The sequence below is a fragment of the Parabacteroides caecihominis genome (genome assembly GCF_023656785.1).
Classification (GTDB): domain Bacteria; phylum Bacteroidota; class Bacteroidia; order Bacteroidales; family Tannerellaceae; genus Parabacteroides; species Parabacteroides segnis.
In genome coordinates, this window is sequence record NZ_JAMOKS010000044.1 from 1 (window position 1) to 52202 (window position 52202).

At 43.0% G+C, this 52202-nt stretch carries 39 protein-coding genes; 22 read left to right on the plus strand and 17 right to left on the minus strand.

Going from position 1 to position 52202, the window contains the following annotated elements:
• Positions 1-432 (plus strand): transposase (locus NBH14_RS24955; RefSeq protein WP_250817831.1); only part of this gene is annotated, 432 nt, incomplete at its 5' end.
• A 495-nt stretch (positions 433-927) separates the two neighbouring features.
• Positions 928-1779, plus strand: coding sequence for an N-acetylmuramoyl-L-alanine amidase-like domain-containing protein (locus tag NBH14_RS24960; RefSeq protein ID WP_186961584.1), 852 nt, complete (start codon positions 928-930; stop codon positions 1777-1779).
• Here the strand turns inward: NBH14_RS24960 and NBH14_RS24965 are convergent.
• Positions 1776-3953, minus strand: a complete 2178-nt coding sequence (locus NBH14_RS24965) for a DUF5686 family protein (protein WP_446500457.1) — start codon at positions 3951-3953, stop codon at positions 1776-1778. The genes NBH14_RS24960 and NBH14_RS24965 overlap by 4 nt on opposite strands.
• A 225-nt stretch (positions 3954-4178) precedes the next feature.
• Between NBH14_RS24965 and NBH14_RS24970 the strand changes: the two genes are divergently transcribed.
• On the plus strand, positions 4179-4817 hold the full coding sequence (locus tag NBH14_RS24970; RefSeq protein WP_154278289.1) for a Crp/Fnr family transcriptional regulator: 639 nt from the start codon (positions 4179-4181) through the stop codon (positions 4815-4817).
• An 81-nt stretch (positions 4818-4898) separates the two neighbouring features.
• Here NBH14_RS24970 and kdsA read toward each other — a convergent pair whose 3' ends face one another.
• From kdsA to prmA, 7 genes are all read right to left on the minus strand, one after another.
• Entirely contained in the window at positions 4899-5702 is an 804-nt protein-coding gene (kdsA, locus tag NBH14_RS24975) for a 3-deoxy-8-phosphooctulonate synthase (RefSeq protein WP_186961582.1), read from the minus strand.
• Positions 5703-5707: 5 nt separating this feature from the next.
• Positions 5708-6634, minus strand: coding sequence for a tRNA (adenosine(37)-N6)-dimethylallyltransferase MiaA (gene miaA / locus NBH14_RS24980; RefSeq protein ID WP_186961581.1), 927 nt, complete (start codon positions 6632-6634; stop codon positions 5708-5710).
• 72 nt (positions 6635-6706) lie between these two features.
• On the minus strand, positions 6707-7708 hold the full coding sequence (gene gap, locus NBH14_RS24985; protein WP_007652928.1) for a type I glyceraldehyde-3-phosphate dehydrogenase: 1002 nt from the start codon (positions 7706-7708) through the stop codon (positions 6707-6709).
• 235 nt (positions 7709-7943) lie between these two features.
• The gene (locus NBH14_RS24990) at positions 7944-8324 is read right to left on the minus strand and encodes a hypothetical protein (protein ID WP_233567493.1); all 381 of its coding nucleotides are present in this window, start codon (positions 8322-8324) and stop codon (positions 7944-7946) included.
• Entirely contained in the window at positions 8269-8676 is a 408-nt protein-coding gene (locus NBH14_RS24995; RefSeq protein ID WP_048317187.1) for a phage holin family protein, read from the minus strand. Before NBH14_RS24995 ends, NBH14_RS24990 begins: the two co-directional genes overlap by 56 nt.
• A gap of 6 nt (positions 8677-8682) precedes the next feature.
• Complete coding sequence (locus tag NBH14_RS25000) at positions 8683-8904, minus strand: YtxH domain-containing protein (RefSeq protein ID WP_007652933.1); 222 nt, start codon at positions 8902-8904, stop codon at positions 8683-8685.
• Between the two features lie 88 nt (positions 8905-8992).
• Positions 8993-9844, minus strand: coding sequence for a 50S ribosomal protein L11 methyltransferase (gene prmA / locus NBH14_RS25005; RefSeq protein ID WP_186961580.1), 852 nt, complete (start codon positions 9842-9844; stop codon positions 8993-8995).
• 1021 nt (positions 9845-10865) lie between these two features.
• On the opposite strand from prmA, the gene NBH14_RS25010 reads away from it, so the two are divergent.
• From NBH14_RS25010 to NBH14_RS25045, 8 genes are all read left to right on the plus strand, one after another.
• On the plus strand, positions 10866-11456 hold the full coding sequence (locus tag NBH14_RS25010) for an RNA polymerase sigma-70 factor (RefSeq protein WP_186961579.1): 591 nt from the start codon (positions 10866-10868) through the stop codon (positions 11454-11456).
• A gap of 70 nt (positions 11457-11526) precedes the next feature.
• The gene (locus NBH14_RS25015) at positions 11527-12042 is read left to right on the plus strand and encodes a FecR domain-containing protein (protein ID WP_186961578.1); all 516 of its coding nucleotides are present in this window, start codon (positions 11527-11529) and stop codon (positions 12040-12042) included.
• Positions 12002-12511, plus strand: a complete 510-nt coding sequence (locus NBH14_RS25020) for a FecR family protein (protein ID WP_222622149.1) — start codon at positions 12002-12004, stop codon at positions 12509-12511. The genes NBH14_RS25015 and NBH14_RS25020 overlap by 41 nt, the downstream gene beginning before the upstream one ends.
• Positions 12512-12593: 82 nt before the next feature.
• Entirely contained in the window at positions 12594-16112 is a 3519-nt protein-coding gene (locus tag NBH14_RS25025; RefSeq protein WP_186961577.1) for a TonB-dependent receptor, read from the plus strand.
• An 11-nt stretch (positions 16113-16123) separates the two neighbouring features.
• Positions 16124-17905: a RagB/SusD family nutrient uptake outer membrane protein gene (locus NBH14_RS25030; protein WP_186961576.1), complete on the plus strand. Its 1782-nt coding sequence runs from the start codon at positions 16124-16126 to the stop codon at positions 17903-17905.
• 166 nt (positions 17906-18071) lie between these two features.
• Entirely contained in the window at positions 18072-19328 is a 1257-nt protein-coding gene (locus NBH14_RS25035; protein WP_010799858.1) for a Gfo/Idh/MocA family oxidoreductase, read from the plus strand.
• 59 nt (positions 19329-19387) lie between these two features.
• Entirely contained in the window at positions 19388-22843 is a 3456-nt protein-coding gene (locus tag NBH14_RS25040) for a DUF1080 domain-containing protein (protein WP_186961575.1), read from the plus strand.
• 152 nt (positions 22844-22995) lie between these two features.
• Positions 22996-25374 (plus strand): sensor histidine kinase, encoded by a 2379-nt coding sequence (locus NBH14_RS25045; RefSeq protein ID WP_128134761.1) that lies wholly within the window; start codon positions 22996-22998, stop codon positions 25372-25374.
• 9 nt (positions 25375-25383) lie between these two features.
• On the opposite strand, the gene upp is transcribed toward NBH14_RS25045, so the two are convergent.
• Positions 25384-26037, minus strand: coding sequence for a uracil phosphoribosyltransferase (gene upp, locus NBH14_RS25050; RefSeq protein WP_128134762.1), 654 nt, complete (start codon positions 26035-26037; stop codon positions 25384-25386).
• A 341-nt stretch (positions 26038-26378) separates the two neighbouring features.
• Positions 26379-26669, minus strand: coding sequence for an HU family DNA-binding protein (locus NBH14_RS25055; protein ID WP_007652950.1), 291 nt, complete (start codon positions 26667-26669; stop codon positions 26379-26381).
• Between the two features lie 273 nt (positions 26670-26942).
• On the opposite strand from NBH14_RS25055, the gene NBH14_RS25060 reads away from it, so the two are divergent.
• From NBH14_RS25060 to NBH14_RS25070, 3 genes are read left to right on the plus strand one after another with little or no spacing between them, the layout of a single operon-like run.
• A complete protein-coding gene (locus NBH14_RS25060; RefSeq protein ID WP_128134763.1) occupies positions 26943-27902 on the plus strand; it encodes a hypothetical protein in 960 nt (319 codons plus the stop codon).
• 40 nt (positions 27903-27942) lie between these two features.
• Positions 27943-28956, plus strand: coding sequence for a UDP-N-acetylmuramate dehydrogenase (gene murB, locus NBH14_RS25065; RefSeq protein WP_128134764.1), 1014 nt, complete (start codon positions 27943-27945; stop codon positions 28954-28956).
• Positions 28956-29723: an MBL fold metallo-hydrolase gene (locus NBH14_RS25070; protein WP_128134765.1), complete on the plus strand. Its 768-nt coding sequence runs from the start codon at positions 28956-28958 to the stop codon at positions 29721-29723. The genes murB and NBH14_RS25070 overlap by 1 nt, the downstream gene beginning before the upstream one ends.
• Here the strand turns inward: NBH14_RS25070 and NBH14_RS25075 are convergent.
• The 7 genes from NBH14_RS25075 to gpmA form a co-directional block, all read right to left on the minus strand.
• Positions 29690-30589, minus strand: a complete 900-nt coding sequence (locus NBH14_RS25075) for a hypothetical protein (protein WP_186961574.1) — start codon at positions 30587-30589, stop codon at positions 29690-29692. The two genes, NBH14_RS25070 and NBH14_RS25075, sit on opposite strands and share 34 nt — an antisense overlap.
• Positions 30590-30592: 3 nt before the next feature.
• Entirely contained in the window at positions 30593-31234 is a 642-nt protein-coding gene (gene nth / locus NBH14_RS25080; protein WP_186961573.1) for an endonuclease III, read from the minus strand.
• 4 nt (positions 31235-31238) lie between these two features.
• The gene (gene crcB, locus NBH14_RS25085) at positions 31239-31625 is read right to left on the minus strand and encodes a fluoride efflux transporter CrcB (RefSeq protein WP_007652957.1); all 387 of its coding nucleotides are present in this window, start codon (positions 31623-31625) and stop codon (positions 31239-31241) included.
• A 76-nt stretch (positions 31626-31701) separates the two neighbouring features.
• A complete protein-coding gene (pheS, locus tag NBH14_RS25090) occupies positions 31702-32721 on the minus strand; it encodes a phenylalanine--tRNA ligase subunit alpha (protein ID WP_128134768.1) in 1020 nt (339 codons plus the stop codon).
• Between the two features lie 108 nt (positions 32722-32829).
• Entirely contained in the window at positions 32830-33711 is an 882-nt protein-coding gene (locus tag NBH14_RS25095; protein WP_186961572.1) for a DUF3078 domain-containing protein, read from the minus strand.
• A gap of 97 nt (positions 33712-33808) precedes the next feature.
• Positions 33809-34399: an RNA polymerase sigma-70 factor gene (locus NBH14_RS25100; protein WP_186961571.1), complete on the minus strand. Its 591-nt coding sequence runs from the start codon at positions 34397-34399 to the stop codon at positions 33809-33811.
• Positions 34400-34475: 76 nt separating this feature from the next.
• Positions 34476-35228: a 2,3-diphosphoglycerate-dependent phosphoglycerate mutase gene (gpmA, locus tag NBH14_RS25105; RefSeq protein WP_186961570.1), complete on the minus strand. Its 753-nt coding sequence runs from the start codon at positions 35226-35228 to the stop codon at positions 34476-34478.
• A 145-nt stretch (positions 35229-35373) separates the two neighbouring features.
• Here gpmA and NBH14_RS25110 point away from each other — a divergent pair, with 145 nt between their 5' ends.
• The 8 genes from NBH14_RS25110 to NBH14_RS25145 all read left to right on the plus strand — a co-directional run.
• A complete protein-coding gene (locus tag NBH14_RS25110) occupies positions 35374-36402 on the plus strand; it encodes a FecR domain-containing protein (RefSeq protein WP_186961569.1) in 1029 nt (342 codons plus the stop codon).
• A gap of 176 nt (positions 36403-36578) precedes the next feature.
• Positions 36579-39683 (plus strand): SusC/RagA family TonB-linked outer membrane protein, encoded by a 3105-nt coding sequence (locus NBH14_RS25115; protein WP_250817832.1) that lies wholly within the window; start codon positions 36579-36581, stop codon positions 39681-39683.
• 25 nt (positions 39684-39708) lie between these two features.
• On the plus strand, positions 39709-41364 hold the full coding sequence (locus NBH14_RS25120; RefSeq protein ID WP_186961567.1) for a SusD/RagB family nutrient-binding outer membrane lipoprotein: 1656 nt from the start codon (positions 39709-39711) through the stop codon (positions 41362-41364).
• A 185-nt stretch (positions 41365-41549) separates the two neighbouring features.
• On the plus strand, positions 41550-44873 hold the full coding sequence (locus tag NBH14_RS25125; RefSeq protein ID WP_186961566.1) for a SusC/RagA family TonB-linked outer membrane protein: 3324 nt from the start codon (positions 41550-41552) through the stop codon (positions 44871-44873).
• Between the two features lie 15 nt (positions 44874-44888).
• The gene (locus NBH14_RS25130; RefSeq protein ID WP_186961565.1) at positions 44889-46508 is read left to right on the plus strand and encodes a SusD/RagB family nutrient-binding outer membrane lipoprotein; all 1620 of its coding nucleotides are present in this window, start codon (positions 44889-44891) and stop codon (positions 46506-46508) included.
• A gap of 149 nt (positions 46509-46657) precedes the next feature.
• Positions 46658-47059, plus strand: coding sequence for a nickel-responsive transcriptional regulator NikR (gene nikR / locus NBH14_RS25135; RefSeq protein WP_128134771.1), 402 nt, complete (start codon positions 46658-46660; stop codon positions 47057-47059).
• Between the two features lie 93 nt (positions 47060-47152).
• Complete coding sequence (locus tag NBH14_RS25140; protein ID WP_186961585.1) at positions 47153-49063, plus strand: TonB-dependent receptor plug domain-containing protein; 1911 nt, start codon at positions 47153-47155, stop codon at positions 49061-49063.
• Positions 49064-49418: 355 nt separating this feature from the next.
• Positions 49419-52202: InlB B-repeat-containing protein (locus tag NBH14_RS25145; RefSeq protein ID WP_250817833.1), on the plus strand; the 2784-nt coding region annotated here is incomplete at its 3' end.

The following is a 52202-nucleotide window of genomic DNA, read 5'->3' on the forward strand; positions in this document are numbered from 1 at the left end:
GTAACCTGTCCCAAAGGTAAAGCAATGGCCCTCAAAAAGGCCGATTATGTAAATCGCCATGGAAACCATTTTCGCAAATATATGGCCAAAAAAACTCATTGTGACAAATGCCCGTTAAAAGATATTTGTAATAATTCCTCTAAAACCGGACGTAGTTATTATATCAGTCATAACTTATTTTTAGAATCTTATAAAGGACAAAACCAGACAAAGGAGTTTAGGCGTTTGCAAGCAGAACGCAAAAATATCGTAGAACATCTGTTCGGAACCTTCAGAATGTGGATGGGTAAGATCCCCCTGTTGCTGAAAGGATGTTTAAAAGTCCAAACAGAAATCGATATTTATGCCACGGCATATAACATCAGACGGCTCATAAATCTGGAATCGGTCACAGCTATGCTTGAAAAACTCAAAAACTACCGGTTTGCTTGATTTTAACTCTTTATACAGACCTTTTTAGACTACAACAAGGTCGATTTTAGCCAAAATTTGAGAACAAGAACTTTTTCCAGAACTAATTTTCTTTCTATTTACTATACAAAATGTCAAAGATCTTTTTGAGATATGTTTTTACACAGTCTCTTGAGAGGGGGCAGGGGATGTGTTAAAGCCAGTCAATAAAAACAGACTTTGTTACAGGTTTATTTGCCGTCTGCTTCAGCTGACGGATTAGTAAATTATCTATTTCTCCAGACTTTAGTCACATTTCTTATAAGTTTCTATCTAAGAGAAATGTGGCTGAAGCCGAAAGAAAGAAACAACTTTAAACCGTCAGCTGAAGCAGACGGCAAATGAACCTGTAATAGTCAAGTGACTCTGATTATGATAGTTGATAGGCGAGGATATGACACACCCCCTCTCGAGAGGGGAGCCAGTTACAACCAGTTACTATAAACAAACATTCACATCTGATTAATAAATGAATTTATGAAAACAAGTTGGCTACTCTTTTTCTCCTGCTTTCTCTTTTTTCGGGGGCAGGCTGCGGATAAAATATATTATACGGATGAAGACCGGGTTGTTTTTGACCGGTATGTTTCAGAGATGAAAGCAAATAAATCTTTGCCCACCGGTGAATTGATGGTTAAAACGGCCCGTTTCTTTTTGGGCACTCCTTATGTGGCTGCAACATTGGAGATGGAGCCGGAAAGGTTGGTTGTAAACCTGCGTGAAATGGATTGCATGACATTGGTGGAGAATGTAGTTGCCCTGACACGGACAATTCAAAGTGAGAACCCTTCGTTTGAAACCTTTTGTAAGAATTTACAGGCACTTCGTTACCGGAATGGAGAGATTCATGACTATACCGATCGTTTGCATTATACCACCGACTGGATTTTCGAGAACCAGCGCAAAGGAATAGTGGAGGATGTTACTTCAGCGGCCGGAGGCGTCTCTCTGCCGGTGAATGTCTCTTTTATGTCGACGCACCCCGATAGTTATAAGCCATTGAAAGAAAATCCGGAATTGACAGCCCGGATTGCCGTGAAAGAGAAAGAGATCAACGCCCGTCCTTATTATTATATACTGGAAACCGAGATAAACCGGAACGCAACAGGCATAAAAGACGGAGATATCGTTTGTTTTGTCACAACGATCAAAGGCCTGGATATATCCCATGTCGGTGTCGTTTGCCGGGTAGGGGATAAACTGACCTTTATCCATGCATCTACTACGCAAAAGAAAGTGATAGTCAATGAAGCCCCTTTACAGGAATACGTGGAAAGTATCAAGCGTAACAGCGGTATAATGATCGTTCGCCCACAAATGTCCTATTAAAATAATTCGAAGGCAAACTTGAGGCCGATATTTTGGTATTTCCATCTATCGAATCCGGCAAAGGCGGCAACGTTGAAAATATGGTTACCGAAACCATATCCTACTTCTGTGTAACTCGGTAAAACGGGTGTCCACAGTTGACTGAAATAAAAGCGTTCAGACAGAATGTACTTAGATGTTTTCTTCTTGAAAAGTTGTGACAAGATGAAGGGACTTTCGTACATAATATGTCCTTGCACATATTTGTCGGATGCATTGAACCAGAAACTCCTTAGTTGGTTGAATACTCCTCCGAATTCATCTCCCCACGATTCAGGGAACTGGCGGCGTGAGAAATAACGGAAATCGGCAAAGTAAATAGATTTGGGATTCAGGTAAATGCCTCCGCTGATGTGATAATTGAGTTTTCTGGACAAACCGAGTGCAATGCTTTGGTGAATATCCGCTTCGATCCGTCCGTAATCACCGGAACTTTTACCTACTCCGGGGATTGCACGGGCAAATTCGACTGAAATGGTCGGATAATAGGAATACAGATATTCTTTGCGATATCCGTCCATCCAGTAATACTGGCGTGGCGTATAGGAAAAGCCGACGACGGGAGTAAAATCATGATAGTTATCATTGATGATTTCTTCTATCCCTTCTCCGGGATTTGAAATATCACTTTTCTTTTTTACCGGTATCCGGCGGTGGTAGGAAACGCCGGTCCATAGTTGGAATCCGTTGAACAGTTCGATGTTGTTGCGTATTTCAGCATAGTAGTGTTTGAAATATTCCAGATTAAGGTCATCGAAATTAAATGTAGAATCTTTCAACTGCTCGTTTATCTCTTTCATAATGGCTGAAGAATAACTCTGGTTACCATTACCGACCGAGAGGCTCAATATGCCTTTTTTCTCCGGCAGATATTCCCAGTCTCCGGACACGGTGAAAAAGATTTCTTTCCGCTTAAATACGAAACCGACGTCCGGACGGAAACGGAGCTGGCGGTCTTTGTCGAAAGTCTTGCTGATGCGCAGACGTTGCCTGTACGTTATTCCGTTATGCCCTGAATACCCCAGTTGGAACGGGTTGAATATTCCTGAATATTTGAGGCGGGTCGTTTTATAGTCCATGCTGATGGTATTCGTGAACTTTTCTGTCAGCTTCAGGTATTTGGTGATATTCGCAGAATCTATTTTCTGTTCATTCGTATTGTTGGCGACATGATATAACCTCTCTTCTTCCTTTGTCAAAGGAATATCGCGTTCTTTGTTCCAGAATGTCGTGTCTGAAATGATGGGAACCGTATCTGAGGATAATTTATAATATCCGGTCAGGTCCAGTGATCTTTTTCTTTGCGTTTCGTTATCTTCTTCCACCCATTCCACCGCTTTGTATTTGAAAGAAGAATGGTAGCTGGTAGCAATGGCATTCCCCAGGACATGGTAGCGCAGATACAGGCTGGCTTTATCCGGAAGGATAAAGCGGCGGTAATCGCGTCCGAAAGTCATGATCAGGTTGAATTCGGCAAAATCGAAACGTCCGTTCACATCTATCTTGTCGATGATCCAGGATTGGTCGCGGATATACAGGTCGCCGCAGATTAGCTTCTGGCTCCATAATTTAGGCATGAACCGTATCTTATAGATCCTGAGCCCACTGGTGTCACTGACACTTTCCAGGTCGAATGTATAAAATTTGGAAGCCTGGTTGGTCATAGGAGTGATGATGCCTTCATTATATATGGTGGAGGAATAGACATTGAGGTTCAGAAAACTCAATGCTTCCTGCTGTTTCTTGTTGTTGGGGATACTATTTCCGTTTACGGCCTGGAAGTTGTGCAGGAAATTGTTGGGGGCATTGAATTTCGATTCGCTTACCATTTCGAAGATCATATCCTTGTTTTTCCTGTCGACCGGGAAGAGATGATGTGCGAAACGCATCAGAAAGTTCTGTTTCAGTATTTCCGTACGCCCTTTTATATATATTTCCGCTTCGTACTTTGAAAGGACATGCTGGTATTTTTCGGCGTTTTTAATTACCTCTTTCATAATGGAATCCGCCTTTACGGACGATTCCGTTTTTTCTTTTAAATCAGGCAACACTTTACTTCTATAAGTGCTTTCCTGTTTGGCGGCAGCATTTACAGTCAATAAAATCAGAGCAAATATCAAAACGTATCTTTTCAACAAATTATCACCCCTTTTGCTGCAAACGTAACGAATAAAATTCAAATTAGTAGTAAAAGAAAGTAAAATGTAATTATAAATACAATTTATCGTATTAAACATTTTATTATTTCAAAAGAAAAGTTGTACATTTGTGCTTCATAAGTATGTTATAAAACAGTCGTGGTTAAGCAACAAAAAGAAGAGGTCGATCTATCGGCCAGTTTAGCAGAAGTATGGAGAGTACTGACCGACAAAGAGCGGGAAGTTCTCCGTAATAATTCGACGATCCAGCATTTCAAACGTAACGAGTTGATCTATTGCGAGGGCGACGAACCAAGGGACATGATGTGCTTACTGAGAGGTAAGGTAAAGATTTTTAAGGAAGGTGTCGGCGGTCGCAGCCAGATCATCCGGATGATTAAACCTGTACAGTATTTCGGTTACCGTGCTAATTTCGCTCAGGAGAATTACCTGACAAATGCCTCTGCATTTGAAGCATCTGTTGTTTGTCTGATACCGATGACAATAGTTACGGACTTGCTGATGGGTAATCCCAATCTGGCAATGTTCTTTATTCGTCAGTTATCGTTTGATTTGGGAGTGGCGGATGAACGTACCGTTAATCTTACCCAGAAACATATTAGGGGTCGTCTGGCGGAATCTTTATTATTCCTGAAAGATAGTTACGGTCTGGAAGAAGATGGGGCTACATTGAGTATTTACCTGTCTCGTGAAGATTTGGCAAACTTGTCGAATATGACTACTTCCAATGCTATCCGTACCTTATCGACATTTGTAACTGAGCGTATCATTGCTATCGACGGTAGAAAGATCAAGTTGATAGATGAGGATAAGCTGAGAAAGATAAGTAAGATGGGATAACGAAAGATATGACTTTTGAAAACAAAAGAAGGGACTTTCAGTTACGAAGGTCCCTTCTTTTGTTTTTAAAAGTCATGACATTTATTTGATTGCTTCACGGATGCGAACTAAACGTGTCAGTAAGCCTTCGAGCAAATCTAATTGTAGCATATTGGCTCCATCGGATTTTGCTTTGGACGGTTCCGGATGGGTTTCGATGAAGAGACCGTCGGTGCCGACAGCAATAGAGGCTTTGGCTATTGTTTCTATCAATGCCGGCAGGCCGCCTGTTACACCGGATGTCTGGTTGGGCTGTTGCAATGAGTGGGTTACATCCATGATGACCGGATAACCGAAATCCTGCATTTGCGGGATGCCCCGATAATCGACAACCAGGTCTGTATAGCCGAATGTGGTTCCCCGCTCGGTAATCATGACGTTGTCATTTCCTGCATCGGCAACCTTTTGTACGGCGAATTGCATGGCTCCGGGAGAAAGAAACTGTCCTTTCTTGATGTTGACGATCTTTCCGGTTTGTGCGGCGGCGACAAGCAGGTCCGTTTGACGGCAAAGGAAAGCCGGGATTTGCAAGACATCTACATATTCGGCAGCCATGGCAGCTTCATGGGTTTCATGTATATCTGTAACGGTCGGGACGTTGAATGTTTCGCTTACTTTGCGTAAAATCTTTAAGGCTTTCTCATCGCCGATTCCGGTAAATGAATCGAGGCGGGAGCGGTTTGCCTTGCGGTATGAACCTTTGAAGATATATGGAATATTCAGCTTCTCGGTGATGCCGATAACCTTTTCGACGATACGTAGCGCCATGTCTTCCCCTTCGATCACACAAGGACCCGCCATCAGGAAGAAATTATCTTTATTCTTAAAATCGTTAACTGTTATCATAATTGTTATATATTGTTTTGTTCCAACAACTCCAATGTTTGCCTGATCTTTTCCTCTGTCGGCAATGTGGCATCTATCCAATGGATCGTGCAACCCCGGCGTTCCATTCCGCGGAACCAGGTCATCTGACGTTTGGCAAACTGGTGGATGGCTATTTCTAATTGGGAAACCATTTCTTCGTAAGAAAGTTTACCAATGATGTATAGTGTGAGATATTTATACTCCAATCCGTAATAAATGAGGTCTTCCGGTTTGACGCCGGAGGCAATGATGCCTTTTACCTCGTCTACCATGCCTTCCTCCAGACGGGCACGCAGACGTCTGGATATTTTTTCGCGTCGCAGTTCCCGATCAATGTTTATGCCAATGATGAGGCTGTTGATCGGATCATATTCGTTCGCATCGGGAGCCTCGGTTTTATAATATTCTTCAATCTCGATAGCCCGTATCGCCCTTTGTGCGGAATCTACGTCTGTCTTGTTATGCAATACTTTGTAACCGGCCAGTATTTTTTCCAGTTCTTCCAGCGACTTGCCTTGCAAAGATTCCCTTAACTCCAGATTTTGGGGAACATCCAACAGCTTGTATCCTTTCAATACCGCTTCGATATACATGCCGGTTCCACCGCAAAGGATAGGGAGCTTGCCTTTTTCTTGTATGTCCTGGTAAGCACGGAAGAAGTCATGCTGATATTCGAATACATTATATTTATATCCCGGATCGCAGATATCGATCAGATGATAGGGGATTACTTTACCGTTCACTGTATAATCGGCCAGGTCTTTCCCGGTACCGATATCCATGCCACGGTAAATCTGGCGTGAATCGGCACTGATGATCTCCGTATCCAGCCGGTCGGCCAGCGCTGCGGCAAAAGGCGTTTTACCGGAAGCGGTCGGGCCTAGTATCGTTATAAGTTGATATGTTCTCATTATGGAGCAAAGATAATAAAAAAAGCCGTCCCCTTTGCGGAGGACGGCTTCCATATACTGATTTGTATTTGATTACTTACCAGCGATAACGCGAGCCATTTCACAAACTTTGTTTGAATAACCCCATTCGTTGTCATACCAAGAAACGATCTTAGCGAAGTTGTCATCCAAAGAGATGCCAGCTTTAGCGTCGAAGATAGAAGTGTTAGAGCAACCACGGAAGTCAGTTGAAACAACTGCATCTTCTGTGTAACCCAGTACACCTTTCAATTCGCCTTCAGATGCTTCTTTCATAGCAGCTTTGATGTCGTCCATTGTAGCAGCCTTTTCCAGAACTACTGTCAGGTCAACAACAGAAACGTCAGAAGTCGGAACACGGAAAGCCATACCAGTCAGTTTACCGTTCAATACCGGCAGAACTTTACCTACAGCCTTAGCAGCACCTGTAGAAGAAGGGATGATGTTTTCAAGGATACCACGGCCACCTCTCCAGTCTTTCTTAGAAGGACCGTCTACTGTTTTCTGAGTTGCAGTAGCAGCGTGAACTGTAGTCATCAAACCTTTAACGATACCGAACTTGTCGTTCAATACTTTAGCGATAGGAGCCAAGCAGTTAGTAGTACAAGAAGCGTTAGAGATGATGTCCTGTCCTGCGTAAGTTGTGTGGTTAACACCATAAACGAACATAGGAGTAGCGTCCTTAGAAGGAGCAGACATGATAACTTTCTTAGCACCAGCCTGGATATGTTTGCGAGCAGTTTCGTCTGTCAGGAAGAAACCTGTAGATTCAACTACAACTTCAGCACCAACTTCGTCCCATTTCAGGTTAGCAGGATCCATTTCTGCAGTCAAACGGATTTTGTTACCGTTTACAACCAGGTTGTTACCTTCTACAGCAACTGTACCATCGAAACGACCGTGTACTGAGTCATATTTCAGCATGTATGCCAAGTAATCAGCATCCAACAAGTCGTTGATACCTACGATCTGAATATCATTGCCGAAGTTTTTAACTGCAGCGCGGAACACCATACGTCCGATACGGCCGAAACCGTTAATACCTACTTTAATCATTGTAATAAAACTTTTATGGGTTTATTAAAAATATTACATAAAATCCATTTAACAGCCACAAGGAGTTGCGCATGAAGCCAATATCGTCAGCATTGCGGTGAATGCCATAAAGAGAATCAAATTACGTTTCATTTTATCCTTGTTTTTAACGACTGCAAATTTAGTCATGTTTTTTTATTCTACCTTTATTAATGTGAGAAAAATATGCCCTCTAACATAAATTAAATGTTAGGAGTTATTTCTTTTTCTTAAACAGAAGGTTTGTAAACCAGCTTTGAGCCTTTCTGATTCCCCATGTCAGCAAGAATGGGCGGATTACATCCCAGGCTACGGGCAGCAGGCCTTGTGCGATACTCAGATAATCCGAGAAACCGATCGGGGTTACCGGCTGGCTGGCTGTTGCTGTTTCTGTAGATTCTGTTTTTTTTGATTTAGTGTTGGGAAATAGTAAGGTGGTGAAACCGGATATCAAAAGGCTGCCTGCATTTTCCTGGATATAAGAAAAGTCGTCATTCAGCTTTTGTTCCTGTATAACACATTGCTTCCGGATTCTTTCCTTGTCAGAAATCAGTTTCTCCAGTGGCGTCAGTGGCTTGTTTTGTATCTGTTGCATCATCTTTTTCGTCATTACCGTTTAATGCTGCAATCACTACGTTCAATACCGTGTTGCAGATTCTGCCTTTATTCATTATAATGAGCCCGATCAATAGGAGATATAACACAGCCACGAAGGCAAAGCCGGTTCCCATCGAACCGAAGATATCACCCATAAAGAACCCTAATGCCAGGAATATGAACAGGATGGCAAAGAAAGCCAGAAACAATAAAATTAAGCCATACGAAAGAATGGCGATCAGTTGGCCGCTTCTTTCGTATGTGCTTAACTTTAAAAGTTCAAGCTTTAATTCTACGTAAGTTGAAACATCATCTTTCAGCTCACGAAAGATTTTTCCTGAATCTTTTTCCATAAATAATTATTCAGCTACGATTTCTTCGGTAGCTTTTACAACTTCAGTTTTACCTTCTTTATACTTGGCGAGAGCGGAATTAAAGCCTTCTTTTACTTTTCCAACTACACCGTTCAATTCTTCCAGTAACTGTTCTCTCTTATCGGTAGCTGCCAGATATCCAACTGCTGCACCAACTGCTGCACCAACTACCAAACCTAGTAATAATTTAGAATCTACATTTTTCATAACTCTTACATTTAAATGTGTCTACTAAAATAACGCTTTTATTCGAATGATAGTTTACTTCTGTGTTAACTTTTACTGTTAAATAAAGTTATGGCTTCTGTGTCTTAACGGCAACCCAATTGTTTTTCTCTGCGTGGGAAATGAATTTCAATCCGTTGCGTTCGCACTCTGCCTGGATGGCGGGAATGTCTTCAGTGTAGAATCCGCTCATGAAAAGGGTTGCTCCCGGTTTCATGCAGGCGGCATACCGGTTAATATCGTTCAGCAGGATGTTGCGGTTGATATTGGCGAATACAATATCGAATGTACCGAATGCGGGGATTTGTTCGGCGCCGCCCAAGGCAATCTGTATATCTTCCGTATGGTTCAACCGGGTATTTTCCAGCGCGTTGTTGTAAGCCCATTCGTCGATGTCGATTCCGACTACTTTATTGGCGTGTTTCATTTTTGCCAGGATGGCCAGTACGGCTGTTCCGCATCCCATATCCAGCAGGTCTTTGCCTTCCAGGTCGAGTTTCAGCATTTCGCTGATCATCAGGTAAGTCGTTTCGTGATTGCCTGTACCGAAAGCCATTTTCGGGTCTATTATAATATTATATGTATAACCCGGTTCCGGTTCGTGGAAAGAAGCGCGGATGATGCAGTCGTTACCGATACGGATGGGCTTGAAATAGTTTTTTTCCCATTCTTCGTTCCAGTCCTTGCTTACCACCAGTTGTTCGGTGTACCGGATGGTTACGTTTTCCAGCGGAAATTCATTCAGTTTATCCTGTAATGCTTTTACATTATATAATTGGTCGGATACATAAGCCAGCAAGCCGTCTTCGTCTTCGGTAAAACTCTCGAAACCGATTTCGCCCAGTTCGGACGCCAGTACATCACTGATAATTGTTGCCTCGATAGGCGATTCATAGGTGAATTTCAGTTCGTAATAATTCATATTCTTTGCTTTTTATTCGTTTGGGGACAAAGGTATCGAATATATTTCTTTCTTAAATCTTCTTGCAATAAATAAACTTGCGCTCATTCTCTTCAACCATCCGGTTCATACAAGAAATATTGGACAAACACAGAACGTTATGTGAAAAAGTTGTTTCGCTGTTACGCTTCTCTTCTATGAACTATCTGTCAGGGGGATTGGGTTGCAAAATCCGTCATCCTTGACTCTGTTTATCAAAATGTCATTTTACCTCTGTCGCCAGCAGGTTGTATGTATCAGGGCTTGGGTATATTGTTTTTTATTCGATTCTAAAGAAGATTGAAAGTGTCTTTATTTTGATTTTTATGATTTTGGTGTGCCTTTTTGCTTTGTTTCATCGATATAAAATAGATAAAGTGAGTGAATGAAGTTGTATACATGTAAATGTGTTGTTTAAATTGTATGTATGTTTTTATCTCTTCCAGAAAATAATTCTGCTAAAAAACATGCATTTCAAGTGATAAAACCATCCAAAAACGGCTAAATTCAACTGTAATTAACAAAAATTTCCTTTTAAACGAACCTCAATTTTGTTTAAAAGGAAAATAATCTCGTTTTAAACGAAGTTCAAATTTATTTAAAACGAGATCTTGGAATTGATATTAATAGTAAATGTGTTAAATATTGTAGTTATTCTTTTTCTGATTCAATCAATCTGTCAAATACATCAGATATAGAAATGGCTATATAATGAACTTTGTGATAGATTATTGTGGATTAATAGATTAAATTGATATTTTGGGGAGATGTAAGTTTAAGAAGAGTTGCATGAAATACACGTTTTGATAGTCCAAATCTTTCTACAATGAAACCTGACAATAAATTCAAAACAGATTCTGAATATTTTTTATGCAACCTTTATTTTTATTTATTTTGATATTACCTTTGTCAGGCGTACTAAAAACGTAGAAGTGTTATATATTATTCAGTATGCTTCACGCTACTGCAAACTTAGAGCTTTCTTTATAAATTGAATATATTTATGTTTGATGTTTCTTTATTAAGTCAGTTAAGAGAAGGGAACCGTGAGGCTTTCAACAGCTTGTTTCGCCATTACTATCCCCGTGTTATGGCGTATGTCGCAGCTATGGTGGAACAGGAAGTAGCGGAAGATGTCGTTCAGGATGTTTTCTTGCATGTTTGGGAAAATCGAAAAAAGCTATACGCCGGAGAAGGGTTTCATTCTTATCTGTTTCAGTCGGCTTATACCCGCTGTATTGATTATTATAGAAAAACACAGTCTGCCGACAAATATAATCTTCAGATAGAGAGCGCATATCTGGAAGAGTATAATGCCTTATTACGTTCAGATGCGTCTGTCCTGGAAGAAATTTATTCAAAAGATTTTTACGAGCAACTACATAATTTACTGGAAAAATTGCCAATCCAGCGGCGTGAGGTATTTATTCTTACTTATATTGAAGGCTTAAAGGCAAAGGAAGTATCCGAGCGTCTCCAAATCCCACAGCGTACGGTAGAAAGTCATATTTACCTGGCTATTAAGTATCTTAGGGCACATTTATCTAAAAATGATTTCTATATATTATCTCTTCTTTATTTTTTTCGTCAGTGAAATTAAAAAAATGAATGATTGCTCCGTAGTTTTTACCTCTCATACGTTTAGCTTGTATAAAAGATAAAAAATGGAATTCGATTACGGACTTTTGGCAAAATACCTGGCAGGAAATATCTCTTCCGATGAAATGCAGAAAATGGAGGAGTGGAGTAACTTGTCACAGGATAATAAAAAGATATTATCTGAAGTGATGCGTCTTCGTGTTTCCTATAATATGATGTATTATAAAAGTTCGGACCATATCGAAAAGGCTTTGGAAAAGCTGAATGTGAAGATCAATCGTTCCAACCGTTTTAAATTAATGCGTAACGTGTTGCAGTATGCTGCCGTCTTTTTGATGCTGTTTTCCTGCTTTTATGGGGGCTATGAGTATTTAAAGCCTGAAAAATATATAAGTATTGTGGTCAAACCCGGGCAAGACGTGAAAAAGGTTGTGCTTGCTGACGGAACTTCCGTTTGGTTGAAGGGTGGATCGACATTAAAATATCCGGAATCTTTCTCTGACGAGAATCGTCAGGTCTCCTTGCAAGGAGAAGCTTTCTTTGAAGTCTCAAAGAAAGCAGAAACAATTTTCTCTATTTAATGTCTTTACCGGATATGTGAATATCCAGGTAAAAGGCACTTCTTTTGATGTAAAGACCGATGTAGAAAATAAAAGAGTAGAGGCTGTTTTAGTTAGCGGAGAAATAGAATTGCTGGATGCGGACCGTAATAAACTGCTGGATGTATCCCCCGGAGAAAAAGTAACTTATAACCAAAACAAGAATGAATATACCACAGAGGCTGTCGATGTGAATATTCTGACAGCCTGGCGACTGAGACAATTTGTCTTTGAAAACGCGACCCTGCGTGAAATAGTCAATAAACTATCCGTAAAATTTAATGTAAACATAAATATCGAGTCTTCAGCTCTTGCACAACGTAAATTCCGGTGTGTGATTAATGATGATGAAGAGTTGGTCGATATCCTGAAATTATTGGAATACCTGGCTCCAATACATTATAAGATAGAAGAAAACGAAGTTTTCATATACGAACAATTTAAAAAGTAATGCCTATGAGAAAATGATTGAAAAAACTGACACACACAGAAATGTAACTAAAAAATAGTACTAACATTATTAAATCACATGTATGATTAAAAAAGTTTCTATTGCTACATTAGCAATGTTTTTGACTTCTGCATCGCCCGCCATGGCGATAAGCGATGCGCATTCTTTGTATGTGAATCTGGAACTGACGTTGAATAGCACAACGGTCGGTGCAGTTATACAGAGTATCAGTGAACAAACCGGATATGAATTTTCTTATGACGAAGCCTTGTTGAATAAGAAAATCTCCAACGTATTTGTTAATTTTAAAAATGAACACATCGAAAAAGTGCTCAAAGAGGTTTTTAAGAATACCGGTATTTCTTACAAAATCGTAAATAACCGTGTGTTTTTGAAAGATAATAATGTAAAGAAGAATGTTCGGACGGTAGAACGGCTGATCGTAAATGAAATTCAGCAGAATAAAAAGAAGATATCAGGGGTTATTGTCGATGAGGAAGGGACACCGGTTATCGGTGCAAACATTACTCTTGAAGGGAACAAAGGAGTCGGAACGGTGACGGATGCCGAAGGTAAATTCATCTTGAGCGAGATTCCGGTTGGGGCGACCTTGCTTGTTTCTTATATCGGTTATTTGGAACGGAAAGTACAGGTGGAGGATGGTAAGAGTTCTTATCAGATTACATTGCATGAAGATACCCAGAAACTGGATGAAGTAATCGTTATCGGATATGGTGTAGAGAAAAAGATAAATATGACCGGTGCTATTACAAATGTAAAAACGGAGGAATTATCTAGCATTTCGACTACCAACTTATCTAATACTTTAGCGGGACGTGCGCCAGGATTGACAATTGTCGGTAGTTCCGGTTTCATGGGATCAAGCTCGGAAATCCGTATGCGTGGCGGATTCGGCGACCCGTTATTTGTTATCGATGGAATTATTCGAGACAAGGCGGCATTCGATGCGCTTGAATCGAACGAAATCGATCAGTTGAGTTTCTTGAAGGATGCGGCGACAGCTTCTGTTTACGGTTCTAAAGCCGGTAATGGCGTTGTTTTGGTAACGACTAAGTCGGGTGCGGATAGCATGGGAAAACCCAAATTTGAATATCAGGGATCATATACGTTCAACAGACCTACCCGCAAGCTGTTCACGGATGATATGAGCGCTTACAAAGAATTGACGTATCAAAATTTAGTAGCCGAGGCTAACGGACTTGCCCGGCCTAACAACGATGAAGAGATGGAGTATGCCAAGACACATGATTATAATGTGAATGATCTGATCTGGCAAAATCCATGGAATACAAAGCATTCTATTAGTGCGACAGGTGGTACGGAAAAAGTCAAATACTATGTTTTAGGTAGTTTTATCAGGGAAGAAGGATCTTATAAGAATCTGGAAAATAATAAATATTCATTTCGATCCAATCTGACAGTAAATTTGAGTAAATATATATCCTTGAATGCGAATGTTTCCGGTTATCAGAAAGATGACAGACGCTTTAATTGGTCTGGTAGTGGTGATGACAGTGAGGATATATTCGACTTTTACAGAACTACGTTTAATTGTTTGAGGACGGTTCCGTCTTATGCGTATCTGGATGGTACTCCGGCAAACGAAAAGACTGATTATCCTGTTTATCCGGATGTCAGTAATTTTAAAGGTTGGAATGTCGCAGATGTAATATTGGGTGATCGTTATATCAAAACCCGCAGACGTAATGTAAATGGTATTTTATCATTAAACATCGACTTGAGTAAGCTTTTACCCGGATTATCAACAAAAGTAACCGGAAATTACATAATCAATGACTATGCCCGTAAGAAATATCTTACTCATCAGAAAGCCTACAATTTTCAATCGGCTGATCCTAATAACCGTTTTGTTCCGGGACCGCTGGATTTGAATAAATATAATATCTTCACGTTTGGTTCCAATTATGAGAATCTGACTTATGGTTCCCGCCAATTCTGGAATGAACAGTTTGACTGGACAGTGAATTATAAAAATAAGTTCGGTAAGCATGAAGTAGGCGGAATGATCACTTTTGAGCAGGCTCAAAGTCAGGGCGAAGCCATCTATGCAACAGCGAATGATCCGTTGACGGCTTATGACCAATGGTTCGTGTTTTCAACCGACCCGGAAAGACGGACGGTTTCAGTCAATGAATCGGAGAACTTAGGCTCGCATTTGTCGTGGATCGGACGTGCGACTTATAACTATGATTCCAAATATATGGCAGAGTTCTCATTCCGTTATGATGGAAATAATAAATTTCCTAAAGACAGCAGATGGGGCTTTTTCCCCTCGGCCTCACTTGGATGGCGTATCAGTAAGGAAGCCTTTATGGAGAGTGCTTCTAATTGGCTTGACGACTTAAAAATACGTGCTTCTTATGGTACTACCGGTAACGATTTGAATACATCGAATGCGTCGATTGGATATTTCCAGTATATAGAAAGATATACTTCCGGTAGCAGTTATATGTTTGGAAACGGATTGGCAAACGGTATACAGTCAGGCAGTATGCCAACTTATAATTTGACCTGGGCTACTTCGTCGACTATCAATGGTGGTTTGGATTTTACCTTTTTGAATAATCGATTGAGTGGAACAGTTGATGGGTTCTATAGAAAGGAAACAGATATTTTAGGTTCAAGAACATCTACTTTGCCAAGTACTTATGGGGCGTCGTTGGCTCCTGAAAATTATGCTGAACGTTCGTGGAGAGGTGGTGAAGTGACGCTGGGTTGGAGAGATAAGGCTAAACATGGAATAAATTATTCTCTTTATATGAATATCGGTTACTCGAAAGATCGTTGGGACGTATTGGATGAATCGGTGATTTATATGACTGGTAACCTGAAAGATTTGTCTTTGGTCGGAATGTCGGCTGGGCGTATCACGGGATTGAAAGTCGATCATTTGTTGACCGATCAGGCGGAAGTAGATGAACTGATTGCCAAAGGATTCAAGCAGTATGGGCGCGATCCGTATCTTGGCGGTCTTTTGTTCCAGGATACCCGTGGTGATGGTTATGCTCCGGGAGCGGACGGAAAGATTGATGGAAATGACTCGTATAATTTGCTTTCAACAAACGGAACTCCTCGTATTAATTATGGTTTCGGCGGTAGCTTCAGTTGGAAGGGTATTACTATTGATATGCATTTTCAGGGTGTTGGCAACTATGACCGGTTGGTAGGATGTGAGGCGACTCAGGGCATACCGCAGTATGGTGGTAACACTCGTCCGTATTATCCTATCTGGACAAGTGATAAATGCTGGAGTCCGGAGAATCCAGATGGTATTTATCCCCGTGTAATCGGTAAGAACCAGTATGAATCAGGTTATGGTAATACTGATTTCTGGATGCGGAATGGAGCCTATGTTCGTTTAAAAAATCTGAATGTAGGATATGACTTGCCTATGGCTGTTCTTCGTCCATTGGGATTGACTCGTGCCCAGGTATTTATGAATGCAACCAACTTATTTTCTATATCGGCGATGAATGAGTTCATGGATCCTGAACAGAAATACTACGATTCATTCCCTTTGATGAGATCATTTACATTCGGACTTAACTTCTCATTCTAAAATTAAAAAATATGAAACTGAATAAAATAAAACAATTATCGATTGGTTTGGTAACTATATTGCTGGTCAATGGATGCAATAGTTTGGATATCTCGAACTTGTGGAACTATGATGCAGACCTGGTTTGGAATGATGACAACTTAGCAACTGCTTATGTGACTGATCTCTATGGCGATATCTTTAGCGGTTGGTCTACAAGTGCGGATAATACAGCTGAGCAGCAAACGGGTATTCCGTTTATGTTGAGTACTATTACAACGTCGGGCAGTGGTTATAAACGATGGAATTATACCAATATCCGTAATATTAATTTAGGACTTGAGTATCTGGCAGAGGGAGGATGTACCGAATCTGTTAAGAATAGCCTGACGGGGCAAATGTTGTTTATGAGAGCTTATCAGTATGGCGAAATGGTTGTTTATCATGGAGGTATGCCGTATATTACAAAAGCCCAGGATAAGGATGAAGATGATTTGTATGTGACTCGTACTTCTACTGCGGAGTGTTTTGATTTAATAATTAAAGACCTGGATGATGCTATTACGTTGCTTCCGGCCAAAGCAACCGGTAACGATTACGGGCGTATAGACCAGTGTTTTGCTAAAGCCTATAAGGCAAAGATGCTGCTTTATAAGGCTTCTCCACAGTTTAACCCGAGTAATATGTATGATAATAAATATTGGAACGAAGCTTATACGGCGGCGAAGGAGGCATACGATTTCTGTATAGCTCAGGGGATTAAACTGACTGCGAATTATGCAGATAACTGGTCGGTGGACGGCAACTCCGAGGTTGTTTTCCCTATTATCTATAGCAATCCGGATAAAACGGCCGATTGGGAAAACACGATTCGTCCCTCTTCTTTGAGTCGTAGTAATGCCAATAATACTCCGACCTGGGATATGGTAAAAGCGTTTCCGATGTTGGATGGAAAGCGTTTCGATGATCCGGCCGGTAAATATTATGCAGGTGCTGAATCAGACTTTTTACAGAAATTTTGGCAAAATCGGGATCCCCGATTTGAGGATTGTATCCTGTATAATGCGGATTTATATCCGGTATTGGGAACGGCTTCAGGATATCGCCAATATACTTCGGTCGGTATAGCTGTCAGAGAAGATTCATATGGAATCAATCCCAATGTGGGCAGCACTGCTACACAGAATGATGCTATTAGCGGCATGTATGTGCGTAAAGGTTCTGATCTGTCTTTGAGTCAGGACCTGGTATCTACGTATGATCATGATTATCCGTTTATGAGATTAGCTGAAGTCATGTTTATCTATGCGGAAGCGGCCAATGAAACGGATCATCAGGATGTGGCTGTAGATATGCTGAAGCAAATTCGTAAACGTGCAGGTATCGAAGCTGGCGAAAATGGGTTGTATGGATTGAAAGTTGCTAATCGTGAAGAGATCCGGCAGGCTATTCTTGATGAACGCAATGTAGAATTATGTTTTGAAGGACATCGTTTTATGGATCTTCGTAGAACCCGTAATATGATGCAGTTAAACGGACTGCAAAAATATGGAGTCGAGGCTATTGCAATCAATGAAGACGGTTCAGAAATGGATATTGCCGAAGCTACCCGGAAAGCTAAGACATATTCGTTGACTCCCGATAATTTTAAATATATTCTTAGAATGGTGCCGATCAGTGCCATTGCCGAGAATAAATTTTTGATTCAGGAATCGTATTATTTCTTCCCGATCCAGGAAAGTAAAATATTGGAAAATCCCAATCTTGAACAAAATAACAATTGGGGAGGAAAGTTCAATCCGACTATGGAATGAACTGTCTTGAACGATTATCTTAATAAAAACTCGTAAATATTTGCGGGAATTATGGGATAAATAATATCTTTGTGAGACGTTAGGAGGCGATTAATCTTTCTAACGTCTTTTTTGAGCGGAAAAAATCAATAAAATTGCTAATCAATATTATATATTAATTTGTACTATGAGAACAAACAGAAGGGACTTCCTTAAAACCCTCGGAGGAATTGCGGCCTTTACGATTGTGCCGCGCCACGTGCTTGGGAAAGGCTTTATCGCTCCAAGCGATCAGTTGACTAAAGGTATTATCGGTACAGGCGGGATGGGACGCGGTCACGTGAACTATGCCGGAACACGTCTGGTAGCCGTTTGTGATGTTGACAAGAAACATCTTGAATTAGGAAAACAATTGGTAAAGGAAAAAATTGCTGCTTATCATGACTTCCGCGATTTGATTCTGGACCCGAACGTAGATATCGTACATATCGCTACACCTCCTCATTGGCATGGAATCATGTCGGTAGAGGCTGCCAAGGCGGGAAAAGATATCTGGTGTGAAAAGCCTATGACACGTACGATCGGTGAAGGTAAACGGGTAATGGAAGCTGTAAAGCAGAACGGACGTATGTTCCGTCTGAATACCTGGTTCCGTTTTGCCGATCCGTTCTATGGCTTGGGTACTCCGGTGAAACCGTTGAAAAAATTGGTTCAGAGCGGTATGCTCGGCTGGCCCTTGAAGGTGACGATCAGTAAACATACCGGTTTCGACTGGAAGTTCTACTGGGTAGGCAAAGAATATCTCGAACCGCAAACAGTTCCTTCCGAACTGGATTATGACATGTGGTTAGGCCCGGCTCCTTATAAACCTTATAATGCACACCGTGTTCACGGTACTTTCCGCGGATACTGGGATTATGACGGCGGCGGATTGGGAGATATGGGACAGCATTATATCGACCCGGTACAGTATTTCCTCGGAAAAGACAACACAAGCCCTGTGAAAGTGGAAGTGGATGCTCCGCAACAGCATCCGGATGCCGTAGGAACATGGCGCTCTATTACCTATACTTATGATGACGGTTGCCAGATCGTCCTTTGGGGTGGCGACTTCGGAGATCCTAATACTCCGTATATTTCCGGCCCGAACGGTAATGTCTATAAGAATTTTGTATGTGATATCCCTGATTGGGAAAAGAAACTGGCTGATTATCCGGAACCTGAACCTCAGGTGACAGACTTTATCGAATGTGTGAAAACACGCCAGCCTTTTGCCTTGAATGAACGGAATGGTTTCCGCTCGGCTACGATCGTGAATATGGGTGCTACGGCACTTCGTCTGAATCGTACATTAGAGTTCGATCCTGTGAAACTGGAATTTATCAATGACGAGGCCGCTAACCGTCTGTTGGATCAGCCGATGCGTTCACCCTGGAACATTTGATAATTAATAATTGAAAATTGAGAATTGAAAATTAGGGGAGAATTATAAAATTATAGACAATGAGAAAAGCATATATATCGATTGCCAGCTTGCTATTATTCGGCAGCGTACTGATGGCCCAATCTCCGGCGAACCGTACAGCTAAAACAATTGCGGCTGACGTATTGGCACAGATGCCTGCAGAGAAACAGGCTGAATACAATAAAATGATCAATGACCTGAAAGGTACCGGCGAAGAAGGGGTACTGATGTTGGTCAACATGATAAATGCTCCCGGAAAGGGAAGCAATGCACAAGTGGATTACGCGTTGAGCGGCCTGACCCATTATGTGATGGCGAAAGGGGAAGAAAGCGCCCGTCTGGCTACGGCTAACGCTTATCTGAAGGCGCTTGACCTGGTGACTGAACGCGAAACGAAAGCATTTATCATCCGCCAGTTACAGATATTGGGACAGGATGAATGTATCGATGCGTTGTCGGCTTACCTGGGTGATGAAAGCCTGAGTGGTCCGGCTTCACGTGCACTGGCTGCTATCGGTTCTGAAAATGCCGGCAAAGCGTTGAAGGCTGGTCTGATGCGCCGTATGGGTACTCCGAAGACACAAAAAGATATCATCGTAGCGATCGGCGAAGCGCAGGTAGCTGATTCGGAAGAATTGCTGAAGGCGCTGCTGGGTTCGGGCGATGAAAATATGCAAAAGGCTGTCCTGCACTCATTAAGCCGTGTGGGAAGCAAGGCTTCCATCAAAGATATGGCTGAAGCTGCTGCCGCATCGGGTTACACAATGACCAAAACGAATGCGAACGAAGCTTATATCGCTTTATTGAAACGTGTTGCCGCACAGGGCGATGTGAAAGAAGTGGAAAAAGCGGCCAACGACCTGCTGAAGAAAGCTACCAAGGCTAATCAGACGCAGACCCGCGACGCTGCTTTGCAAATTCTTTTGTCACTGAAGAAAGAAAACAGTACCAAACTGCTGCTTTCCGCGTTGAAGGATGGCAATAAGGAATATCGGAATGCTGCATTGAACTTTGCTTCCGACTTTGCCAATAAGGAAGTTTATATCGAAGTCATGAAAGCGATGCAGAAGGCAAAACCGGAAGTGAAAGTGGATATTATCAACTGGATCGGCCGCGAAGCCAAATGCCCGTCAAAACATGATGTGATCAAGAGTTTGGAACTCCGTTTTGACCTGACTGCCATGCAGGTGCTGCTGGCTCAGTTGAAAGACAGCAACTTCGACGTAAAACAGGCAACCGTATGGACATTGGTGAAGATCGGTGACAAACAGGTGATACCTGTTCTTGCTGAACTGCTGACCAGCGACAATAAAGATGTAATCCTGCTGGGACAGGATGCCCTGGCTGCATTCAATGGTGATATCGACCAGGCTGTTGCCCGTGCCATTCCGTCTGCTACGGATGCCGGAAAGATTGCCGGTGCTGAGTTGCTGGCGATGCGTAAAGCGACTGCTAACCTGACTACAGTGCTCGAACTGATCAAGTCCGGTTCACCGGAAGTGAAAAAAGCTGCTTATACAGCGTTGAAAGATGTTGTGTCGGAAGGCGACCTGGTTAATCTGTGCGGTATGCTGGAAACAGCGGATGCATCGGCTGTTGCTCCAATCCAACAGGCTGTTATCTCTGCTATTTCTTCCATGTCTCCTGCGAAACAAAAAGAAACGATCACCCGCCGTATGCTTCAGGCTGGCGAGAGCAAGAAATATTTGTATTATATCGTTCTGGCAACAACCGGCGAGAAAGATGCGTTGGCTACTATCGTAGACGGTTTCCATAAGGGATCGGGCGCTGCTCGCGATGCTGCTTTCGAAGCGTTGTTGAACTGGAAAGGTATTGAGGCTGCCGACGAATTGTATGCTATCTGTAAAGATGCTTCTTCTTCCGCTTATTTGGATCGTGCTTTGAAAGCATATGTTAAGCTGGTTTCAAATCCTGCATTTACAGGTGAGAACCGTTTGCTGAGTTTGCGCAAAGCGATGGAAGTGGCAAAGACAGACGAACAGAAAAATATAATTCTGAAACAGGTTGAACGGACAGGCACCTTCCTGGGTATGCTCTATGCCGGCGAATTCCTGAATCAGAAACCTGTTCAGCAGGCTGCCGCCAATGCTGTTATGAATATAGCTTTGGGTAATAAGGAATATTATGGAGCCAATGTGCGTGAATTACTGAATAAGGTAATGCAGGTACTCGACAATCCGGATGCCGGTTATCAGAAGGAAGCGATCAAGAAGCATCTGGCTGAAATGCCACAGGGAGAAGGTTTCATTTCTATCTTTAACGGCAAAGATTTGTCGGGCTGGAAAGGATTGGTACAGAACCCGATTGCCCGTGCGAAAATGAAACCGGCCCAGTTGGAGAAAGCTCAGGAAAAGGCTGACGAGATTATGCGCAGCGGCTGGAGTGTGAATGATGGCATGCTTGTCTTTAACGGTAAAGGTGATAACCTGTGTACGGATAAACAATATGGTGATTTTGAAATGTACGTAGACTGGATGCTTGATCCCGCAGGTCCTGAAGCCGATGCCGGTATTTATTTGCGCGGAACACCTCAGGTGCAGATCTGGGATACTTCACGTGTAAATGTGGGTGCCCAGGTAGGTTCAGGTGGTCTGTATAATAACTCGGTAAATGAAAGCAAGCCGTCTAAAGTGGCTGATAACAAGCTGGGTGAATGGAACAGCTTCTATATCAAGATGGTTGGCGACCGCGTAACAGTTATTCTGAACGGAGAGAAAGTGGTGGATGATGTGATCCTTGAAAACTATTGGGATCGCAAGCAGCCGATCTTCCCGATTGAACAGATCGAATTGCAGGCTCACGGCAGCAAGGTTTACTACCGTAATATATATGTAAAGGAACTGGAACGTAAAGAACCTTACAAATTATCTGCCGAAGAACAGAAAGAAGGTTTCAAACTATTGTTTGACGGAACAAATATGCATCAGTGGACCGGTAACACGGTAGATTATACGATGGAAGACGGTTGTATTTCCATGATACCGAGCAAGAGCTATGGTGGGAACCTGTATACAAAGGACGAATTCGGGAACTTTATTTATCGTTTCGAGTTCCAGCTGACACCGGGAGCCAATAACGGAGTCGGTATCCGCACTCCGATGGAAGGTGATGCCGCTTATGTAGGTATGGAAATCCAGATTCTGGATTGTGAACATCCGATCTATAAGAATATCACAAAATATCAGCATCATGGTTCTGTTTACGGTATCATTCCTACCAATGCCGATCATCACAAAGCGTTTAAGCCTGTCGGTGAATGGAATGAGGAAGAAATTGTTGCCAACGGCGACAATATCAAGGTAACGGTGAACGGTGTGGTGATACTGGAAGGTAACATCCGCGACGCTGTGAAGAACGGAACTCCTGATGGTAAGGAACATCCGGGCTTGTTCAATAAGAAAGGACATATCGGATTTCTGGGACATGGTTCTCCTGTGAAATTCCGTAATATCCGTATCAAAGAATTGAAATAACAGACTATATAGTCCGAAAGGAAGCGGGGATCGGTTTTTACTGGTCTCCGCTTTTTTGTGTGAATCTTTGAAAACCGTTGAATTTTAACAGTAATAAAATTGCTGATCTGATTTATTATAACGAATTTTGTGTGCTTACTAGTATTAAAAAAATGGATACAGCTCAATATAAGTTATTGCTGGACACGGCACAAGTCGGTTGGTGGGAGATTGACTTTGATAAGAGGATCTATATCTGTTCGGATTATCTGGTCAGTTTGTTGGAGCTGAAAGATAAAATTATCCCGACCAGAGATTTTCTTCAATTGATACGTGAAGATTACAGGGCCCGGATAGCCAATGAATTTGCTTATTTCAGGGAGGTCGGTATTTATGAACAAATATTTCCGATCAAGACTTGTTATGGTTTTAAGTTTGTACGTTCGAAAATTTGCAGGCGGGAGATCGAACCTTCCGGGCGTATCTATGTATTGGGCATTTTGCAGTTAGTACCTTATAGTGAAGAAGAAACGAATAAACCGGCAACGGAGGATAGCAGTCAGGTAGATGGTTTGTTAAGGCATTTAGGGAGTATTTCGCGTGCCTTACATTCTTTTATCCAGACAAACGATCTGGTTGAATCTATCCAGTTGGTGCTGACCGAAATTCTTTTTTCAATCGATACAAAGGGGCGTGCCTGTATTATGGAATATAGTGATGACAAGCAGACGCTTAGTTGTACATATGAAGTGTGCAGCCAAGGTGTTACGGCTGTCCGTCCCTCTTTACAGAACATACCTGTCTCAACGTTGAGCTGGTCGACGCGGAAAATACGGAATCTTTATCCGGTTATGATAAGCAATCTGAATGAGTTGCCGGCAGAAGCGGAATCTGAAAAAATGTATTTACAGAAGAGAGGAGTGCTTTCGTTTGTTCTGATTCCTTTGATCATAAAGAAAAAAGCTTTGGGATATATCGGGATCGATATTGTAGATAAATATCGCATATGGACGCTGGAAGACTATCAATGGCTTTCGTCCATCGCTAATATTATCAGTATTATTACGAAAATGGCGAGAATCAACGAGGCGCTCGACCATAGTGGAAAGTTGTTGCGTAATATTTATACGAATATACCGGTCGGCATAGAGTTGTATGATAAGGACGGATATCTTGTCGATATGAATAATAAGGATGTAGATATTTTTGGACTCGGTTCGAAAAAAGAGGCCCTAGGTGTTAACATCTTTGATAATCCTCAGATTCCCCCTGATGTGCTGGAAAAGATGAGAAAGAGGAAACCTGTCTCTTTCCGCCTGACTTATTCTTTTAGCGATATTATATCCAATGGGTATTATCCGACGAAGAAAAACGGAATTATAGACTTGATAACCAAGGTAAGTATGCTTTATGACAGTAAAGGTGAACTGATCAATTACCTATTCATTAATCTGGATAATACGGATAAAATGGTCGCTTATAACCGTATTGAGGAGTTTGAATATTTCTTCACCCTGGTTAGTCATTATGCGAAAGTAGGATATGCCAAATTCGATTTGCTGACACGCGAAGGATATGCCATCAGCCAGTGGTATCAAAATCTGGGGGAACAAGATGGCACGCCGTTGGAGCAGATTATTGGTGTATATAGCGCCGTGCATCCGGAAGACCGTAAAGTGATGATGGACTTCTTTGACCGGGTTAAGAGAGGAGAGGCAACCAGTATCCGCAAGGAACTGCGTGTCAAGACGGATTCCGGTTGGAAGTGGATACGCGTAAATGTGATGCGTAACCCTCAGTCGAATGATCCGGATAAACTGGAAATGATCTGTGTGAATTACGATATCACGGAACTGAAAGAAACTGAACAACAGCGTGAAAAGGCAGAAGAACTGGATCGCTTGAAATCTGCTTTCCTGGCAAATATGAGCCATGAGATCCGAACTCCGCTGAATGCGATTGTCGGTTTTTCCACCTTACTGGTTGATACGGATGATAAAGAGGAACAGTCGCAGTTTGTTGAGATTATCCAGAAGAATAACGGGCTTTTGTTGCAGTTGATCTCTGATGTGCTGGATTTGGCGAAGATAGAAGCGAATACAATTGAGTTCAAACCGAGTCGTATTGAACTCAAAGGTTTTTTGGATGATCTGGTGAAATCGCTGAGTATCAAACTTCATGAGGGGGTTGTGCTTGGCAGTCAGCCGGATTTGTCGCCTTGTACTTTTGATTTCGACCCTGTGCGCCTGAACCAGTTGTTTTCCAACTTTATAAACAATGCGATCAAGCACACGGATAAAGGTTCTATCATGTTGGGTTATGAAATAAAGCCAGATGAAGTTGTCTTTACAGTGACGGATACGGGAGAGGGGATGAGTGAAGAAGTGCAGGCCCATGTCTTCGATCGCTTCTATAAGGGAAATGACTTTAAGCAAGGTACAGGGCTGGGACTTTCTATCTGCAAAAGTATTGTCGAACAGCAGAAAGGAAAAATCGGAGTAAGTTCTGAGCCCGGAAAAGGTTCCTGCTTTTGGTTCTCCTTACCCCGATAAAATATTCTTTTATTCTTTTTCTCCGTAGGCAAGATCTCCGGCATCTCCCAGGCCGGGGATGATGTAGGAATGATCGTCCAGTTCGTCATCCAGTGCGGCGATCCAGATTGTTGTTTTGTCATCCGGCATTTTTCTTTGCAGATATTCCATTGCCTGTTTGCTGGCGATGATGGAGGCCACATGGATATGCGAAGGATGTCCTTTGGTCAACAATGCTTCATAGGCCAGTTCCATGGAACTTCCGGTGGCTAGCATCGGGTCGGTGATGATCAATGTTTTCTCTGTCAGTCTCGGGGATGCGATATATTCGATGTGAATATCAAAGTTCAGACGGTCTTTATATTTGCGATAGGCAGAGACAAAGGCATTTTCGGCATAATCGAGATAGCTTAAAAATCCCTGGTGATAAGGAAGTCCTGCACGTAATATAGTACTGATTACTATCCGGTCGTCGGGAGTATACATTGGTGCGATCCCTAAGGGAGTTTGAATATCTTTTTGGCTGTAGGCAAAATCTTTGCTGATCTCATAAGCCATGATTTCGCCGATGCGTTCAATGTTTCTACGAAAACGAAGGCTGTCCTTCTGGATATTTACATCTCTAAGTTCGGATACGAACTTGTTCAGTATGGAGTTTGACTCTCCGAGATTAACTATTTTCATGTGTATTATATTGTATATGCAGACTAAAATTTCCGGTGCCGAAATTAGATATAATTAGAGCATCATACAAATGTTTCTCTGTAAAATTCCAGGTATAGGGCAAAAGTTTCACATTCCGAAACAAGAGGTGCTGTTCGGATTCTAAAATTGCGATAATTGAATTGGGGACATGCTTGCGGTTGTTTAATTAGAACCTTGCGGTTTCGATATTCATTAAAAACACCCCTTTTTAGTGGATTTCTGTATGTATTTTTGCAGATATGATAAAGTAAACAGAAAAAGGAGGTGTAAAAAACTTCCTTCCTGCCGAAGCAAGAAGGAAGTTAAAGAAATAAATCATATTATTTTTTTTCGCCAGTGCCGTTCATAGCCTCCAGCAAGAATTTACCGGGTTTGAACTTTACCGTTGTTCTAGCTGGAATCTGTACCGGAGTACCCGTTTTAGGATTACGAGCCAGGCGACTAGTTTGCGGTCTAGGTATTAAAGTACCAAAACCGATAAGAGTGATTTCCTCTTTTTGCGACATTTTTTCGGTTACGATCTCGATGTAAGCATCTAATACTTTTTTTGCTTTTTGCTTTTGTAACCCTGCCTTATCTGCTAAGGCTTCGATAAGTTCTGCTTTGTTCATGAGTGTTTCTTTTTAATGATTATATACATTGCAAATGTAAGCATTGATTTTTTTATATGGTGTCTTTTTTCAGACAACAAAAATTGCTTGCATTTCTTATTAAACAATAGCTGCAGCCTTTTGTTACGATTTTAGAAACAAAAAACGTTAATTCACATTGGTTTGCGATAATCGAAACGAAGAAAGGCGTTAATGCTATTTGGCCACACTTTATTTTTATTGTATTGTGAGAAGAATATATGAGTAGAAATAGTAAATAACACACTAATAATTATGAAAGATGCATTGAATAACGGGCTGATAAAAGCCATGAGGGAACATCTCCCGGAGGAGACAAATTTGGCTAACTATATTATGGATATTATATCTATAGGTAAGGAAGCCGTTTATCGCCGGTTGCGTGGGGAGGTTCCGTTTACATTTTATGAAGTATCATTATTGTCTCAGAGTCTGGGGATTTCTCTGGACCAGATCGTCGGGACCAACCGGGCGGAAGGAGCCGTTTTTAATCTGAATGTCTCTAATAATATGAGTCAGATGGAAAGTTACCATGATATAATCAAGCGGTATCATAAATTATTTACTTTTGCCAAAGAAGACCCTAAGTCGATACTCAGTTCCGCATGTAATATCGTTCCGTTTACATTTTATTCTCCGTATGAGCGTCTGACCAAATTCCGTCTTTGTCGGTGGATGCATCAGAATAACGGGATGAAGATCACTGCAAGTATGTCGGATATCGTTGTGACGGAGAAAATACTGGAGTCCCAGCGTAAACTGATGCAGGAATGCCGTCAGGTTCCATCTACCTATACGATTCTTGATAATAATATTTTTCAGTCGTTGGTTAGGGAGATCAAGTATTTTGCAGGGCTGAACATGCTGAGCGATGATGATATCGAAGTGATGAAACAGGAACTGAATCGTTTATTGGATGAAATGGAACAGATTGCAGCCCGCGGGGAATATCCGAATGGCAACAAAGTTTATTTGTATCTTTCCAATATCAATTTCGAGGCAACATATACATTCCTGGAAAAAGGGAGCTTCCAGTTGTGCATGTTCCGTCTTTATGCCATCAACTATATGGATTCGCAGCATCCGGAAATCTGCCGTGCCCAGAAAGAATGGATCCAGTCGTTGAAACGCTATTCTACTTTAATCTCGCAGAGCGGAGAGATACAGCGGATGATCTTTTTCACGAAACAACGTGAAATCGTAGATACCTTGTAAATAATTCTTACTTTTGTCCCGCAATAAATAAACAGATATTATGAGGATAGAAGAGAATTACTCCCTGGAGAAGCATAATACATTCCACCTGCCGGTTAAGACGCGGTGGTTTATGGAATATACGAATGAAGAAGAATTAGAACGGGTTTTACGGGACGAGTATTTTCAGGAGTGTTTGTCGCTGCATATCGGCAGCGGAAGCAATCTGCTGTTTATAAATGACTTCAACGGTATCATCCTGCACTCGGCCATCAAAGGTATCCGTGTGGAGAAGGAAACCGACGAACATATCTGGCTGCGTGTCGGTGCCGCTGAAAGGTGGGACGATGTTGTTGCTCATGCCGTTGCCAACGGGTGGGGAGGAATAGAAAATCTTTCCCTGATCCCGGGTGAAGCTGGTGCTGCCGCTATCCAGAACATCGGAGCCTACGGGGCGGAGATAAAAGATGTGATAGAAAGTGTGGAAACATACAACCAGTTGACTTTTGAAAAGCGGATATTTACGAACGAAGAATGCCAGTACGGCTATCGCAGCAGTTATTTCAAAAACGAACATAACGACCCGCACATTGTTACATATATAATAATACGGTTGGATAAACGCCCATCCTTTTCCATCAACTATGGAAACCTAAAGGAAGAGCTGGCTAAATATCCGGAAGTAACATTGGAAGCAATCCGCCGGGCCGTGATCACGATCCGTCAGGAGAAGCTGCCCGATCCGGACAAGCTGGGAAATGCCGGCAGTTTCTTTATGAATCCGGTTATTCCTGTTGCACAGTTTGAGAAACTGAAGGAGCAATATCCCGGTATGCCTTCTTATCCGGCTGGTGAGGGGAAAGTGAAAGTTCCTGCCGGCTGGTTGATCGAACAATGCGGCTTTAAAGGTAAATCGCATGGTCCGGTCGGTGTATATGAAAAACAGGCGCTGGTCCTGGTCAACCTGGGAGAAGCCCGGGGACACGAGATTGCTCTGGTGGCGGAAAGTATCCGTACTGCCGTAAAAGATCGTTTTGGTATCGAGATAATGCCTGAGGTTAAATATGTAGGATAATGAAAATTACATTTCTGGGAACGGGAACTTCAACCGGGGTTCCCGAAATAGGCTGTCAGTGTGAAGTTTGTACAAGCAAAGATCCCCGCGACTGGCGCCTGCGTACATCGGTATTAGTAGAAACAGAGGGGAAGCGTATCTTGCTGGACTGCGGACCGGATTTCCGCTGGCAAATGATACAAAGTAAAACATACCACTTGGACGCCGTCCTGATCTCACACGAACATTATGACCATGTCGGAGGACTGGATGACCTGCGTCCGTTCGGACGGGAAGGAGACATACATCTATATACTGAAGAAAATGTGGCTGAAGCCATAGAGACGCGTATCCCGTATGTTTTCCGCGAAAATAGATATCCGGGTGTCCCCAATCTAAAAATCCACCGTGTAACGACAGAACCTTTTATTGCAGCCGGGATAGAGATAATTCCTATCCGGGTAATGCATGGAAAATTACCTATCCTGGGGTTTCGAATAGGGAATATGGCCTATCTGACCGACCTGAAATCTCTTCCGGAAGAAGAATATACCAAGCTGGAAGGATTGGATGTTTTGATTATTACTGCTTTGCGCTGGGATGAGCATCCGACGCATGAAAGTGTGGGAGAAGCATTAGAGCAGATCGGACGTATCCGTCCCAAAGAATCCTATCTGATTCATATGAGCCATCGGATCGGCTTGCAAAGCCAGGTAGAAAAAGAGTTGCCTCCGCATGTTCATTTGGCATATGATCAATTGGAAATTCCCAAACTGCAACCGGTATAATATACTTTCCCGTTTTCTTCATAAATCTGGCAGGAAATATGAAGTTGCGGGAAATGTTGTTCTAATCTGACCGACAGTGTATCGCCAATCGTCTTGAAAAGTGTGTCGGCTGGTTCATGATACGGTAGACTGCTAAAGTAACAAATATTCCCTTCACTTTCAAAAAGGTCGGCTCCCAGCCATCTGTCGCTGATTCTCCATAGGGTAGAATCGTTCGCTTTCACATATAAGTCTAACAGTTTCGATTGTATCATCAGGTTAAGCGGAGCATTGCTGTCGAGTGTTTTACGGAGTAGCATTTGTTCCTTCGGCTGGTTGTTTTTCTGCTTTCTTTGTATGGCCGCTACTTCCTCCAGCAATTTCCTGCTGTAACTGGCAACCCATACGCCATTATGTTGGTAGTAGCCGAAAAAGCGGTTTCCGGCATCCGGGCAATAGGTAAAAGTGATGCCTCCTTTGGTTTGCTGTTGAGGGGCGAATGATTTGAAAGCTGTTTTTAAAACATTTTCTTCTATATGTCGGGACATGCTTTTATCCGCTTTTACATACATTACAATACCTTGCGGATGGAATGAGAGATGTAACGAGGCAATTTCCGGATTCTTTTGGATGATAGTAAGATATATTTCAGGGATTTTAGAGGCGAATGCCTGATAAACAGGCTCCTTAGCCAATATTATCCGGGCAAAAACAGAAGGGCGGTTTACGGCAAGTATCGCTTCCGGTTCCGGTGCAGTTAGGGTATATAAATCTGTTTGCACCAGTTCTTTACTCTCTTTCATGTCACCGAAAAAGTAGTAGACTGCCGACAGCGTAGCGAGAGCAGTTAAGATGATAATCACTATTTCCCGCCTGTAAACTTTCATTTTTTAAATTTTTGCCTTCAGGAAATATTTGCACCAAGGCTTGAGTCCGCATTCCTCACATTTGGGTTTCCTGGCCACGCAGACGTATCGTCCGTGCAGGATCAGCCAGTGGTGAGCAATAGGTATCTGTTTCTCCGGGATGTTTTTCACCAGTTCTTTTTCTGTTTCGAGCGGTGTTTTGCTGTTGTTTGTCAGTCCGATGCGGTTGGCAACGCGGAATACGTGGGTGTCTACCGCCATTGCCGGCTTGTTGTAGACAACAGAGGCGATCACATTGGCCGTTTTGCGTCCTACGCCGGGCAGCTTTTGCAGTTCATCTATATCAGAAGGGACTGTGCCGCCGAAATCAGCCATCAGCATTTTGGCCATTCCGACCAGATGCTTCGATTTATTGTTCGGGTAGGAGACACTACGGATATATTCAAATACGACCTCCGGTGTGGAAGCAGCCAGTACTTCTGCTGTGGGGAAATCCCTAAACAGAGCCGGCGTAATCATATTCACTCGTTTGTCGGTACACTGAGCCGATAGAATCACGGCAATAAGCAGTTGGTACGGATCGTCGTAATGAAGTTCCGTTTCTGCAACCGGTACGTTTGCTTCGAACCAGTCTAATACACCTTTATATCGTTCCTCTTTTTTCATCCTGTTATTTCATTAAAGATAATACATTTTTTCCGAGTAACAAACCCAGGAAAACGGCAATAAGTCCTAAAACGTTACTGGCCAGTATATTTAAGAGTGCTAATTTATAATCACCGATTTTTATCAGTGACATAGTATCCAGTGCAAACGAAGAAAAAGTTGTAAATCCGCCAAACAGACCGGTGAAAAGAAACGCCCTTGTGTTGGCTGAGAAGTTATAATTTTCGGCAAGACTCCAGCAGAAGCCGATCAAGAAAGAGCCGATTATATTAACGGATAGTATCCCAAAGGGAAAGGAGTACTGCAACGAACGCTGCACCCACATGGAAACTCCATAACGCAGTGCCGATCCGATTGCTCCTCCTGTAATTAAAATTAAAACCTTTATCATATTTCATCCTCCTTGTGTGTTTCCCCCGGGCTGGTTAAAGGCCCGGGGAAGATGGTAAATGATTTAGGTTTTCAATTTAATTGGCTGATTCGAATTGTTTCAGGAAACGAACATCGTTTTCTGAGAACATTCGTAGGTCTTTAACTTGGTATTTCAGGTTTGTAATACGTTCGATACCCATTCCCAGTGCATATCCGGTATAAACATTGCTGTCGATACCGCAATTTTCGAGTACATTCGGGTCTACCATACCGCAACCGAGTATTTCTACCCAACCGGTATGTTTACAGAATGCACATCCTTTACCGCCACACAGGTTACAGGAAATATCCATCTCTGCGGATGGCTCTGTGAACGGGAAGTAGGAGGGGCGTAAACGTATTTTCGTTTCCGGACCGAACATTTCTTTTGCAAAGAAAAGCAATGCTTGTTTCAGGTCGGCGAATGAGACATTCTTGTCGACATACAGGGCTTCTACCTGGTGGAAGAAACAGTGTGCGCGATAAGAAATAGCTTCATTACGATATACACGTCCGGGGCAGATGATGCGGATAGGAGGTTCCTGAGTCTCCATCACACGGGTCTGTACCGATGATGTATGTGTTCGCAATAACACGTCCGGATTATGTTGTATGAAGAACGTATCCTGCATATCACGTGCTGGATGGTCTTCGGCAAAATTCAAAGAAGAGAAAACATGCCAGTCGTCTTCGATTTCGGGACCTTCAGCGATGCTGAATCCCAGACGTCCGAAGATGTCGCAGATTTCCTTTTTAACGATTGAAAGCGGGTGGCGTGTGCCGAGTTCGATAGGATAAGATGTACGCGTCAGGTCGATGTCATCGTTTCCGGTCTGTACATTGTCGAAACCTTCTTTCAGTTCGTTGATTTTATTTTGAGTAGCTTCTTTCAGCTCGTTGAGGAATTTACCCACTTCACGCTTCTGATCAGCCGCAACGTTGCGGAAATCATTCATCAGCGCAGAAATTTCTCCTTTCTTGCTGAGGTATTTGATGCGTAAAGCTTCCAGCTCTTCGGCATTTGCAGCCTTCATATTCTCTACTTCCTGAAGCAGAGCCTTAATTTTATCGATCATTTCTAATCATATTTGTTTTCGACGTGCAAATTTACTCCTTTCTTTTGGATACTGCAACCGATTGCGGAAGGTTTTTTCTTAAAAACACAGGCAGTCTCCTTTCTATTCCTAAAAATTATAGGCAAGACCTACGCCGAGTATCTCTTTGAACTGTACTTTTGCCCCATGTTTCGTACCGTTGTCATCGAAGGTTTTCACGTCGTTATCGTATTTCAGTGTCGTGTTAAGCGTAGCTGACAGGAATTTGTTGATCTTCATACTAATGAGCATGTCCCAGTTGACATCGATGTTTCCGAACTGATTACTATACGGAGTGAAAAAATCGGCTGTAGTGATCAGGCTAACGTTCTCCATCACCGGCATTTCTGCACGGGCTTTGAGGTAAACGCCACATTCGATCTTGAAACGGTCACCCGGATCGACACCGAATGCGCCCAGATCGGACAGGTAATCGTCCTCAACAAAAGTCATTTTTGCTGAAACGGGAGAGAGGTAGATCGAATAATTGCTTTTCGGGCGGTATTCCATACCCAGCGAGATGTTGGAATAGGCCGGCGCGAAAAAGTTGGAGATATAATGTTCCTTGTCCGGATAATTGTATCCTTTGGCAAACTGTGTGTTCAGGTCGCCCATTAGTGTATAGAACCAGACATTGTTCGTTGAATAGCCCAGCTGGGTGGAAAGTCCGATCTTGTCGGTGCTCTTGCGCATCCCCTGCGACTTGGTTTTTGTCAGTCCGTAATCGAGAACCAGGTTGGTCACCCAGAGCCAGTTCCCGTTTTTATGTGTCAGCGAACCGTTCAGGTAGGCATTTCCGGCTACCGAGTTTTCGCCTCCGGCCGACCAGTTGGTCATTGCCGTTTGCGACAGGTTGAGGCCTGATACGCCTTTCAATACATATTTCCCTTCTTCGTAACCTTTATCGTCGGTTTGACTATATGCGATAGTTGCCAGTGCGGCAAATGCTATCATTAAAAATGTACGTTTCATCTTATCGTTTATTTTAATTGTTTTAAATAGCGGGTTCCCTATTATTTAAACATGTTTGGTTATATTTTGTTTATTCGTACATTTATTTTGCTTTCATTTAATTCAATAAGACCATGAGCAGCGGCATATAGTCTTTGAGTTCGACGCGTAGAATCTTTAGTGCCTGAGAGATGCGGTAGGCCACAGTCTTGGGTGAAACGCCGGTCCTTTCTGCGATTTCGTTATAGGTAAGATTGTCGAAACGATTCATTTCGAAAGCTTTTCTATAATCTTCCGGGAGTTCACGAATCGCCTTGGCTGCCAGGGCGATTAATTCGTTTTCTATGTAAAAATCCGGATCTTCAAACTGGTTTTCAAATTTGGCGAACAGTTTTTCATGCACTCGTTGCTTGATTTGGTTGTGGGTGATATTGTTGAGGCATTTATTTTTCACCATCATAAACAGTAAAGATTTCAATGACAGTTCGGGAATCAGCGAAGTACGGTTTTCCCAGAGCCACATCATTGTTTCCTGTACGATTTCTTCTATTTCCGTTTCGGCTACATATTGAGATGCGAAGGCGCAAAGCCCCCGATAATATTGTTTGTAGACTGTGTCGAAGGCGCCTTCATCGCCTGCTTTTAATAGATGTAAGGTTTGTTCATTTTGTGTAATCACAGTATTTAGTTTTTTGTTTCCTACAAACATAAACATTTATTTCTTGATTAAACAGGCAAAGCCCGGATTTTTTTTCTTCTTCCGGGCTTTGAAATTGAATAAAAAGCTATTTCTCGACCTTTTTCCCCTGATTGGCTACCGCTTCCATCAGCTTTTTGATTTCTTCGGGGTCGCCCAGGAAATAATCTTTAACGAGATTCATGTCATCATCGAACTCGAGTACGTAAGGGACGGCGGTAGGAAGATTCAGGTGGACGATATCTTCGTCGGGTATATCGCGTACATATTTAATGATACCCCGCAGGCTGTTCCCGTGAGCGGTCACCAGAATCTGATCGGAAGTTTCGAGCGAAGGGAAGATCACGTCTTTCCAGTAAGGCAGGATACGTGCGACGGTATCTTTTAGCGACTCCGTGCGCGGCAACTCGTTATCGGGTATTTCCTTGTAACGGATCTCGAAGCGCGGGTTGCGCGGATCGTCCTCTTTTAGGGCATGCGGGGCTACATCGTAGCTTCTGCGCCATATCTGTACTTGTTCGTCACCATACTTTTCGGCTGTCTCGCTCTTGTTAAGACCCTGTAGGGCGCCATAATGCTTTTCGTTCAACCGCCAGCTTTTTTCGACAGGTATCCAGTCCTGGTCCATCCGGTCGAGTACATTATTTAAAGTCTTTACAGCACGTTTCAGATAAGAGGTATAGGCTTTGTCGAAAACGAACCCCTCTTTTCGTAGCAGGTCGCCTGCCTTGCGGGCTTCTTCTATCCCTTTTTCGGTGAGATCAACATCGGTCCAGCCGGTAAAACGGTTCTCCTTATTCCAGGCGCTTTCGCCGTGGCGGAGTAAAACAATCTTTTTCATAAACTTTTTTATTAGTGATAACTCTCTGTCTTTTAGGATAACAACTGAGTCGGATGAAAAGATTTTGAATTTTTTCTAAAAATAATTGTATTTCTGTTTAGTAGGTTTATTCGTTGAATTGTATTAATATTAGAAGCAGAAAAATATGGAAACGATAAACGAGGAAATATTATTACAGTACATCGACGGAATGTTGACTGCAAATGAGGCGGCAGCCGTGGAAGAATGGCTGTCTGCTTCTCCCGAAAATGAGAAGTTGCTGGAGCAGCTCTATTTCACTCGCGAAGTAGTGAGTCGGGTACGCGTGATGCAGTCGGTCGACCCTGAACAATCGTTACGCCGTTTCAAAACACAGGTACATAAGTTAGATAAGAAGATTCGTCTTCGCCGGATGGTTTGGTTAGTACAGCGGGTAGCTGCTGTTCTGTTTGTTCCAATATTAGTTTTGTCTGCATACTTATGGATGCAGGGAGGCAAAAAGGAGGTGCGCATGCTCGAAGTGCGCACCAATCCGGGCGTCGTTTCGATGTTTAACTTGCCAGACGGTTCACGTGTTTGGCTGAACTCGGCCAGTTCGTTGAAGTATCCGTCCGACTTCGTTGCCGATAGTCGTGAGGTAGAACTTGAAGGACAAGGCTATTTTGAAGTGACGCACGATGCTAGCCAACCCTTTATCGTTCATGCCGGACAGGAATATGAAGTCGAGGTACTTGGCACAACTTTCAACGTTGCAGCTTATGCCGACGATGATCTGATCGAGACAACACTGGTGGAAGGCTCCGTTAGTGTTCATGTTCAATCTATCGGCGGACAGGAGTTATCGCGACGGATAAAACCGAATGAAAAGGCAACCTTCACGAAAACAACGAGGAAGCTGGATGTGGAGGCTGTGAATACAGATCACGAAACCGCATGGAAAAATGGTGAGATTATTTTCCGTAACCACCCGATGTCTCAGGTGCTTAAAGTGTTAAGCCGCCACTACCATGTGAAGTTCATGGTAAAAGATTCGGTGGTACTAAATTCGATTATTACCGCTAAGTTTAAAAATGAACAACTACCCCAAGTGATGGAGTATCTCCGTCTGGCCTCGGGTATCAAATATACCATCCCGAAAATACCTGTTAACTCTGCCCAAACGCAAGACATCCCGATAATAGAAATATCAAAATAATAAACTAGTATTAATTATTAAATAATCTGATTGCCTATGGAATATACTTAGGAATTTCAAGCGACATGTGCTGTTACGAATGACAGCTTAATTTAACGATTTTGTTTAATTCATTAAAAAAACACAAAGTTATGATAGCTATATCATAAATGCTTTGTAACCTAAATAAGAATGATATGAAATACTCTTTATTTAAGAATTGCTCAGGATTAAGAAAATTACTGGGTATTTTCATCGCCTTGGTGGCATGTAGCTACCTGAGTGCTCAGCAGGTTTCCGGCGTAGTGACGGATGCAAATGATGGTTTCGGACTTCCGGGCGTAAGTGTTTTGGTACCCGGTACAACTAATGGTACAATCACTGATGTGGATGGAAACTATACATTAGACGTGGATGGTGGAAAAGAACTACAGTTCAGTTATATTGGATACGCGACGGTTACAGTTGCTATCAATGGCCAAACTAAAATTGATGTACAGTTAAGTGAAGACACACAGAAAATAGACGAGGTTGTGGTTACTGCTTTAGGTATCAAGCGTGAAAAGAAAGCGTTGGGATATTCCATGCAGGAACTGAAAGGGGAATCGCTGACTCAGACTCGTGATGCAAACGTGGCTAACGCCCTGGCAGGTAAAGTAGCTGGTTTGCAGATTAAACAAAATGGTACCGGTGTGGGTGGTTCTTCCCGTATCGTGATCCGTGGAAACAACTCTCTTTCAGGTAATAACCAGCCATTGGTTGTAGTTGATGGCGTGCCTATTGATAACTTTAGCGGTGGTACCGACGATTATTGGGGAAATGGAAATTTGGATAAAGGTTCAGGTATTTCTGATATTTCACCCGACGATATCGAAAGTATGTCTGTGTTGAAAGGGCCGGCTGCAGCAGCTTTGTACGGGAGCCGCGCAGGTAACGGTGTCGTAATGATCACTACCAAAAAAGGGACTAAATCAAGAGGAGTAGGTATTAATTATAACCTCAACTTTACAGCTGAAAACCCGATGCAAACACCAAAATTTCAAAATATATATGGACAGGGTGTCGACGGAAAGTTCGATAATAACAAAACGGATAGCTGGGGTGCTGTTATGGACGGTTCCATGAAAGATATGGCAATGGGGAATCTACCTTATGCTGCCCGCGATAACGATTTGTATAGCGATTTTTTACAAACAGGTTCCAGTTGGACAAATAGTTTGGATATCAGTAAGAGTTCTGAAGACATAACTTTCCGTGCCGGCGTAACGCGCCTCGATAATAAAGGGGTTGTGCCAAATAGTGGGATGGACCGTACGTCAATCAATCTTCGTTCAACAGCTAAATTGGCTAAATGGTTATCGGCTGATGTGAAGGTTAATTATGTGAATCAACATACTGACAACAGAATCAAGTTGGCTGGTGACCCCGATAATATTTTCCTGAATTATCTGAATACCCCCCGAAGTATCGCTTTCTCTGATTATGACGCCTATAAGGATAATAATTGGAAGCGGGCAGATGGGAAACCGGCTGGCTTCCTGATTGACCCGGGAGCAAATGCTAACAATCCGTATTGGTCGGCTTATCGGAATACCAATCATGATAAAAAAGATCGTTTGATTGGTTTTGCAGCTCTTGATTTTACATTCACTGACTGGTTGAATCTGAAGTTACGTTCCGGTATGGATAATTATACTATTGAATATGAGAACATTCGTGCCACTGGTAATCCGTATTGGGAAAATAACGGAAGTATGACTGCTAATATGGAGAAATTTACTGAAGTCAACTCTGACTTTTTATTGACAGCTAAAGGTAATTGGGATCGCTTTGGTATTGTCGGAACGTTGGGTGGTAATGTTATGTATCGTTCACGAAACTGGTACAAGGAAAGTTCAGGCGAATTTGTTATTCCTGAATTTCATGCCATAGCCAATGGTAAGACACATAAAGGTGAATATACTAAGGAAAGAAAGCAAATCAATTCCCTTTATGCAACAGCTTCTTTGTCGTGGGATGATTATCTGTATCTTGACTTGACGGCACGAAATGACTGGTCGTCTACTCTTCCGAAAAACAATGATTCCTATTTTTATCCTTCAGTAGGTGCAAGCTGGATCTTTACACAGATGATCAATAAGATGGGTGGTAGTACAGGCCCGTTGACTTTTGGTAAGATACGTGCATCCTGGGCACAAGTCGGTAACGATACGGATCCTTATATGTTGCGTGATTATTATAATCTCGATTATGATATCAAAGGGGGAATTTTCGGTGCGACCAATGAAGAATGGATGGCTAATCCCGAATTGAAAAATGAAACGATCAACTCATGGGAACTCGGTCTGGAGCTGAAAGCGCTCGACAATCGTATCGGAGTGGATCTGGCATATTATAAGAAAAATTCAAAAGATCAGATTCTGAAGATCGATGTTCCTTCTGCTACAGGTTTCAAGAAGAAGATGATCAATGCCGGTAACATCGAAAATAAAGGGGTGGAAATCGCTTTAACAGCCACACCGGTGATCACACCGAGCGGATTTGTATGGGATACTCAACTGAACTGGTCGAAGAATAACAATAAAGTGGTTTCACTTACTGACGACACGAAAGAACAAATCTTGAGCGACGCATCTGTAACCTTTATGAAAATCGTAGCCCACGAAGGTGGTTCTTATGGTGATATTTACGGTTATGGCTATTTGCGTGATGATGCCGGAAATATGGTAATCGGTAAAGATGGTGTACCTATCAAAACCAACGATATGATCTTGCTGGGTAATAATCAACCCGATTGGATGATGGGTTGGACGAATACATTCTCTTTCAAGAATTTCACCTTCAGTTTCATGATTGATATGAGAAAAGGCGGCGATGTATATATGGGCTCAATTGTAGCAGGTACCCGTAACGGTACGTTGGATATGACTCTACCGGGACGTGAAGGTGGTATTGTTGTGCCGGGTGTACTTGAAGATAAGTCAGTAAATACGGTTGATATCAATGCTCAGAAATACTGGAGCGGCATTTCCGGAATAACGGAAGCCTATATGTATGATGCGACGAATATTCGTTTACGTGAACTGAGTCTCGGATATACATTCCCGAAAAGTTTGTTGTCGAAAACACCGTTTACGAATCTGAAACTTAGTTTCGTTGCACGTAACTTATGGATGATTCACAGTAATACGAAAGGTTTTGATCCGGAAGCAGCCTATACTTCGGGAAATGCACAGGGTATTGAATACGGTTCGATGCCGACGATGCGGAGCTTGGGTCTTAATCTGAATGTGGCATTCTAATTATTAATATTAAAGAGAAATTGTTATGAAAATTATCAAGATATTAGCTGCATCATTTCTTGTATGCGTAGGAATTACCGGTTGCGATTTAACCGGTTTGAACGAAAATCCGAATAAGCCGACCGATGATGTCGATTATAATATGAACGAACCTCGTTTGGCCTCAACGCTTCGCGGAGGGGTTATCATGGATGGTGATATAGAAGAACGAAGCAAACAATTGCAGATCGACTTATATTCACAAATGACAATCGACGGAGGTAAATGGGGAACGAAAAATTACATTATGAACGATGAATGGAATTCGCGTATCTGGGATGAATATCTCAAGCAGATTGCTTCCTTAAATATAGTGATTCGTTCTTCTATCGAAAAGGATAAAGATTTATATGCCAATTCAATCGCTGTAGCTAAAATCTGGCGTGTCTATGTACATAGCCAGGCAGCCGACAAATTCGGTCCCATGCCTTTCCCTGCTTATAAGGAAATCGAGAATAATCCTCCTTATAAGAATCTGGATGCTATTTATGCAGAATATTTTGCAGAATTGGACGATGCTATAAACACTTTTAACGAATCGGCCGGCCCGATATTTTCGGATAGCGCCTGGGACGTTATTTTCAAAGGAAATGTAGACCGTTGGAAAAAGTTTGCTAATTCGTTGCATTTACGTCTGGCTTTGCGTTTGTCGGAAGTCGATATAACCACTTGCAAGAAAGAAGTGGCGTCGGCTTTGGCTAATCCGGCAGGCTTAATTGAAAATTCGCTTGATAATGCTCGTATTTCTGTTAAGGCTGACGGTTCATGGGGAGGTGACTATAATTATACGATGTTCCAGATTACTTGGGGAACATCGGCTAATATGTCGAAATCGTTTGAAAAACTGGTTACTAATATCGGTGGTATTGCGTTTCCGACAGATTTGACAAATCAGAGCAGCGGCAAGCATTTGTCGAACGTACATCCTGCTAAGGCTGACCCACGCGCTCCTATTATTTTCCAGCCAGCAATAGAGAATGGCGATTGGACCGGAATCGTATATGGCATGAAAATGGAAGAAACCAATACTGGTATTTATCAAAGCAAACAACATGCTGAGTTAGGTTATATCTGGCAGGCTGGGGTTCCTTACAAATCGCGACCGTATGACCTGTTCCTGTCTGAAGAAGTTCATTTCCTGAAAGCTGAAGCCTATGCCCGCGGATTTGTAGGGGGAGATGCCAAAGCGGAATATGAAGCCGGTGTACGGGCATCCTTCTCAACTTGGGGTGCTTTGGGTGCCGACGAATATCTGGTTTCCAATGAAAAGAACTTAGCTGGTACCAGTGCAAATTATGATGATCAAACCGGTTCCGGTAATACGGCTTTGGAAAAAATTATCACTCAGAAGTATATCGCTGCTACTCCGGATATGTCGCAAGAGGCTTGGAATGACAAACGTCGTTTGAACCTGCCGCGTCTCGATGTTGCAGTCTATCGTGATCCGATTATTTACTCCAGCTACTCACAGGATTTTAAAGATTCACGCAACTTTATCAAACGTATCCAGTATCCTGTTAAAGAAAAGTTGGTGAATCAGGATGAATATAATAAGGGTGTTCAGATGTTAGGTGGCAACGATAATGTCGCAGCCAATCTATGGTGGGATAAAAACGCAAACTACTGTACTTCTGCCGAATAAATCCTGTTGGACATGTTTTGAAATCATTTCAACATAATTAATATTAAGCTCACCTGGAGTGCTCTTTCTGTGAAGATGGGGCCTTCAGGCGAGTTTTTTTATGAGCTGAAGTTGTATTTGTGTAATAATTGCGTACATTTACCCGAAATAAGATCTGATTATAAAGCATGATAAATAACGCTACTATGAAAATTTACCTCCTGATATTGGGGTTGCTTTTGTGTGCCGGGGCCAAAGCACAGGTAGTTCGGGATGACCAGATTGTGCTTAAAACCGATGTTTCCGGGAAAACGCTGGCGCAGATATTGGAGATTATAGAACAACAAACCCCTTATTCCTTTATATATGACGCGCAGGTGATCGACCTTTCGGTTCCTGTCCGCGAAAACAGGGAAGGAAAAAATCTGTTCGACCTCTTATATCTTCTATTTAAAGATACCGATATTGCCTACACGGTCGTTAATAAACAAATCATATTGAACCACCGCGAAGATGTGATCCGTATGCAGCAAAATGCCTCCCGCTGGGTAACAGGCAACGTAAAGGATAAAGACGGTGAGCCCATTATTGGTGCCAATATCCTGATCAAAGGAACGAGCCTGGGTACTGTGACCGATCCTGACGGCTGTTTCGTGCTTTACCTGCCGCCCAAGGCTACCCTCCAGGTATCGTATATCGGCTATCTCCCGCAGAGAATCCAGTATGACGGAAAGAAAACCCTTCAGATCCAACTCGTGGAAGACTCCCAGCAGTTGGGCGAAGTAGTTGTCACCGCCCTCGGGCTTCATAAGCAGGAGGCTTCTCTTCCTTACGCAACCCAACTGGTGGCAGGAGACGAACTGGTGAGGGCGAAGGACTTGAATTTCATTCAGACGCTGGCCGGAAAAACGGCCGGTGTGCAGATCAATCGCACCTCTTTCGGGCTTGGAAGCTCGGCAAGGGTCATCATCCGCGGCTATCGTTCTGTGTCGGGAAATAACCAGCCCTTGTATGTGATCGACGGTATCCCGATGCTGAACAGCAGCAGCGAACAGGCTGTATCTGCCATCGGAGGTACGGCTGATGCCGGAAACCGTGACGGTGGTGATGGTATTTCCAATCTCAACCCCGATGATATCGAGAGTATAAGTATTTTCAAAGGCGCATCGGCAGCTGCTTTATATGGTTCGCAGGCTGCCAATGGCGTGATCCTGATCACCACGCGGAAGGGACAGGAAGATGTGCAGCGCGTTACCTTTTCGTCGAGCCTGACGGTCGACCATGCGGTGAGCTTGCCTAAATTTCAAAACGACTACGGCATGGATCGTGAAACAAAGACCAGTTGGGGGACGAAAGCCGACCTGTCCGATTACAACAATGTGGACGACTTTTTTCGCAATGGTCTGACCGCAATTAATTCCCTGTCGTTTACAACCGGTAACGAGAAGATGCAAACTTATTTTTCTTATGCCAACACCTCTGCCAAAGGTATTGTTGAAAATAACAAGATGCAGAAGCATAACCTCAATTTCCGTGAAACCGCTCGCTTCTTCGACGATTACCTCAAGCTTGATGCCAACGTTAATTTGATGACGCAGAGTATCAAGGATCGTCCGGCCTCAGGTGGCTATTACATGAACCCGCTGGTCGGTCTTTACCGTTTCCCGCGGGGGGAGAATATGAACAAGTACCGTACCCATTTCGAGGCTTTCAACGAAAAACGCAACCTGATGGAACAAAACTGGTATACCGATGGCGAGCTTGATATGGAACAGAATCCATACTGGCTCACCAACCGTATTAAGAGTGACGATAAACGTACCCGCGTTATCGCTTCCCTTACAGCTGCCTTGAAGATTACAGACTGGCTGAATTTGCAGGCCCGCGGCACGGCCGACTATGCGCATGACACATTCGAGCAGAAGATGTATGCCTCCACCGCTCCGGCTCTGGCGGGGGCGAACGGCCGCTACATCGACCTCAATTACACGGAAAATCTCTATTATGGTGACGTGATGGCGATGGTAAACAAGAAATGGGACGACATCACCCTGACAGGAGCCCTTGGGGGGAGTATCAACAGTCGGACTGTCAATTCGTTGAGGCTTGACTCGAAAACGGCTTCACTCTATTATCCAAACCTTTTCACGGTAGCCAATATTATCATGTCGACCGCTGCCTACATTAACCAACAGATCAATGAAAAGCGCGTCATCCAGTCGGTTTTCGCAACCGCGCAGCTGGGCTGGAAGGAAAGTCTGTATGTCGACCTGACCGCCCGCAACGATTGGTCGTCGACCTTAGCCTATACTCGCTATAAAAGTTTCTTCTACCCTTCAGTAGGTCTTTCGTGGATACTCAACAATTCGCTTGCGATGCCGAAATGGATCAACTATGGCAAGTTGCGGAGTTCATGGAGTAAGGTGGGTAACGACCTGCCTTTGTTCCTTAGCAACCCGATCGCCGGAAGTAACGACCAGATCGTGGCCGGCGGAGCTATTCAGACAAACACCGGAGCACCTTTCGACGAGTTGAAGCCCGAAATGAGCACCTCTTGGGAGGTGGGTACGGAATGGAAATTCTTCAATTACCGGGTTGACTTCGATTTTACCTACTATAAAACCAACACAAAGAATCAGCTCTTCACCCTGCCTTCGTCTGCCGGAGCGACCTATAAATATTATTATGTCAATGCGGGGAATATCCAGAATCAGGGCATTGAAGCCAGCTTGGGTGTCACGCCGGTGTTGACAAACGATTTCCAATGGAAGACCTTGCTTAACTTTTCGACCAATCGCAACAAGGTAATTGCGCTCCATCCTGACCTGAAAACCTTTATTTATGGCGACGAGGGTTTTTCGTCCTCTTATTCCATGCGCTTGGTCGAAGGCGGTTCGATGGGTGACATCTACGGAAAGGCTTTCAAGCGCGACGAGAATGGCCGAATCGTCTATACGAAGGATCTGGACGGTGACCAGATACCCGTCGTGATCGGTTCGGGTAACACGGAAAAGGTGGGTAACAGTAATCCCGATTTTATGCTCGGATGGGGCAACTCGCTTACCTACAAGGGTTTTAATCTCTATTTTTTGATTGACGGACGTTTTGGCGGCGATGTGCTGTCGCAAACGCAGGCCGACATGGATCAGAAAGGTGTCAGTTGGGAGTCGGGCGAGGCACGTAATGCGGGTTATGTTAATCTGGAAGGTACCCACCTCGATCCGTCGAAGTTTTATATTATTGTGAGCGGTCGTACGGGTTGCACCGAATATTATATGTATAACGCGACGAATATCCGACTGCGCGAGCTTTCGCTGGGCTACACTTTCCCGAAGAAGCTGATGGAGAAGTTGAAGATATTGCACGAAGTACAGCTTTCGTTTGTAGGCCGTAACCTGTTCTTCCTGCATAAGTCGGCCCCGTTTGACCCTGATGCCGTGCTTTCAACGAAAAATGATAACCAAGGTGTGGATGTGTTCGGTATGCCGACTACCCGCAGCCTGGGATTTAATGTTAAATTTATTTTCTAATGGTGACAGATGATGATGAAAAAGTACACAAAATATATAGCTTTCGTCTTGTTGTCCTGTGTATTGGAGATGACCTCCTGCACGGGCAACTTCGAGTCGTATAATACCGATGGAGCTGGATTTTCCGACGGGTTGAAAGAACAGGAATTCAATAAATACGGCCTCCCACTGAAAGTAGTTCAGCAGGGAATTTATTTCAACTACGACTGGGGTGGGGGAAAGAACTGGACGTTTCAGGTGATGCAAAACCTCGGTGCAGATATGTTCGCGGGTTATTTCCACGATTTCAATCCCTTTATCGAGGGACGGGGTAACACCATCTACAACATGCAGGACGGTTGGAATGGAACATTTTGGGAGAACACCTACGGTTACATCATGCCCGAAGTTTTGAAGGCGCAGGAACTGACTGAAAAAAAGTATGCATCCTTTTTTGGAATAGCATGCATCCTAAAAGTAGAAAGCATGCACCGTGTTTCGGATTTGTATGGCCCCATTATTTACACAGATTTTGGATCGAAAACCGGATCGAAGCCCGATAGCCAGCCGAAGGCTTACCGCGCCTTTTTCAAAGATCTCGACACTGGTATCGAAATGATCCGCAGATATATGGCTGGGCATCCGGAGGTAGAGAACTTTGCCAAGTTTGATATCCTCATGCCTGTGGGGAAACGTACTTATGCTGAGTGGATACGTTTTGCAAACTCCCTCCGCCTCCGCCTGGCTGTCCGCATCGCGATGGCCGACCCGGAACTGGCCGCTTCCGAAGCCTGTAAAGCCTTGGCTGATCCAGGGGGACTACTGGAGGAGGACGATGATATTATCGCTGTGTCAGCCAACGGCAGCGGTTATTATAATCCGTTGGGTGAGATTAAGATAGCTTGGGGAGAGGCTATCATGAATGCTAACATGGAGTCGTATCTGACGGGTTATCAGGACCCCCGCTTGCCGAGATATTTTTCCAGAGCTGTTGGTGGCAAGGGGCTTGAACTCTTTCAGGTGGAAGGTACCTATAAAGGCATTCGTCAGGGAACGGGGTTCAATCATAAGAATTACAGTGGGCATTCAAAAACTACGATAGCCCAGTCGACCAACGCTGTGCTGATGACAGCCGCAGAGGTTTGGTTTCTGAGAGCTGAAGCTGCCCTGCGAAAATGGTCGTCCGAGAACGTACAGTGGTGCTACGAGAATGGCATCCGGGCTTCTTTTGCACAATGGAGTGCGGGCGATGTTGTTCCGTACCTTCAGAATCTTCATACACCGGTAGCGTATAAAGATGCTTTCAACGCCACCTTTGATGTGCAGCCTGTGAGCCGGGTCACTCCGGCTTGGGATGAAACAGCCTCATCTGAAGAGAAATTAGAAAAAATCATCACCCAGAAATGGATTGCCTGTTATCCCGAAGGCTGTGAAGCCTGGGCTGAACAGCGTCGCACAGGTTATCCCCGCCTATTTCCTGTCCTGGTGAACGACAGCCAAGGGATAGTCAACACCGCCTTGGGGCCCCGACGTTTTAACTTCTTCGTCGGCATTAAGACCGCTAACCCGGAACAGTATAATGCTCTTGTCAAAGCCCTCGGAGGTCCTGACAATTGTGGTACCCGGCTGTGGTGGGATACGGGAAGGAATTTTTGAATCTACCTTTTATTTATAGGGAATAAAGCTAAATCAGTAATCTAGGTAATAATATCTGTAATTTATATTACATTATTTCTTTTTTGCCAAACTACCTTTGTACCGGTAATAAATAGTATATTTACCGCTCGAAATAAATGAAACACTATATGGCAATAAAACGTTTTGGTGTCTCTCTGGAAGACAATCTGTTGGAATCGTTGGATAAGTATGTGGACGAAAATGGCTTCGCCAACCGTTCGCAGGCCATCCGGTTCCTGATAGAAAAGAACGTGGCCGAAAGGAAATGGCAGTGTAACCATATCGTTGCCGGTACTATTATAATAATGTACGACCAGGAGAAGAAAGCGATAGCTTCCAAGATTGTCGGTATCGAGCAAGACTATCAGGACGTGATACTCTCGTCTTCCCAGTATTATATCAATCAGCATTTCTGTCTGCACATCGAAACTGTGATGGGTACGGCCCATCGTTTGACGGAATTGGCTGATAAACTGACTGCTATAAAGGGAATTAAACATGGTAAATTGGTGATGAGCCGGGCGGATTAAGCCTATTTTTTTGCCGGTTGGGTAACACGATTATTAAAATAGGTGTTACCTTGGGTGAGGAAACAGATGACAAATGTTATACAAGAATAAATGATGAAGAAAGGATTTTTACTTATTTCAGGATTGCTGGCGGGTTCGGCAGTCTTTGCCTCCGGGCCGGTTGATCCGGTCGAAACGGGTGAACCGGCGGGAATAGATAGTCTGATCAATTTGCAGGGTGTAGTGATTTCTGCAAATAAGATACAGGTAAACCGGAATAGTGTTCCCCTTACTATTTCAGTGATAGACCGGGATCAGATAGAGGCTAGCAGTGAATCTGCTTTGTTACCGGTGTTATCGGAGCGTGTTCCCGGATTGTTTGTAACGGAAAAGGGGATTACTGGATTTGGTGTTTCAAACGGGTCGGCCGGTACGGTAAATATTCGTGGAGTAGGCCAAGGGAATAAAGTGCTGATGTTGTTTGACGGACAGCCACAATGGGCTGGCGTTTTTGGACATTCGTTGCCTGATACATACGTTGCTTCTGATATTGAACGGGTTGAGGTGATCCGTGGACCGGGTTCGTTATTATACGGTTCAAATGCGATGGGGGGAGTAGTCAACATTATCACTCGCCAGCATAAGCAGGAAGGTCGTCGTACGCAGGCACGTGTTATGTTTGGTTCGTACAATACGCAGAAGTACATGATTAATAATGGCTATAACATCGGAAATTTCAGTAGTTTCGTTTCTGTGAACCACGACCGTTCAGATGGTCACCGGCCTGATTCCAAATTTGATATTACAAATGGTTTTGCTAATTTGGGATACCGGATCAATAACCAATATAAAGTAACTGGAAATTTGAGCTTAGCTAAATATAATACGGAAGATCCGGGTGCGATTACCAGTCCGTTGCTGGATCATGTCATGCATATTCTTCGTGGAACAACATCTTTCGCTTTGGAGAACCATCATGAGAAGTCTAGCGGAGCATTACGTGTTTTCTATAACTGGGGACACCATAAGATAAATGACGGCCATGCCGTTAATGCCGACCCGCGCTCATTCCTGTTTTATTCGGATGATCATAATACCGGTGTTCAGTTATACCAGTCTTTCCGTTTAGTGGAGGGAAATACATTTACCGCTGGTGTCGATTATAAGAATTGGGGAGGGCATGCCTGGAATGACACGATTAACGGGCCGGTCGGAGAAATTGTTAAGAAATCGGTCAATGAAGTAGCCGGTTATGCAATCATGCAGCAGGATCTTTTCGATATTTTGAGCCTGAATGCCGGCGTACGTTACGAACATAGTAGCGCTTATGGAGGCGAATGGGTTCCACAGGCCGGTTTTGCGATTCGTCCGTTTGAGGGCAATACGATCAAAGGTTCTTTTTCGAAAGGATATAGAAGTCCGACACTGCGTGAGTTGTATATATCTTATCTCCCTTATTCAAAGGCGAATCCGGATTTGAAACCGGAAAGCATGCTGAGTTATGAACTGTCTGTGGGGCAGTACTTTTTGGACAATCGTTTGCATGCTGAACTAACGGCTTTTTATATTGAAGGGAAAGATATGATTACGGCGGTGAACGGGCAGTTGTCGAATATTGAACGTTTTTATAATAAAGGGATTGAGTTTGAAGCGGGATATCAGATTCTAAACAATCTGAACTTGGATATGAATTACAGTTATCTGTATCTGAATAAAGAAATTGTGGCGGCTCCGGCACATAAGTTCTATGCTGGTGCCACGTATATGCCAGGACGTTTTACCTTTAATTTGAGTGTGCAGTCTATTTTTGACCTGTATACATATGTATCAAAAAAGCCTGAAGAAAATAAGAAAGAAGATTATACCGTATTGAATGCCCGTGCTTCTTACCGTTTCGGTTCGCAGGCTAAAGGATTGAAACTGTTTGTGAAAGGAGAAAATCTGACGGCTACCCGATATTCTATTAACGAAGGTTATCCGATGCCGAAAGCGGTATTTATGGGAGGGATAGATGTGACGTTCTAAGTCTATAATAAATACATTGTTGGAAGAGACTGTTTCGAAAGGGGCAGTCTCTTTTGTTTTTATAAGTGAGATTTTATGCAAATGTGTTAAATATATTGAATTTTTGAGCCTGTTGTCATGGTTGTTTCGTTCTTTTTGTAAACATAAATGGCGGATATGTAAAGCATGCTGCCATTGTATTTCAAAGCTGAGTTAATGTATTAAAATTAATGCTCAATACAGTTCTTAATTTATAAATTTGCCTCGATTTGATAATGGTTTTTAACTGTCGGTAGAGAGTGGAGATGATTCCCTTTTGATTTTGGGATGAAGATATTTTGAACTTTATTTTATTAGAATTATGAGTAAATGTATTATGAAAAAGATCGTACATGTTCTATTTCTGTTGCTATTATGGGCGACGTTGCCTGCAATAGCCCAAACGTCGGTTGAAGTGAATACGGTAGCAGAGTTAAAAACGAAAGTCAGTACTGCTGTTGAGAATAGTGTGTTTGTGCTGACTGCGGATTTTGTGGAGGACTTTAACACGCAGGCTTCTTCTATTGATTTGACAATCAATTCGTCTGCAAAGATCACTATTGACGGGGCAAATCAAACCCTGAAAGCTGCTTTAGACAAACAGCATTTTACAGCCAACGGATCAGGAGAGGGAACATTGACTATTCAAAACCTGACTCTTACCGGATTAGTAAAAGACTCGGAATTGGTAGGTGGAGAATTTCCAAAAGACTGGAATCCGGATGCTTCGAATATTGGAGGAGGAGTAACCGGTAGTTTCCCTGGAGAATTAAAGATAATTAATTGTCTTTTTTCTAAAATGAGACCACCGGGAGCCGGTGTAAATGTGTCTTCCAAGAAAGTAACGATCAAGGAATCATCGTTTATCTCTTTAGGTATAACTAATTCGTTTAATGGTGGGGCAGTTATTTATACGCGGGGAAGTACTTCTTATGAAGTGGAAAACTGTACATTCGCTTATAATTATGCCAAAGGTGCTTGGGCGAATGCCTCAGCGATTATTTATGTAACAGTGAATATTGCCGATCTTATTTCCTTTAAGAATAGCCGCTTCTACAAGAATACGAATAATACAGCAGTAAAAGATGGCGCTGCTGGTGGTGGTGTCATCTCATTGAAAGATGCTTATCCTGAGAAGTTTATAGTAGATAATTGTGAGTTTGTTGGAAATGAGGTAGACTCCTATGGCGAACTGGGGAACACAGCCGATGGAGGTGCTCTCTATTTTTATGTACATAATGGAGGAGGAAGTTACCCGAACAAACCGGCAGTCGAAATAACAAATAGTACGTTTATAGAGAATACCGCTTTCGATGAGGGTGGTGCGATTGCTCTTGTCGGCCAATACCTGCTGAATGCGCAGGTGAAGAATAATACATTTTATGGTAATGTGGCAAGAGGGGAACAGCGAAAAGGTACGTATGTTGCAGATGGTACAGACGGAGGTGGTGCAGTTGAAGTCGATACCAAAGCGACGGCTGTATTCGAAAATAACACTGTTATCAAGAATAATGCTTTGAAAGGAACCGCTTCTTTGGGAAATGCTGGTGGTGGAATTTCACTTGCCGGCAGTGCTAAAGCCTCCTTAAAGAATAATATTATTAGCGGAAATCAGAATTCCTATACGCTGAATAACAACTATATTGATTTATATCCGGCGATAACATCTACCTCATGGACTTCCAAAACAGGCACAAATATTGTCGAAAAAAAACTGGAAGATATCTTTGGCATAGCCGATCCTAAACCTATCGCCTACGGCAACAAAAAGGCTGGCGATCCGAGATGGGATACTGCGAACGATGCTTTTTACGGTGTTATTAAAACGATACCGATCCTGCCGAATGACAAGAGCCTGGCCGATATACAGCCAAGTGGTCTTGCCGATGATACTGTCGATAACTCTACTTTGAGTGAACTGATGGGCAAAGACCAGAACGGCAATCCCCGTATTACGGCCAGTGATGGCTTTTCGGATTCGGGCGCTGTCGAAATTCTCTGGGTACGTTTTAATGCCAATGGCGGAAACTGGACAGGTCTGGAGGCCAATACCTACGCCGGTGCTGATTATTACAACCTGGAAGATGGCAAGACCTCCTATTATTACAAGGTTATCAATAACGGAGGTAAAGTATCCAGTCCTCCAACAGCTCCGGACAAATTGGTGCATCCCGAAGGTAAGACGTTCGTTAAATGGGTAACGGATGATGCGGAAGAAAAAGATTGGGTCAGCTCGGCCGCCGTGACGAAGAATGCGATGTATAAAGCCATATGGAAAGAAAATGCCTTGGAAGTAACCTATCATTCAAATTTCGAGCCCGACAAAACCTATAAGCATTCATATGATGAGGGAAAAGTAACCGTCGCCACCTATCCGGCAACCGCCTTGCCCATTCGTCCGAACCATATTTTCCTGAGATGGACGACGAATGCTGACGGCACAGGTACGGCATACCAGCCCGGGGCGACTTTCACGATTACAGAAAATACCGACCTGTACGCCCAGTGGGAACCCAACTCTACCCTGAAGCTGCAATGGTCAGTTTCTAAAACAACTCCGGAGATATTTGAATTCAACGATGTGGAGAACAACTCTACCACCTCTGTGATGGTTGGAACTCCCGTTTACGTCCAGATCAGACCGATAGAACTTGACTACATAGATTATGACCGCTGGTCCATCGAATATACTGCAACGCCGGCAGACTACCACTATCCGATGGAAGAATCAATCGCAAAAAAACTTCGCTACGATTTCAACAAAGGGGAAGCTCATACGCTGGAAGGAACCTATTATTATAATGTAAGCAAACTGATCCTCTACAAGGATGGGGTAGAGGTTGCCACTTATATCTACCGTAATGCCACCTGTACCCACACCGTGATCATCCAGGCAAAGCCGATAGCTAAAATACCGGCTTTGCAATGGTCGGTATCGACCGCCACCCACGAGCAATCTAACTTCCGTGACGTGGACGACCAGACAACAACGTCCGTAAATTATGGAACTCCTGTCTTTGTACAAATCCGCCCGATCGGACATGAAGACATCACTTTTGAACGTTGGGATGTTGAATACTCCGTGACTCCGGCGGAACATTATTATGGCATGAATCCAATC

Coding starts and splice junctions, on each gene's coding strand:
- NBH14_RS25010 (WP_186961579.1), top strand. CDS start 10,866: ATGTTTGATGTTTCTTTATTAAGTCAGTTAAGAGAAGGGAACCGTGAG.
- NBH14_RS25140 (WP_186961585.1), top strand. CDS start 47,153: ATGAAGAAAGGATTTTTACTTATTTCAGGATTGCTGGCGGGTTCGGCA.
- NBH14_RS25000 (WP_007652933.1), bottom strand. CDS start 8,904: ATGAAAAATGTAGATTCTAAATTATTACTAGGTTTGGTAGTTGGTGCA.
- NBH14_RS25040 (WP_186961575.1), top strand. CDS start 19,388: ATGAGAAAAGCATATATATCGATTGCCAGCTTGCTATTATTCGGCAGC.
- miaA (WP_186961581.1), bottom strand. CDS start 6,634: ATGAGAACATATCAACTTATAACGATACTAGGCCCGACCGCTTCCGGT.
- NBH14_RS24990 (WP_233567493.1), bottom strand. CDS start 8,324: ATGATGCAACAGATACAAAACAAGCCACTGACGCCACTGGAGAAACTG.
- prmA (WP_186961580.1), bottom strand. CDS start 9,844: ATGAATTATTACGAACTGAAATTCACCTATGAATCGCCTATCGAGGCA.
- NBH14_RS25115 (WP_250817832.1), top strand. CDS start 36,579: ATGAAATACTCTTTATTTAAGAATTGCTCAGGATTAAGAAAATTACTG.
- NBH14_RS25095 (WP_186961572.1), bottom strand. CDS start 33,711: ATGAAACGTACATTTTTAATGATAGCATTTGCCGCACTGGCAACTATC.
- NBH14_RS25030 (WP_186961576.1), top strand. CDS start 16,124: ATGAAACTGAATAAAATAAAACAATTATCGATTGGTTTGGTAACTATA.
- nikR (WP_128134771.1), top strand. CDS start 46,658: ATGGCAATAAAACGTTTTGGTGTCTCTCTGGAAGACAATCTGTTGGAA.
- NBH14_RS25120 (WP_186961567.1), top strand. CDS start 39,709: ATGAAAATTATCAAGATATTAGCTGCATCATTTCTTGTATGCGTAGGA.
- murB (WP_128134764.1), top strand. CDS start 27,943: ATGAGGATAGAAGAGAATTACTCCCTGGAGAAGCATAATACATTCCAC.
- NBH14_RS25100 (WP_186961571.1), bottom strand. CDS start 34,399: ATGTTTGTAGGAAACAAAAAACTAAATACTGTGATTACACAAAATGAA.
- NBH14_RS25055 (WP_007652950.1), bottom strand. CDS start 26,669: ATGAACAAAGCAGAACTTATCGAAGCCTTAGCAGATAAGGCAGGGTTA.
- NBH14_RS25045 (WP_128134761.1), top strand. CDS start 22,996: ATGGATACAGCTCAATATAAGTTATTGCTGGACACGGCACAAGTCGGT.
- upp (WP_128134762.1), bottom strand. CDS start 26,037: ATGAAAATAGTTAATCTCGGAGAGTCAAACTCCATACTGAACAAGTTC.
- NBH14_RS25025 (WP_186961577.1), top strand. CDS start 12,594: ATGATTAAAAAAGTTTCTATTGCTACATTAGCAATGTTTTTGACTTCT.
- NBH14_RS25130 (WP_186961565.1), top strand. CDS start 44,889: ATGAAAAAGTACACAAAATATATAGCTTTCGTCTTGTTGTCCTGTGTA.
- NBH14_RS25035 (WP_010799858.1), top strand. CDS start 18,072: ATGAGAACAAACAGAAGGGACTTCCTTAAAACCCTCGGAGGAATTGCG.
- gpmA (WP_186961570.1), bottom strand. CDS start 35,228: ATGAAAAAGATTGTTTTACTCCGCCACGGCGAAAGCGCCTGGAATAAG.
- NBH14_RS24995 (WP_048317187.1), bottom strand. CDS start 8,676: ATGGAAAAAGATTCAGGAAAAATCTTTCGTGAGCTGAAAGATGATGTT.
- crcB (WP_007652957.1), bottom strand. CDS start 31,625: ATGATAAAGGTTTTAATTTTAATTACAGGAGGAGCAATCGGATCGGCA.
- pheS (WP_128134768.1), bottom strand. CDS start 32,721: ATGATCGATAAAATTAAGGCTCTGCTTCAGGAAGTAGAGAATATGAAG.
- NBH14_RS25060 (WP_128134763.1), top strand. CDS start 26,943: ATGAAAGATGCATTGAATAACGGGCTGATAAAAGCCATGAGGGAACAT.
- kdsA (WP_186961582.1), bottom strand. CDS start 5,702: ATGATAACAGTTAACGATTTTAAGAATAAAGATAATTTCTTCCTGATG.
- gap (WP_007652928.1), bottom strand. CDS start 7,708: ATGATTAAAGTAGGTATTAACGGTTTCGGCCGTATCGGACGTATGGTG.
- NBH14_RS25110 (WP_186961569.1), top strand. CDS start 35,374: ATGGAAACGATAAACGAGGAAATATTATTACAGTACATCGACGGAATG.
- NBH14_RS25015 (WP_186961578.1), top strand. CDS start 11,527: ATGGAATTCGATTACGGACTTTTGGCAAAATACCTGGCAGGAAATATC.
- NBH14_RS25070 (WP_128134765.1), top strand. CDS start 28,956: ATGAAAATTACATTTCTGGGAACGGGAACTTCAACCGGGGTTCCCGAA.
- NBH14_RS25075 (WP_186961574.1), bottom strand. CDS start 30,589: ATGAAAGTTTACAGGCGGGAAATAGTGATTATCATCTTAACTGCTCTC.
- nth (WP_186961573.1), bottom strand. CDS start 31,234: ATGAAAAAAGAGGAACGATATAAAGGTGTATTAGACTGGTTCGAAGCA.
- NBH14_RS24960 (WP_186961584.1), top strand. CDS start 928: ATGAAAACAAGTTGGCTACTCTTTTTCTCCTGCTTTCTCTTTTTTCGG.
- NBH14_RS25125 (WP_186961566.1), top strand. CDS start 41,550: ATGAAAATTTACCTCCTGATATTGGGGTTGCTTTTGTGTGCCGGGGCC.